This window comes from Arthrobacter oryzae (genome assembly GCF_003634095.1).
Taxonomy (GTDB): domain Bacteria; phylum Actinomycetota; class Actinomycetes; order Actinomycetales; family Micrococcaceae; genus Arthrobacter; species Arthrobacter oryzae.
The window spans coordinates 623,454-680,283 of the sequence record NZ_RBIR01000001.1; the positions used below are offsets into that span (position 1 = coordinate 623,454).

The following is a 56,830-nucleotide window of genomic DNA, read 5'->3' on the forward strand; positions in this document are numbered from 1 at the left end:
CGGTTGGCTGTTGTTTCCTGCACTAACGCTCTCCCTCAACGTGGTGGATCAACGACTCTTCCGGCCCGTAGCCCCGCCTGCCGCCCTCATCCGGCGGCCGGCTGTGCTCCTACTGACCGCCCTTTTGGACGAAGGCGCGGACGAATTCCTCGGCATTGGACTCCAGAACGCCGTCGATCTCGTCAAGGAGATCGTCAACGCCCTGGGTGGCTGCCGACGCCTGGGCGTCCGCCGGGGCCGGCGGCGCGGCGGGGACGTCCTCGTCGATCTCGGTGTCCCGCGACTGCGGCTGATGCTGCTCCTGGCCTGCCATTGTTCTTCTCCTTCATGTCCGTCCCTTTTCTGCTAAGGGACATCCTGTAGCAATAGTGCCACGCCCGGGGCGCCCGCGGGGGGCTTTGTTCCTAGGATCCCGGGCTGAGTCCCAGCAGTTCCGCCAGGAAGGGCCCGGCCTCCCGGTGCCGGGCAAACAGGGGGCCGGTGAGGGCTTCCGTTCCGCGCAGCGGCTCCCGGGTCGGGACCCGTTGGAGCCTGCCGCGGCCGGGGACATCGAATATCACCGAGTCCCAGCTCGCGCCCGCGAGGTCGGCGCCGAAACGGCTGACGCAGCGTCCGCGGAAGTATGCGCGGGTGTCCGACGGCGGCTCGGTCACCGCCCGGCCGATCGCGGCGTCGTCGACGATCCGCTGCATCCGGTCGCGGGCCAGGAGCCGGTAGTAGAGCCCTTTTTCGGGGCGGATATCGGCCCATTGGAGATCCACGAGGCCCAGCCGCGCGTTGTCCCAGGCGAGGCCGTCCCGCTGGCGGTAGCCCTCCAGCAGGGACAGCTTGGCGAGCCATTCCACCGAAGTCGCCGCAGCTGCCCGGTCCCCGCCGAGTTCACTCAACGTCGCCGACCACCGTTCCAGGACCTCGTGGGTGTGTCCGTCACCGTCCACGGCGTCGGCCACCCCGGTGTCCTGCGCGTGCTTGGACGCAGCCTCGAAATAGATCCACTGCAGGTCAAGGGCTGTGACCCGGCGGCCATCGCCCAGCCGCAGCGTCGCGGTGAGCGAAGTGTCGTGGCTGACGGCCTGCAGCGCGGCGACAGGCTCGTGGATTTCAATCCGCGGCGCCAGGCCGGCCTCAATCAGGCTCAGGACCATCGCCGTGGTCCCGAACTTGAGGAAGTTGGACGCCTGGCTGAGGTTGGCGTCGCCGATGATGACGTGGAGCCGGCGGTATTTGTCGGCGGTGGCGTGGGGCTCATCCCGGGTGTTGATGATGGGGCGCCGGATGGTGGTTTCCAGGCCCACTTCCGTCTCGAAGAAGTCCGCCCGCTGGCTGATCTGGTAGCCGGGCCGGGCGCTGTCCTGCCCGAGGCCCACGCGCCCGGCGCCGCAGATGATCTGCCGGGTGACGAAGAACGGTGTGAGGCCGCGGACGATGTCGCCGAACGGCACCGAGCGGGGCATCAGGTAGTTCTCGTGCGAGCCGTAGGAAACGGACTTGTTGTCCGTGTTGTTCTTGTAAAGGTTGATCGGCGGGAGTTCCGGGTCGGCGGCGAGGCGGCGGACGGCGGCCAAGGCCACCAGGTCACCGGCCGCGTCCCAGGTCACGGCGGCGCGCGGGTTGGTCACCTCGGGGCTGGAATACTCCGGGTGGGCGTGGTCGACGTACAGCCGCGCCCCGTTGCCCAGGACCATGTTCATGAGCAGGGTGCCGGCCTCGTCCCCGCCGTCGGCTTCCAGCTCCTGCCGCCCGTAGGCGAGGGCTATCGCCTCAGCGTCCAGGACCGGGGGCTGGTCGGTGAGCTGTTCGGGGTCGGCGCTGGCGCGCTCCAGCGTCCAGCCGCGGGCGTCGTGCAGCGGTTCCTCGTCGGTGTAGTCCCAGCGGGTTTCGGCGCCGCCGGCGGCACGCTGGCGGGTCACCTGGGCGTAGGCCTGGATGACGCGGGCGGACATCATCGTGGCGTTGGCACCAGGGGCCGACGGGGCGTGGATGCCGTACTCGGTTTCCGAGCCCATCACCCGCATTGCCCCGCCCACCGGCAGGCCGCCGGCTGCGTCTGCCTGCCGGCCGGGGACGGCAGCCGTCACAGGTACTGCCCGGTGCTGGGCATCGTCTCGATGGACTTCCCGGGCTCCTGCCCGGCCTTGCCCTGGACGATGGTTCGGATGTAAGTGATGCGCTCGCCCTTCTTGCCGGAGATCCTTGCCCAGTCGTCAGGGTTCGTTGTGTTGGGCATGTCCTCGTGTTCACGGAACTCGTCCACAACCGCCCGGAGCAGGTGGTCGATCCGCAGGCCCTTCTGACCGATGGTCAGCAGGTCCTTGATGGCGTATTTCTTGGCCCGGTCCACGACGTTCTGCACCACGGCACCGGAGTTGAAGTCCTTGAAGTAGAGCATTTCGGTGTCGCCGTTGGCGTACGTCACCTCAAGGTACTCGTTGGACTTCTCGGTGGAATACATCGCCTCCACGGTCCGCTGGACCATGGCGTCCACGGTGGCCTGGACGTCCCCGTTGTGCTCGGAGAGGTCGGACTCGTGGAAGGGCAGGTCCGTCGTGATGTATTTGTTGAAGATGTCCGCCGCAGCCTCGGCGTCGGGGCGCTGGATCTTGACCTTGACGTCCAGCCGACCGGGGCGCAGGATCGCGGGGTCGATCATGTCCTCGCGGTTGGACGCGCCGATCACGATCACGTTGTCCAGCCGTTCGACGCCGTCGATCTCGCTGAGCAGCTGCGGAACGATGGTGGTCTCGACGTCGGAGGAAATGCCGGTCCCGCGGGTGCGGAACAGCGAATCCATTTCGTCGAAAAAGACCACGACGGGGCTGCCCTCGGAGGCCTTCTCACGGGCCCGGGCGAAGATCAGGCGGATGTGCCGCTCCGTCTCGCCGACGTACTTGTCGAGCAGCTCAGGTCCCTTGATGTTCAGGAAGTAGCTCTTCATGTCCGTCTTGCCGGCACGCTCGGCAGCCCGCGCGGCCAGCGAGTTCGCCACGGCTTTGGCGATCAGGGTTTTGCCGCAGCCCGGCGGGCCGTACAGCAGGATGCCTTTGGGGGCCTTCAGCCCGTGCTCGCGGTAGAGGTCCGGGTGCAGGAACGGCAGTTCTACCGCATCCCGGATTTGCTCGATCTGCGGGCCCAGGCCGCCAATGTCCTGGTAGGTGATGTCCGGTACTTCCTCGAGGACGAGGTTCTCCACCTCGGAGCGCGGGATCTTTTCCAGCGCGTAGCCGGTACGTGAGTCGATCGACAGCGCATCGCCCACCCGGAGCCGCTGGGCGAGCAGCGCTCCGGAGAGCCGGATGACCCGCTCCTCGTCGGCGCGGCCCACCACCAGGGCGCGGTCGGCCCCCAGCATTTCCTTCAGCGTAACCAGGTCACCGGCCCGCTCGTAGCCGAGGCCGGCAACCACCATCAGGGCCTCGTTTAGCAGGACTTCCTGCCCGACAGCGAGCTGGTTGATGTTGACCAGCGGGCTGATCCCCACCCGCATTTTGCGGCCGGCGTTGAAGATGTCCACGGATTCCTCCGTGGCCGCCTGGCCGCTGTTGCCGGTGCTTGGCTGCCGCCTGGGATTGAGCTGCAGGATGGTGCCGAAACTGTAAGGCGGCTGTCCCTCCTGGTCGAGGGCGTTCTTGAGCCGCAGGATCTCCGCCTTGGCGGTTTCCAGCATGCTTACGAGCTTGGAGTTGTTCTGGGTCGCGGCGGCGAGCTGGCGGTCAATGTGCCGCAGCTTGTCCCGGAGGATATTGACCTGCCGCTCCGCGACGGACAGTTCATTGGCGGCGTACCGCTCGGCCTCGCCGGTCACGGGCCGGGCCGCGTCCGAGCGTGCGGCGGCGTCCGCCGCGTCCTGTGCCGGTGTGCGGCCCGGGTCAGTGTTCGGAGTCTCCATCGTGCATCAGCCCCTTCCTGCTCTTCTGTTAAGACCATAGCCCCAAGAAGGCGGGTGCCGCTGGAGACATCCGAAATATGCTGACTAGTTCGTTACGTCCGGGGCGTCTACGACGTTAGTTCCGGCGATTGCGTCGCGGGCAGCGCGGCGCAGCTTCTTGTCCGAGACGGCGCGTTCACCGACAGCACCCGGGGTCCAGGCGTTGACGTCATCTTCGTTGAAGTCGGTCTTGGAGGGGCGGCGCTTCACGGAGATTCCCGTGACGCCGTCGGCGAGCCGGCGGGTGACCAGCAGGAAGCCGGTGTGGGCGACCATGCGGTGATCCGGACGCACAGCCAGCCCTTCGAGGTGCCAGCCGCGGACCATGGATTCCCAGGCGTCGGGTTCCGTGAAGCGTCCGTCGGCGCGGATCGCTTCGGCTGTCCGCGAAAGCTGCGTCACAGTCGCGACATAATTGATCCAGACCCCGCCGGGGGCCAGGACCGTGGCGACGGCGTCGAGGCATTCCCAGGGAGCAAGCATGTCCAGGACCACCCGGTCCACGGAGCCGGGCTCCTCGGTCCGCACCACTTCCTCCTGGAAGTCTCCGAGGGAGATTTTCCAGGCCGGGTGCGGGCCGCCGAAGATGGTCTCGACGTTGCCGCGGGCAATGTCCGCGAACTCTTCGCGGCGTTCAAAGGAATGCAGATATCCGTTGTCCCCGACGGCGCGGAGCAGCGAGATGGACAGGGCGCCGGAGCCGACGCCGGCTTCAACAACGCGTGCACCCGGGAAGATGTCCGCCATGGTGACGATCTGGCCGGCGTCTTTGGGATAGACCACGGCGGCGCCGCGCGGCATCGAGAGCACGAAGTCCGAGAGCAGCGGACGCAGCGTCTGGTACTGCTGACCAACGTTGTTGACGACCACCGAGCCGTCAGGCTTGCCGATGATCTCGTCATGGTTCAGGAAGCCGCGGTGGGTGTGGAATGCTCCGCCGACTTCGAGCGTGATGGTGTTCATGCGGCCGCGTTCGTCCGTGAGCTGCACCCGCTCGCCTTCGCGGAACGGCCCCCGGCGGCGCGCCGCGCCGGTGGCGCCGTTCGCGGCCGAAACGGCGGTGTTGGTGCCTGCGGGGGTGGTATTGGCGGCAGTGTCGCTGCTCATGAAGATGTTCCTCGCTCCTGTAAAGCTGTGTGGCCGCGGACATGCCGGCGGGCACCGGTCCTTGCGCGTGGGGGCCGGAAATTCACGACCGCCCAGTAACTCTACCGGTTCTGCCTCTGGTTCTGGCGTTCGGACCGGTCCTTGCCCGTAATGGCGCTGAGGACGGCGGACTGGCGGAGCAGCCCGGTAACGGCGCCCTCACGGTCCACTACCGCGTACTCCTGGCCCTCGAGCTGGGCAAGGTACTGCACCAGTTCCTGGCCTTTGGACCATTCGGGGACGTACGCGCCGGCACCAAGGGGGTAGGACACCGCGGTTACCGGAGTCGAGGCGGCCAGTGCCGCCGGCACGCTGGCCGCCGCCCCCGCATCGACGATGCCTACGGGACGGCCGTCCCGGTCGCAGAGCACGGCGACGGGCATACCCGCCGTGGTGTTCGCCTGGAAGTCCGCAACCGTTCCGGCATCACTGAGGCCGATGGCGGGCTCGGCGAGGGCCGCCGCGTCCACAAGGTACAGCCGGCTGCGCATGCGGGCCTGCTGGATCGACGCCGATGCCCCCACCCACAGGAAGCTGCCCACCAGGGCCGTGACCAGCGTGAAGGAAATATCCGGCCGGGCACCGCTGAGCAGAGGAAGGAGAATAAACCACACCGCGAGGGCGATCACGATAATCCGGCCCGCCCAGCCGGCGGCGACAGTACCCTTGTCCTGGCTGCCGGTGACCTTCCACACTGCCGACTCGACCAGGCGTCCGCCGTCCAGCGGCAGGCCGGGGAGGACGTTGAAGATGCCGATCAGGAGGTTGGCCCAGACGAAGATGTTGGCCAGGATGCCGGCTACCCCGCCCAGATCCGCGGAGGAGAGCACGAGCCAGCCTGCCCCGGCCAGGACGAAGTTCGCCGCCGGGCCGGCCATCGCCACCAGCACGGAGCGGCCGGGTGAGGCCGTGAAGCTTTGGAACTGCGTGTGTCCGCCCCAGAGGTTGAGGACAATTTTCTCCGTGGGCCAGTGGAACAGCTTCGCGGTCAGGGCGTGGGCGAGTTCGTGGGCCAGCACGGAAATCAGGAGCAGCAGCGCATAGGCGAAGGCGACGAAGAACGCGGTAATGCCGAGGCGGGGGTTGTTTGTCTGCAGGACAGGTCCGTACGCGATCACGGTGAAGGCCGCGATGATGAACCAGGAGTAGGCCAGAAAGACCGGAATGCCGGCGATGCGCCCCAGCGGGATCCCGTCCCGGCGGGAGGGCGCCGTCGTGCCCGGTCCCTGACCTCCGGCGTCAGCCACGGACATGACCCGCAGTTGAGGGCACGGCCCGGTGCTCAACCGCTCGGGCTGTGGAGTCCGCAGCCGACTCGGCGGTGGCCTCCGCCGCGCGGCCGAACGTTGCATCCGGAAACTCATGCCTCAGGGCCACAAGTTCTTCCAGGTCCGCAACGGTGCGGCCTTCGAGGGTGTCCCACGTGGCGCGGCGCGGACCATGCGGGAGCGGCAGAATGTGCGGGATGGCGACCGTGACCACACCGGAGGCCACGGCGGCCGCGACGCCAGGCACGGAATCTTCCAGGGCAACGCAGTGATGCAGGTCCAGCTCGGGGTCCTGCTGCTGCAGGAGCCCGACTGCCGTCAGGTAGGCCTCCGGATGCGGTTTCCCCTGCGCTACGGTGTCCCCCGTGACCAGGAATTCGAAATAGGGCCGGGGCAGGCTCGCAACGATCTCCCGGGCCAGCGGGGCCTCGGACATGGTCACGAGGGCGCAGCGGATGCCGGCGTTGTAGAGGTCGTCGAGCAATTCGCGGGCACCGGGCCGCCAGGGAACGGATTTCCGGACCTGGCTGACCACATGCCCGGTAAGGGTGTCGATGATTTCGCGTCGCTCCATCGCCACGCCGGCCGCCTGCAGGATGCCCGCGGAAAACATCAGGGACTGTCCCACGAGCTGCATCGCCTGATCATGGGACCACAGCCCGCCGTGGGCCTCCACGAGTGCACGTTCGGCCTCGATCCAATAGGGCTCGGTGTCGACAATGGTCCCATCCATGTCCCAGAGTGCTGCCTTGAGGAGTGGCCCGGGAGCTGAGGATCGCATGCCTTCCAGTCTACGGTGAAGCCCGGCGCTGGCGCCCGCAGCTACGCCTACGGCGAATTTTGACGGCACGGCCGCGGGTTCCCGGGGCACATTTGCGCATCCGTGGCGCCTAGTTGCCTGCGCGGGAAGGGGTCTTGGAAGTAGGGTGATGGCATGAACAGCTTCGAGGCAGACCCCACCGAACCAGGCGCCGTCTCCGAGCCGGAGCGGCTGCTGCAGCCCGTCCCCGAGGGCCGGCGCGTCACCGTCATGCTGGCGGCCTTTGAGGGTTGGAACGACGCCGGCGAGGCCGCCAGCGATGCCCTTCGGTATCTGAACAAACTCTGGGGCGGCAAGAAGGTCGGGTCGATCGACGCCGACGAGTACTACGACTTCCAGTTCACCCGGCCCACAATCCGCCGGACTGCCTCCGGCGAGCGGAAGATCAAATGGCCGTCCACGCGGATTTTCAAGGCCAGCGTCCCCGATTCGAACGTGGACGTGATCTTCGTCCAGGGCACCGAGCCCTCCTACAAGTGGCGCGCCTACACCGCCGAGCTCCTGGTGCACGCCGAAGCCCTGCATGTCGACTACGTCATCCTGGTCGGCGCCCTGCTGGCAGACGTACCGCACAGCCGGCCGATCCCGGTCAGCACGTCCACCGACGACAACGCCCTGCGTGAACGGATGGACTTCGAAGCCTCACAGTACGAGGGCCCGGTGGGGATTGTCGGCGTCCTCGGCGAGGTGGCCCTCCTGGCCGGGCTCCCGACGGTCTCGCTTTGGGCGGCCGTGCCGCATTACGTGGCCCAGGCGCCGTCGCCGAAGGCGCAGCTGGCAATCCTGCACCGGATCGAGGAGCTGTTGCAGGTGCCGCTGGACACCCACGAACTGGTCGAGGAAGCCGACGCGTGGGAGCGCGGCGTGGACGAGCTCGCCATCGAGGATCCCGAAATTGCGGCCTATGTGCGCCAGCTCGAGGAGGCCAAGGACACCGCTGACCTCCCCGAGGCCAGCGGCGAATCCATTGCCCGCGAATTCGAGCGCTATCTCAAGCGTCGGGGCAAGGACAAGCCTTAAGCGGTAGCAGCCGTTCCGGCGGTTACAGCTCGACGCCGAGCAGGGCGTTCACGGCGTCGCTGACCAGCGCGGCGTCCGTGGCTGAGGCGGTTCCTGGTGTTTCCAAGGCGGCGGCGGCCCAGGCGTCGACGGCGGCCAGGGCGCCCGGTGCGTTGAGGTCGTTGACAAGTTCGGTCCGCAGCTTGCCAATGAGGGACGCGGCGGAGCCCTGGGGGGCCATGGCCAGGGCCTCGCGCCAGGTGCGGAGCCGATCCTTGGCCTCGGCGAAACCCTCAGCGGTCCAGGACCAGTCCGTGCGGTAGTGGTGGGCCAGGATCGCCAGGCGGATCGCGGCGGGCTCTTCACCGTCGGCCCGGAGCCTGGACACGAGGACAAGGTTGCCCTTGGACTTGCTCATCTTTTCGCCGTCGAGGCCCACCATGCCGGCGTGGGCAAAGTGGCGTGCCAGCGGCACACCGGCCAGGGAGTACGCGTGGCCGGCACCCATTTCGTGGTGCGGGAAGATGAGGTCCGAGCCGCCGCCCTGGACGGTGAACGGCTTGGGCAGGTACTGCTGGGCAATCACGGTGCATTCGATGTGCCAGCCGGGCCGGCCCTCCCCCAGCTCTCCCCCGGGCCAGCGCGGCTCGCCGTCGCGGGCAACCCGCCACAGCAGCGGGTCAAGCGCCTGGCGCTTGCCGGCCCGGCCCGGGTCTCCGCCGCGTTCGGCGAAAAGCTCCAGCATCTCAGCATCGGAAAGGCCGGACACGGACCCCAGGGTCCAGGCGTCCGGGTCGCCGGCACGGCCCGCGGCGTCGGCGCCGGCCTCTGTGGAACGCTTCCCGGCGGCCTCGACGTCGTAGTAAACGTCGCCGTCGGGCTCTCCGCCGGTGCCGGGAACGCGGTACGCCAGGCCGTTGTGCAGGAGCCGCTCGATGGCCGGAACGATCAGCGGAACGGCCTCGACGGCGCCGACGTAGTGGTCGGGGGCCAGGACGTTCAGGGCCTCCATGTCCGTCTGGAAGAGCTCGATTTGGCTGGCCGCGAGGTCGCGCCAGTCGACGCCGGTGGCCGTCGCGCGCTCCAGGAGGGGGTCGTCGACGTCGGTCACGTTCTGAACGTACGCCACGTGCTGGCGGCCGTCCCGCCAGGCGCGGTTCAGGAGGTCAAAGGCGACGTAGCTGGCCGCATGGCCCATGTGGGTGGCGTCGTAGGGGGTGATGCCGCAGACGTACATAGACTGCTCACCCGTGGCCTCCAACGTGACCATTCCGCCCTTGGCGGTGTCGAAGAGGCGCAGGGCAGGCATGCTGCCCGGGAGCTGGGGAACAGGGCGGGAGATCCAGGATTTCACAGCCCAAGCCTAGTGCTAGGCGCTGATGACATTGAAACCGAGCAGCAGGAACAGGGACGCGCCCAGCAGGATCCGGTACCAGACGAACAGCCGGTAGCCGCGGGTGGAGACGTATTTGAGGAACCAGCCGATGATGACATATCCCACGAAGAAGGCGATGACGGTGGCCAGTGCCGTCTCCGGAAGGCCGTACGGGCCGGTGATGCCTTCCTTGGAGACCACTTTGTACAGCTGGTACAGGCCGCTGCCAAACACAGCGGGAATGGCCAGCAGGAACGAGTAGCGGGCCGCCGCCTCGCGGGTGTAGCCCATCAGGAGGCCGGCGCTGATGGTGCCTCCGGAGCGGGAGACCCCGGGGAACAGTGCCAGCGCCTGCGCCAGCCCGTAGTAGAGGCCGTGCTTGTAGGTCAATTGCGTGAGTTCGCGGTCCTGCCGGCCCATTGTGTCGGCGACGGCGAGGACCATGCCGAACACGATGAGCATGGTGGCGACGCCCCAAAGGCTGCGGAGCACCGATTCGATCTGGTCCTGGAACAGCAGTCCAAGGATGATGATGGGCAGGCTGCCCAGGATGACCAGCCAGCCCATCCGCGCATCCGGGTCCTGGCGGGAGACGTTGCCGCGCAGCGAACCGGCCCAGGCGCGGATAATCCTCAGGATGTCGCGCCAGAAGTAGGCGATCACGGCCGTCTCGGTGCCCAGTTGCGTGATCGCCGTGAAGGCGGCCCCGGGGTCGGACGAGTCCGGGAGGAAGGCGCCAACAATACGCAGATGGGCGCTCGAGGAGATCGGGAGGAACTCGGTCAGTCCCTGTACCAGGCCCAACAGAGCCGCTTGTATCCAGTTCACGTTTAAAGACCCTACGTTATGAAGCCGCGCGAACCCGTAAGCTTGCTGGCATGCAGCAGCGTTATGTCGGCAACAGTGGGTTGCGCGTGTCCGCCCTATCCCTCGGCACCATGTCCTGGGCGCGGGAAACCGAAGAACAGGATGCGGCCGCCCTATTGCGGGCGTTCGTCGATGGCGGCGGGACCCTCATCGATACCGCGGCCTCCTATGCGGACGGGCAGGCCGAGGCCATGCTCGGCGGCATGCTCGGTGACGTGGTGGCCCGCTCCGAGGTCGTGATCTCCACGAAAGCCGGGCTGACGACGACGGACGGACGCCGCGGCGTGGACACGTCGCGCAACGGGATGCTGTCCGGCCTTGACGCGAGCCTGGCCCGGCTGGGCACTGATTACGTGGACCTTTGGTTCGCCCACGCCTGGGACCCGAACGTGCCCCTGGAAGAAACCCTGTCCGCGCTGGACTACGCCGTCCGCTCCGGCCGTGCGCGTTATGTCGGCGTCTCCAATTTCAATGGCTGGCAGACGGCCAAGGCCGCCGCCATTGCCGGCTTCCCGCTGGTGGCAAACCAGTCCGAATACTCGCTCCTGCAGCGCGGCGCGGAACTTGAACTGATTCCGGCCATCGAGGACGCAGGGCTCGGCCTGATCGCCTGGGGTCCGATGGGACGGGGCGTCCTGACCGGAAAGTACCGGGGTCACATCCCGGCCGATTCCCGTGCAGCACAGCAGCGGCTTGCCACGTACGTGGAGCCTTATCTCGAGGCGCCGGCGTCCAGTGTGGTGGAGGCCGTCGCCATGGCTGCCAAGGGGCTTGGCCGGACGCCGCTGGACGTATCGCTGAGCTGGCTGCTGTCCCAGCACGGCGTGGCTACCGCCGTCGTGGGCGCGCGGACGCCGGTCCAGCTCAAGGAGATCCTGGATTCCACCCTGGCGCCGCTCCCGCCGGAGATTGCGCAGGCGCTCGAGGACGTCTCCGATCCTGCCTGAGCCGCGGTGGCGTCCTGGGTTTCCGGTGGTCGCGGGCTACGCCGCATTTCCTGAGCGTTCGCCGGCTGCTGTCACTGGATGTGCTTTGGTCACTGGATGTGCTTTGGTGCGCCGTGCGGGACCGCGGTGAACCGGTGACCGAGAGGCCCCAGTGCCGCCGCACGGATAATATTCTGCGTGACCCGCGAGGCGAAGGCTCGGGAGCGGGCCGGGACGGCTGCATCGTATTGGGCCTGGAGCCAGTCCAGGCTGCCCATGTTTAGCACTCCGGCGCCTGACGCTGCAGTGTAGAAGGTCGAATCTGCCCAGCCGTGGGAGTCGTGCACCCCGGCTGCCGGCGAATGGGCAAAGACGAGAAGGTTACCGGCATGGGCAAATTCAGGCCGCTGTGCCGTCGGGTACAGCCGGTCGACTTCGCCGGTGGTCAGCCCGGCGTAGGTAGCGCCCCGGACCGCGCCGGTGCCGGAGAAGGCGAAAAATCCTGGATCTTCGACGGTGAACATTCCCTTGACTTCGCGGTCGCCATAGACCGACCCTGTCAGCGTCGATTCCGGGTCGGGGGCAGGGCCTTGGCGCCACTGTGTGGTCGTGGCATCGGGCTGGCTGAGGCGCTCGGGATCCAGCTCAGCCTTCCGGTAGCAGACCATGACCCGGTCTACCCCGGTGAAGGAAGGCTCCAGGCGAGTCCGCCAATAAACGTTGTTGGCGCCGAAGAAGACAATGTTGGTGCCCGTGTCCCTCGCGGCCTCGACGTTTCGGCGCAGTGCCGGCGACCAGTATTCCGAATGGGCTGAGAAGATCACGGCTGCGGCACCGCCCACGAGGTCCGGGTTTCCGCTGATCCTTGCCTCCGTGGTGTAGGCGAGGCTGAGCCCGGGGTCAGTGATGGCCTCCGCGGACCGGATCAGGGGTGCGTTGCGGCGCTCGACCTCGTCGAAATTCCGGTAGGGCCGGTCAAAGGAGACCTTGTAGGACCGGTCCGCCGACCGGTGCCCGGGTCCGGTGTAGAGCGAATATCCTCCCCAGTCGTTGTAGGCCTGCATCGTGCAGTCGTTGAGGACCAGCACTGCCTTGCCCGCCACCGACGCCGGCTCGACGACGAGCGGGATCATGTGGTCCCGCCCGGAACCGCCCGTCAGCACCAGGTGGTAGAACCCTTCGGGCCAGCCGGTCGTGTCGATCGACGTCGTTACGCGCCAGGGGCAGGACACCATCCGGGTTTCCCGCTGAAGGGTCGGGGGCGCCTGCCGCCAGACTGGCACTGGCGCGGACGTCCACACCAGACGCTGACCCTCGCCGTTATAGTGCCCGATCCGGTAGGCCAGGATCCGGATGCTGCGCAGGGTGGAGTTGACGTAGACATCCACGTTGCGCCGCTGCGTCGTGGACGCATGCTGGCCCAGGAACCCCTCCAGAGTCGGGGTGGCTGACCAATGCGAGGGGACATTCCTCCACGGGGTGCCCGGCAGCCGATTTTCCGAGGCAACGCTGAACGCGGTCTCCGATGGATACACCGGCGACTGGCCCGTCGTTGCCGTCGATGCTTGGACTATGGGTGGGTGGGGCCGGCGCCCGCTCGCTCCGGCTTCCGCGGCGAGCCAAACCAGCCCGGCGATCCCGGCGCGGATCACGGTCCTGCGGTCAGGACGGTAGTCATTCGAGCCCACATCGCCTCGATTCACGCCGGTCGATTTGTGGAACCGGCCAGCCCCCAAGCGGCGTTGAAAAGTCCGGTCTACGACCTCTTCTAAGGCTATTGGCAAACGTCCCGGACGGCAGGAGCAGGGACTACCTGTTTATTGCCTGCGAACACGGCTGCTACGCCCGATGTGTACTCGCGTAGGCGCCGGAGTCTGCGGGCAGAGAACACGCACGGCAAGCTGGGAAGTCAGGACCGGACGGTTTGCTAGTGATCTTCAACAACTAGGGATCTTCAACAATCTGTGCGGGAGACGCTGCGACGTCGGGCGCGCATCGTGCTGCAGCGGCCGGGGCCTTAGTCCTGCAGGATCTCGAGGTCCTCGTCGTCGTCGATGCCTTCGTCGTCATCATCGTCTTCGTCGCCGTCAATGACTTGAAGCGGCGTCACTTCCCCATACGCTTCATAGAGGGCATCGTCGTAGACTTCAAAGGCATCAGCAACGGCAAAAAACGCCGCTTCAACCGCGGGATCCCCGTCACTCCTGCGGGCGGCGGCGGCCGCCAGGTGTTCTTCCAGTGCAGAGGCCAGAGACGCAAGCGCGACACGCGGATCGATGCTCATGACTTCACGTTAGCCGGAAAAAGACGAAAATGGAGAGCGATGAAAGAACATTTTCTGAGCAGCTCGGTCCGGCGGGAACGGGACTATGTGAAGCAGTACGAGTACCTCGTCCTGACGGTCGGCCCTGAGGATTCACTGCCTGAGGCGCGCCGCCGGCTCGTGGAACATTCCGAGTACGGCAAGTGGGAGCTGGAACGCAGCCGCCTCTACGTGGGCGGCGGCCGGCGCTTCTGGTTGCGCCGGAAGGTCATCCAAGTCCAGAGGACCGTGTAGCCGGCGCATCGTCACGCACCTGCCGCCCCGGGCTTACAGCCCGGCACCCGCGCTGCATCGGCGGGCGCCTCAGGGTGTTTCCAGCGGACCCAGCCAGGCGTTCGCCACGGTGTTGTGGGCGGATTCGTCGTCGGACGGGTGGAACAGGCCGGCCAGCACGTCCCGGTACAGCCGTTCCAACTCGGAGCCGCGGAAATAGCTCGAACCTCCGGACACTCGAATGGCGAGATCCACCACGGTGCGGGCAGTCTCCGTTGCCCGGACTTTGAGGCCCACCAGCCGCGGGAACCACTGGTTGCCGAGGTCTGCGAGTTCGTCGACGTCGGCCGCCACCCGGGAAAGCTGCGGGTAGAGCGCATCCATGGCCATCGCCGCTTCCGCCACTTTCCAGCGGATGTCCGGATCCTGGGCGTAGCTGCGGCCGCCGTTTTTGAACGACGTCCGGCGCTGCACGGCCTCCACCCCGAGCGTGAGGGCCCGTTCCCCGATTCCGGTGTACACCGCGGCCAGCAGCGTCTCGAAGCAGGCAAAGATGGCGAAGATCAGCGGGTCGGCGTTCGGGCCCACCGGCAGTTTCCTGAAGATCCGCTCGGCCGGCACTACTGCACCGTCCAAGACAGTCGTGTTCGACTGGCTGGCCCGCATGCCGAGCGTGTCCCAGTCGGGCAGGATCGTGTACCCAGGCGTTTCCCGGCTGATGAATCCGTGGACGAGTTCCCCGGCGCCATCCGCCGCGGCGGCATCCTTCCCGAAGATCCCCAGCCGGGTCCACGCCGGTGACAGGCTCGTGAAGATCTTGCGGCCGGTGAAGCTGTAGCCGCCGTCGGGCAGGGGGACGGCCTCGGTGCGGGAATCGAACAGCACGGAGTCGTTTCCGGCCTCCGAATTCCCAAACGCGAACACCTCACCCTGGGCGGCTTCCCTGAGGATGAAATCCAGGGAGGAATCCCCCCGGGCGGCAAGCACGTACGCCACCCCGGTCCACACGAGGTGCATGTTGACGGCCAGTGCCGTGGCCGGGGCCGCCGTCGCGAGACGGCGCTGCAGCTGCGCGGCGTCTGCCAGCCCGAGTCCCAGGCCGCCGTCGGCCACGGGGACGAAGATCTTCAGGTAGCCGGCCGCCTTCAGGTCCGCGAGGTCTTCATGGAAGAAAGCGTTGTCACGGTCGTAGCCGGCGGCGCGGCTGCGGATCCGTTCGAGCAGGGCCCCGGTGAGGATATCCTCAGGCGTCATGGCGTGGGTGTCCGGTCAGTAGTTGGTGAGCAGGGTGTCCAGCACGCGCGCACCGAACTTCAGGGATTCGGCGGGGACGCGCTCGTCCACGCCGTGGAACATTCCGGTGAAGTCGAGCTCGTCCGGGAGCATAAGCGGAGCGAATCCGTACCCGGTGATGCCCAACCGGCTCAGCGACTTGTTGTCCGTTCCGCCGGAGAGTGTGTAGGGCAGAACCTTGGCGCCGGGGTCCTCGGCGTGCAGGGCATCGATCATTGAATCAACGAGGTTGCCGGCGAAGGGCACTTCGAGCGAGACGTCGTTGTGGACGTAGCTGATGTCCACGCCGGTGCCGGCGAGCTCGCGCACTTTCTCCAGCACCTGCTGCTCCTGTCCGGGCAGCGTGCGGCAGTCGATGAGTGCCTCGGCCGATTCCGGAATGACGTTGTGCTTGTAACCGCCCTTGAGCAGGGTGGGGTTGGTGGTGTTCTGCAGCGTGGCACCCACAAAGCGTGCCACCGTGCCAAGTTCCTTGAGGATCTTGTCCGGATCGTCCGGATCGAATTCGACGCCGGTGAGTTCGGTCACGCCGTCGAGGAACTGCCGGGTGGTGGGCGTCAGTTCAATCGGCCAGTTGTACGCACCGATCCGGGAGACCGCGCCGGCAAGCCGGGTCACGGCGTTGTCGGTGTTGATCTGGGAGCCGTGGCCTGCGCGGCCGTGGGCGACGAGGCGGAGCCAGGAGAGGCCTTTCTCGGCGGTCTGGAGCAGGTAGGTGCGCTGGCCGCCGATGGTGGCGGAAAAGCCGCCCACCTCGGAGATCGCCTCCGTGGCCCCCTCAAAGAGTTCCGGCCGCTTGTCGACGGCGTAGCGGGCTCCGTAGGTGCCGCCGGCTTCCTCGTCCGCGAAGAACGCGAAGATGAGGTCGCGCTTGGGCTTGCGGCCCGTGCTGGCAAAATTGCGCAGCACGGACAGGATCATGGCGTCCATGTCCTTCATGTCCACGGCCCCGCGTCCCCAGATCAGGCCGTCTTTGAGTTCGGCGCCGAAGGGGTCCACCGACCATTGCTCGCGGAGGGCAGGGACCACGTCCAGGTGGCCGTGGACCACCAGGGCGCTGGCGGAGGGGTCCTCCCCCGCCAGCCGGGTGACCACGCTCGCACGGCCGGGGGCCGCCTCGAAAATCTCAGCGTCGAGCCCGACCTCGGCCATGAGGCCGGCCGTGTATTCGGCGGCCGCCCGTTCTCCTGGGCCGGAGCCGTCACCGTAGTTGGATGTGTCGATCCGGATCAGCTCCTGGCAGATCCTGACGACCTCGTCCTCGGGCCTGGGTTCGGTCCGGATGTCAGTCATAGCGGCTCCTCGTGGCGGTGGCTCAATTGCTGGCTTCAGCCTACCCACACCACCCCCGCGGACCCCGATTATTTGTTTCCGGAAAAGTCGTGCTAGAGTCTTTCTCGCTGCTTCCGAGAAAAGCAAAACGCTGAAAGGCGAAACGAACTCGGAAATACCACCTGCGCGGGTGGCGGAATGGCAGACGCGCTAGCTTGAGGTGCTAGTCCTCGAAAGGGGGTGGGGGTTCAAGTCCCCCTCCGCGCACAACGGGAAACACCCTGGAATCTACGGATTCCAGGGTGTTTTTTTGTGTCCTGCCCACGCGCACCGTAGTTTCGCTCACACCGGTGCCGCCGCGCTCGCTACGGCTAACCCGCCAGGGCCGCCGGGCAAACTAAAGAGGACCTTGGCCTCATGCGTCGGCTCCGGGCCCTAGGCTGCCTCCGCGTGGCCGGGCCGCTGTGGTCTCTTTCGCAGTTCGCGTCGGAGCTTGTGCGTGATCGAACCGTCAGGTGCACCCTCGACGAACATCAGCTGCTGCTGGGGCGTCCAGCCCAAAGCTATAAAAGCCGCCTCGATGACAGCCCGATCGGCCACTACCAGGGGACGGCTGTCCAGGCCTGCGGCATACAGGAAGTCGTCCCGGTACTCCTGATAGAACTGCTGGCTGAGTGCCGTACGGCCCTCACCGGGCAGGGCTGCATACCGGTGCACTGCTTGCTCCCGTCGCGTCGCGTCATTCGAGATTACGTCCGCCGCAGGCTCCGCGACACGGGTCTTTCGGCACCAAAAAGGAAGCACCGCGGACGGCGGGGCCTGATTCACGTTCCCGTGCGAGGCTTCCCAGTTGCCGAGGGGCCAAGGAGTGCGGGCCCCATTTGCTGATTGGTGGACCGTCCTCTGGGTGCGAAGGCCGCCGAATCACCTACGGCTCGTTCGGTGACCTCCGCCAGCCTTTGCGTAGGTTACTTTGGAGACCGGACACTAGCGGCCTGGCCCCGGGCCCCGAAAGTAGGATTGAGTGGACAGTATTGCTGCTGCCTGGTTCCTGAGCCGCGCTGAGCGGGGGAATCTGGCGACTGACGTGCATGCGGGCGGTGCCGGAGCGCCGTCGTGGTCGGAGGGTAACCTTGTGCGGCCGCTGATTCACGGCGCTACCTACTTCGCCCGGCTGCATGAGGAGCTGACGGCTCTGCAGGCGGGAGACCGTGTATGGTTCACCGACTGGCGCGGCGACGCCGACGAGCGGCTGCTGGCGGACGGACCGTCGATCGGCGACGTGCTCGCGGGGTTGGCCCGCCGGGGAGTAGAAGTGCGGGGCCTGGTCTGGCGGTCCCACGGAGAACGGGTATCGGCCCCAATCAGCGGCCGGTCCAACGAGCTGCTCAGTCGTCAGATTAACGACGCTGGCGGTGAGGTGCTGCTGGATCAGCGTGTGCGCCTGTTCGGCTCCCATCACCAAAAACTCTTCGTCATCCGCCACCGTGACAATCCGTCGCGGGACGTTGCCTTCGTAGGCGGCCTCGACCTTTCCCACAGCCGTCGAGACGACGCCGACCATGCGGGAGATCCGCAAGCGGTGTCCATGGATCCCCGGTACGGGAAACGACCCCCCTGGCACGACGCGACCCTCGAGCTGCACGGGCCCGTGGTGGCGGATGTCCTGGCCGTGTTCGCTGAACGGTGGAACGACCCCCATCCCCTGGACCGACGCACCCCCTACCGGATGCTGCTGCAACGCCTGGCCCGAATGCCCCGGCACCCCGAACCGCTCCCGGCCAGTGCGCCGCCACCGCCACCGGCGGGCCCTCACGCCGTGCAGTTGCTGCGCACCTACGGGGTGAAACGCCCTCCATTCCCGTTTGCGCCCGTTGGGGAACGCAGTATTGCCCGCGGCTACGCGAAAGCATTCGCCCGCGCCCGCTCGCTGATCTACATCGAGGACCAGTACCTGTGGTCAAGAGAGGTCGCAGCCGGGATCGCTGAGGCCCTCGAACGGAACCCCGCCTTGAACGTGATCGTTGTTGTGCCCCGCTATCCCGACTCCGACGGCCCAATCGCCGGGCCGGCTATCCGGATCGGGCAACTGCGTGCCATCAGGATGCTGCGCCGGGTCGCGCCGGACAGGGTCGGCGTGTTTAACCTGGAGAACAGCGCCGGGACTCCGATTTACGTCCACGCCAAGATCTGCATCATCGATGACACCTGGATGACCTGCGGCTCAGACAACTTCAACCGCCGGTCTTGGACCACCGACAGCGAGCTCACCTGCGCCGTGCTCGACACGACTGCTGACACCGGGGAAGAAGCTTCCGGCCCAGGCAGAGGCACAGTCACGGGCACCGGCCACGACGCGTCCCCGCCGCTGGCCCGCGGGCTCCGGCTCCAACTCTGGGCCGAACACCTTGGCCTGGACCAGGACGATTCCCGGCTCCTCGACACCTCGGCCGGGCTCAAGCTGTGGAACACCACCGCCAACGCTCTGGACCAATGGCACGAAACGGGGCACGGCTCGCCCCGCCCGGCCGGGCAAGTGCGGCACCACACCCCGGAGCCCGTGCGGCCCCTCCAACGTCTCTGGGCGGTTCCGCTGAGCCGCCTCGTAGTGGACCCGGACGGCCGCCCCCGCCGGCTGCGTGGCACCACCGAGTTCTAGGCAAGCAGCCGTTGTCCAGTGAAGTTGTCCAGTGAAGGTGTGCAGTGAAGGTGTGCAGTGAAGTTGTGCAATGAGGTTGTGCAATGAGGTTGTGCAACTCTCCGCGCGGGCGCTAGGCGTTCCCGTCGACGCTCCCCTGGTCAGATCCCGGGCCGGCACTCCCCGCGGCCCAGGCGGGCCAGACCGGTGAGGTCCCCGGCCTGGTAGGTGGTCACCCCGGGGACACCCCTGGGGTTCATCAGCTGGGTCGGGTCCTGGACGTGGTCCAGTCCCACGACGTGGCCGAGTTCGTGTTCGATAACCGCTCGGGCCTGCGCCGGGCCTTCGCGGAAGATCAGGGACTGCAGGGCGGGACCGTTCAATTCCAGCTGGCCGCTGACGTAGGTGATCTCGGAACCTTCACGGCTGACTGCGGCGCTCCCGCCCAGACCCATGACGTTGGTCCCCACGGCGTAGTTGGTAAAGCGGGGTTCCTCGGCGGTGGTCTCCCAGGCGATGAGCACCGGCGCCCACCGGTCCCCATACCGGGCGGGCTGGTAGGACTTGTGCTGCGGTGCCGGAGCCTCCGTGGTAGCCCCGTCATTGATGAAAACCAGCCCGGTCGCCTGGGAGACCGCGGCGATGGCCTCCTTGATCAGCTGCGGGCCGGCGGCCGGCGAGTTAGCGGCGCGGGTGACGTAGTGAATGGGCCGGCACGGGTCGTAGGCGGCCGGCCGCTTGTCCTTGCCGGTGAGCGTAAAAGCGTATGAGCCGGACGTGGCGACCACCGGGGCGGGACGGCCCAGCGGGGCAGCGGACTCCTCTCGGCCCGGTGTGGGGTGATCCATGGCGGCCCGTGGGGTGGGCGTCGGAGCAGGAGCCGCAGGAACCGCCGCAGGCGCCCTCACCTTAGTAGGATCCGGGACGGTGTGGTAGATCAGTGGGACGGGCGCATCGGTGGCGGGGGTTGGTGCCGGGCTGCCCAGGAACGCCGACGGTTTCAGGTCCCCGTGAAAGTACAACAGGAAGCCGCACAGGAGCGCGCCGGCGGTCAGGACAGCGACGGCTTTGAACAGCAGACGCAGCATCCCACCGAGTGCCCGGAAGAGGCGGATGGGCCACGGGACGGGGCGGCGCAGCTCGTCCTGGATGGCAGCGAGCGTGCGGACGTGGGTGCCGTCCCCGCCGGGAAGAATAGGGGTGGCGCTGCCGCGCCAGCTCTCGGGCGGGGCCGGGTTGGCGGCCATTTCTTCGAGCTTCCACAGCGGAATCCGCGTTGGCTTCGCCGGCTGTGCCGCCCGGGGAAACATGTCGTAGTCGGGCTCACTCATCTGCGCTCATACCCTCACCATCGTCCGCGTCGGTGTCAGTGTAAGGGAATCCGAGGCCCGCCAGCGGCGCTCCCGCGCCATAACGCAGGTCCGCACCCCGGGCGGCGCCCTGGCCACTGCGCGACTCGTCTCCCCCGGGTCCCGCTCGCCGCGGCCGGCGTGTTTGCTCTACTTCGTTGCCACCTGCTGTTCGTCCTTGCGGGACGGCAGCACGAGGAGGGCGTCCCCGATGGGGCGCTCCCCGCCGCCCGAGGGGCTGTTCAGAATGGTTCGCCCGGCGACGGCCGTTGTGGAGCCACCGCCGTCCAGGTTCATGGCCTGCACCATGCCGAGGGACGACGCGACGTCGGCTTCTTCTTTCAGGCTGAGGCCCAGGGATTCAGTTGAGCGTCCGTCCGCGGTGACCAGCATGGTTCTACCCTGGGCGTCGGTTCCGGCGAAGGTCCGCGGGTTCCTTTTGTGAACCCAGCCGTAGTAGAAGCTGTTCCCGTCGTTGGGGTGGACCATGCCGTCGCGCTTGACGGTGACGTCTTCCTGACCGTCCCGGACCAACACAGGGCCGCCGTTGACCACACTGGTGGCTTTGTCCGTGGCGAGGGCCTTCCCCTCCTGGCCGAGGAGCCCGGTGCTGATTTTCAGTTTGGCGCCGACGGGGGCCAAAGTGCGCAGACGGGCGACGTCGCTTCCGGTGGCCTGGACGGTGTGGCCGCCGGCGGGAACGGCTTCACCGCGGGATTCGGAGACGGCGGTGACGGTGTCATGGCTGTCCACGGCTACCTCTAATCCCGGGCCGGCCGGCGTGGAAGGCCCGAATTGCGGCGTGAAGGTGACGAGCTCGTTGGCGTTGGTGCAGGTGAAGTCTTGGAGCGCGAGCGGTGTCGGCACGTCGTGGGCGCCGCCGCAGTTGCGGATGAGCCCCGGAACGCGGTCAATGCCGTCCAGGGAGACCTCCCCCGAAGCTGAAGACAGGGACCCGGACCAAGCCAGGCGTTCGATGCTCGTGCTGTTTTTCGTCCCATCGATGACGAGGGCCGGACGGTCTGCAACAGGTTCGCTGAGGGTCTTACCGCCGTAGACTCCGACGCCCGCCGGGTCGCCTTCGGCTCCGGCTTTCGGGTCAAAGACGAAGAACCCGGCGTTGACCGCTGCGATTGCATGAGCGTCGGAGGCCAGCTGGCTGGTTGTCTCGCGTTTCTCCAGGTCGGGCCCGAAGGTGGCGGCGAGCCGTCCCTGGTACGTCTTGGGGTCGATAGTGATGACTTCAAGGTTCCACGGCCCCCGGGTCTTCGTGCTGGTATCAGTGTCCCCGTCCCAGCCGGTGTAGATGGCAGAGGAGGCAAAGCCGGCAGCCTTGATCTTCGCGACGGTGGTGTCCCCGTCCATTTTCGCGGCGAACCGGCCGGCGCGGACCCGGTATCCCAGGGCACCGCCTGCATCGGCCAGCTGCGGGGACTGGACGTGTTCGACGCGGGACTCGATGCCGGCAGCCTTGAGCTTGTCGGCGGTGGCCTGCGCACTGGCCTGGCTGGAGAGTGCGGAGGCGGGGGCGTCCGGATCCGGTGAATCGGAGGGGATGGCCACCTCGGCCGTCCAGAAGAGTGAGGCGTCTGCTCCGCCGCGGCTGATCTTCGTCAAGGTGACGCCCGGAGCCAGGGTCCTGACGGTTCGGTGTTCCGGAAGGTCGGTGGCGCCAAGATTGAGATGGGCCCCCTGATCGGTGCTGCCATATCTCGACCGATCGTCGTCGGCGTGGCTGGGACCAGCGGGGCCGAGGAGCGCTGAACACAAGGCAAGGACCAGCCCGCCGGTCAGGGCGCTGCGGCGCGTGAGGGAGGATTCCATGCGTCCACGGTATAGAAATGCGGACGAGGAACCGGGCCGCATTGGGGCCCTGGACTGCCTGTTGAACAGAGCTTCATCTTCCGTTCACGCAATGGAGCCCGGTGAGCGGAGCGCCGCGGTGGAATTCAGGTCCCCCTTCGCGCACAACAGGAAACACCCCGGAATCCAAGTCGCGGATTCCAGGGTGTTTTTGTGTCCTAACCTATGCGGAGCAGTTCAACACCCTGCCCGGGCTTCGGCGGTGTGCTGTTACTTGCCGTGGCGGCCGGACTCGTGATGGGAGCTGGTGCCGTCGTGGTGTTCGGTCGTACGAGCGGGCGCCGCAGCGGGAGCGACAGGCTGAGCATCCTCCCGGTCGCCGTCGTGACTGCCGTTCTGGCGGTGCTCGGCAGCATTGGCCTGTCCGGCGGCGCGGTGCTCGGCAGCGTTCTCGTGAGCCCAGGCGCTATTGCCCGGTGCAGCCGGCTTGGCCGTCTCCGGTGCATCAGGGGTCTCCGGTGCATCAGGCGTCTCGGACGCCTCCGGTGTCTCGGGCGCCTCCGGCGTTTCGGAGGGGTCGGCTGGCTCTGCCGTCGCCGGGTCGGTGGAAGTCGGCGACGGCGCGGGTTCGGTGGGATCCGCAGACTCAGTCGGGTCGGCGGTGGCCGTAGGGGACGGAGCCGATGTGGGGTCGGTTGCGGGCGCCGTCGGGTCGGTTGCGGGCGCCGTCGGGTCGGACGACGGGTCGGACGTCGGGTCGGCCGTTGGGGTGTCGCTGGCAACGGGGGTCTCTGAGACCGTGGTGGATGGATCTGCGGGTGTCAGGGTGGCGGTGGACGCTACGGCGGCCCCTGCGCCTCCCGTGACGACGACTGAGGCTACGACGACGGCCTTGCCCGTGGTGCCGAGGGCACCGAGCCAGCCAAAGATTCCTGCCATGTGTATTGGTCCTTCCAAGAGAGCTGCGTGAATGTGACAGGCCGCCCCCACGGCCATCCGGGCGTCACGTTACCCGAGCGACAGCCCTACTTCGTGACTTTCCAGGGATGCTGAGCCGATCCTTGGCAGTTCCTGCGCTTGGTCAGTGACGGCGCATAGTTGCGGGCCGGCAAAGTGCGTCTGGCGAAACGGCCGGGGCGGCTATCTGCCGGGCCGTTCACCGCCGGGCCGGTCACCGCCGCGCGGGCGCGGGAAGCCCCTGCGCTGGGCTCATTCAGATGCCCATTCCGGGAGACGGGTCCCGGCCAGCGGGAAGCCGTCGTCGTGCCGGCCCTCGGGTTGTTCGGATCACTAGTAGCGGGCCATGCCTCCCGGGCTGAAAGCCGGGAGCGCGGTCAGAGTCCGCTGTGGGTCGACCGGATCCAGGACAACTCGTAGGGGATGGACGTCGATAAATCCAGGTATTTCGCCGTTGGCGAGTCCTCGAAGGCGGAGATGATCCCGACAAGCTTCAGCACGCCGTTTTCGCTCCGCAGCACCGGCCCCCCGCTGTCACCATGGTTGGCGGATTTGGTGTGCGAGAAGGTGCAGAAACTCCAGCGCCCGGTGATGGACGGGCATGAACCAGAGGGGACGACTCTCGTGGACATCGCTTCGAGGGTGTTGGGCAGGCCCCGGGGGCAGCTCTGACGGCTCAGGAACGGGTCGCTGAGACAGCCGTAGCCGGCCTGCACGACGCTGGTGTTCGCGGGTGCGCTCACTGTGGCCAGCGGGATCGGCGCTTCAGAAACGCGATGTGCCAGATGAAGGACGCCAATGTCGTTCCTGAGCAAGGGCTCGTTGAACCCCGGATGGACAATTAGCCCTCCCCGCAGGACCGGGACCGGCACGGTGAATTGCCCTGGATGGGATCCGTAGTGGAACGTGACGTTCACGGTCCGCGGCGTTCCGCCGTTGTAATGAAGGCAGTGAGCGGCCGTGACCACCGCATATGAACTGATCAGCGCGCCGCTGCAAGTGGCCGTGACCCCATTTGGATAAACAAGCTGGATTCTCACGGCCCAGGGGTATTTGTTGGGGCTGAGGACGGTCCCGTTGTAGATGGCCTGGGCCGGCGGCGCGACGCCGATGAGGCCAGCGAAGACCAGGAGCATGGCCACCAGAGCCGCTCTCCATCGGGCATGCGGACGTGCAGTGGATGGCCCGCCGGCCGGGCCTTGGTACTGGATGTCGATCTCTGGCATGGGATTCTCCGTCAAACAGGTACGGACAATAGTCGGTCGGGGCCGCCGGCCCGGTTCGAAACAGCTCTGTGGACTGCCAACCACAGGCCATCACCTTGCGCCCGTTTCCTGCCCTCCGTCAAGCATGAGGACAACCGGCGGTGACCTGGGGCCCACCCTTCCCGCCAGAGGACTGGCTGACAAACCGGGGGCGGGTGCCGTGCGCACGGTGCTGCTAGCCGGGGACCCTGTATTCCTCGGCCGTGAGGTGCCAGATGGTGCCGGTAGTGCTGACTATCAGGGCGTACGTCCCCGGTGCCAAGGTGACGCCGATCGCCCCGGAGGAGGCCTTGAGCTGGGAAATAATGGTGAGGGCCGGACCTTTCGCGGGTTGTAGGTAGGCGACGGCCGGGCCGGTGAACGCGTACTCGATGTGGAGCTTGCCGGTGACCGTCACGACCGGCCCCGGGCGTTTAGTGCCGGAGGCCGCCGCAACCGTGACCCATTCCTTCGTCGGCGGCGGCGGGGCGGGGTTCGCCAGCGCGGTCATGGCCGTGACGGTGGCGGTAATGGTCCCAGTGACGGGAGCGGCCAGGACGATCACCGCTGCCACGAGAACGGCGGCCACCACGACGCTCGACGCCAGGCGCAGACCATGGCGCAGGGAATTAGTCCCGGCCAGCGGCAGCGAGGCACCGTCGGCGGCATATTCGCCGGTGATCCGGAACAGGTCAATGAGCCACCAGATGCCGGCACCGCCGAGTGTCAACAGTTTCAGGGTGCCGGTCACGGGCTGGCGGAGGTAGAACCGGTCCGCGCCGGTGAAACCCAGGAATAAAGCTAGCAGCCACGCGGTGCGCAACGAACGCCGCGGCGGCAGCCCGCGTCCGAAGGAGGGCGCGTACTGCTGGGTCGGGGGCACATCTTGATTTTGGACCGGCCAGCACGTGAAGTCCATGCCCCCGGCGGCCGGACTCGCCTGTCACCGGCCCGGGTCATCCCATGGTGGGCAGCGTTCGCGGTGATCGCCAGCAGTCCGCTCACGATCACCGCGCTCCCCCTCCATGGCACCGACGGGCAGAACGCCAGCTAGCCGGGATCCCGGAGCGGCCGTTTAATCGAGGGGGTCGCCGGGCTGCAGTTCGGGGGCGGGCAGCGGATCGCGGCCTGACCATGTCTTCAGGACCGTCCAGCCCACGGCGGTGATCGGCACGGCCAGCAGCGCCCCAACGATGCCGGCGAGCATGGTGCCGGCGGCGAGGACAAGCAGGATCGCCAGCCCGTGGATGCTGAGCACTTTGCCCATCAGTACCGGCTGCAGGAAGTGGTGCTCGAGCTGGTTCACTCCAATCACCACGGCGAGGACGATGAGCGCCTGGATGGGGCCGTTCGAGATCAGTGCGACGGCGATCGCGAGGGTGCCGGCGACGGTGGCGCCGACGATCGGGATGAATCCGCCCATGAAGATGAACACACCCAGAGGCAGGGCCAACGGGACTCCCAAGATGGCGAGCGTGACCCCTACGACCAGGCCGTCGATTGCTGCGACGATCGCGGTGCCGCGCACGTAACCGCCCAGGACAACGGTGCTCCGGTCCGCCGCAAGGCGTGCCTTGGCGCGATGGTCCGCAGGCAGGAAGCCGATCAGGAAGTTCCTGATCTCAGTGCCGTCCTTGAGGAAGAAGAACAGGGTGACGGCCATCAGGACCGCGCCGGCAAAGATTTCTCCCACGGTGCGCGCCCCCGTGAGTGCCTCCGCACCGAAGGAGCTGGAGGTCAGGAACACCCGCACTGAGTCGACGGCGTCGGTGATCTGCTTGTCGCTAACGGGAACAGGACCGTTGTTTAGGAAAGAGTGCAGCTGGTCAATCCCGGTGGCGGCGCGGGCTGATAGCTCAGCCCACTGGTTGCGGACCAGGAACACGATGCCGGTGACAATGCCGCCCACGACGACGAGGATGGCAACGAACGAAGCAACGACGGCGAGGGCACGCGGCCACGAGCGCCCCGTAAGCCAACGGACCAGCGGAGAAATCGCGGCGGCCAGGATGACGGCAATCAGGACGGGGATGATGACGAGCGGGACGCGGGTCGCGGTCCAGACGATGGACCACGCGAGGGCGGCCACCGCGAGGGTCTGGACCGAGCGGATGCTGGCGCGGCCGAGGCCGTCGGACCATATGGCCGCGATACCAGTGCGGGGTTCTGTCATGGTGGATCTCTCTTTCGCAGCTCTGAGGTGTGCCTGAAAGTCATTCTTCCCGGTTCCTGGCCCGGGACACGACAAGGGCGGCGGGTTTGATCCCGCCGCCCGTGTCCGGCACCGCCACCCTTGTCCGCCAACGCGGCCGACGGGCCGCTCAACGAAACGCGGCCACGTAACTATTTCCAGTCCAGGGGACGCGGCCTGGCGTTCTGCCACACGTCGTAGAACCGGGCACGGGCCTCCTCGCCCCGTTGCTGCTCCTGGGCATGCAGGCGCCCGTAGCTAAAAGCGCTGCCCCCGCCCGCCGCGGAATCTGCCGCCAGTTTGAGCAGGGTTTCCCGGATGACGACGCTGTCGTGGAAGTCTCCGAGTACCTCCTGGATGCCCTCGGCGGCTCGCGCCAGGGCGGTTGCCTGCTTGCCGAATATCGGGGTCGCCGCTTCGGCGGCATACCGCAGTCGCTTGGCCGACTTCCGGACTTCATGCAGTGCGGCGTCCTGCGGCCCGCTCCCGCTGGCGCTGTCCACGGCCCGGACTGCCTTCTTCAGGCGCTTTTGCTGAGCCGACACGAGCTTGCCGACCGTTCGCACCGCCTTCTTCCCGGCAGGGTCCGTGAAGGGAGGATCCGCGAGGAACGAGTCCAGGGCATCCAGCAGCCGGAAGTAGCGCTCACTGTCCAGCGCCGCCAACCCTGCAGCCCTGGCGGGGCGATAGATGCCGTCCAGATGCTCCTCGATTTGTTGCGCGACAGGACCCATCAGCAGTTCCGGCGGTTCGGCGCTGATCATCTCGTTCAGCCGGGTCCGGATGACCTCCGTGTCGCGCGCCTCACCCACCGTGCCGGCCAGCCATTGGAGCTCGGCCCGCAAGAACTGCGTGGATGGGGCGTCCAGGAGCTTCCGGAAGGTGGCAAGGGCCGACCGTAACCGGCGCGCGGCCACCCGGAGCTGGTGCACGGCGTCCGGGGCATCGATGCGGACGCCCGGGTCATGCGTTTTCAGGGCCCGAATTTGTTGGAATGTGTACGCCAGCACAAGATCCGAGGCCGGTCCCCGCCGCCTCGGCTTGGGTGCCTGCACGGCATCGCCCGGATAATCGGAACCAAGCGCTTTTGCCAGCTTGGACGGCAGGGACGCGATCGGAACCCCGGCTGCGGCGAACTGTGCGTCGGCGTCTTTGAGCAGCTTTCTGTCGCCCTCGACCAGCTCAATCTCCCATTCCCGCCACCGCTCCGGTTCCCCCGGGGCCAGGAGGTTTTGCGCCTCCACGCGGTCGTCGCTGAACTGGGCCAGGATTGCACCGTGTCCGTCGTACAAGGGAATCGAGCTGCGGAGGGTTCTGATGCGGGCGACAGGCTGCAGGGTGCGGCCGCGGACGTGGACCAGCACGTGCTGACGTAGCCGCTCAGGCACTGAGTCCTGGTCGCTTCCGAGCGGCTCCACTATTTCCTGCCGTTCCTCGGCAGCGACCGGCAGCTTCAGGTGCCAGCCGGCATCCAGACCTCCGGTCCGGCGCCGCAGCGTGATCCGCTGCGCTGCCAGCGCCAGCGTGTCGGTATCAAAGTAGACCGCGTCCAGGTGTTCATTGGCGGGATCCCCGATGCGGTCCACCCCTTGGATCGATGCCAGCCGGGGAAGCGCCTCGGAGTCCGCCGGGCTGTACTTGCGTTCCACCTCGATCGCATCCAATCCGGCCATATTCCATTTTAGAAACGGCTGCCCCGCCCGGCACGTGCCCAAAGCCCCTAATAGGCGACTGGAAGAGGCCTCCGACGCCGGCACCACCGGGATACGCGTGCCCGTGCGGGGCTGTCCGCCGTGGAAGTGGCGAAGCCCCGGTCAAATAGCGGTTGACCGGAGCTTCGGGACCATTATGGACAGGACTTCCTGTGTGTTGGCCGAAAGGCTGTGGATCGGCCTCGCCCATGGCGTCACTAGGGGCAGCGGTGCTACCGGTTAAGCATTTCACTCATCAGTGGCGCGTCGCGGACGTTGTCGGTCAGGGGCGCCAGCCCCCACATGTCTTCGATCGTGTGCAGCAGCGAGTAATGCGAATAGGCGGCATGGGATGTAAAGCCCTTTCGGGCTGCGGGGCCTGCAAAAACCGTGGCCACCCGGTTGTCATCGTCGCTTCCTTCGTCCCACGTGACCACCAGCAGGGAATTCTGCGTCGTGAAGGCCGGCGACCCGAGGATCCTCGGCACTACCCTGGACAGCCAGTCGTCCCCTGTGCCGATGGAACAGTTGTGCGTGTCGTTGCACATGTTGGGGCTGATGAAGGCGTAATCCGGGAGCGAGGTGGCGGACTGCAGATCCTGGTCCAGCCGGTCGAAGGGCACAACGTGATCCGCGCACGACGTCTTGTCGCCCGTGACCGACGGGTAGTACATAAACGGGTTGTGCTTCACGGCATACGCACCGTGGTCCCGCGCAACACAGGGTTCAGGCATGCTCTCCGCGTACATCTTCCACGTCCGGCCGGACTGCGTGATCTCATCGGCGATAGACCGCACTTCGGCGGTGCAGGATCTCGGTTTGCAGTCGCTGGTAATCCCGGCGTTCGTTCCGCTCGTCAGGGCGAGATAGTTCGGCAGGCTCGGGTGCATGATCGCCTGGTAATTAGCGGCCAGCGAGTATTCCGCCGCGAGTTGGTTGAAATACCCGGCCTCGGTTGCGCCGAGGATCTCCGAGGCCGGCTTGTTTTCCAGGACGATGACCACAACGTGCTGGACGCCGGGGCTCCCAGGCGTCGCGGACGACGGGTGCGGGGCGGGCTGCGCGAAATACGGTGACGACGGCGGCGCGGTGCCGGCCGGAGGGGTGTCCTGGCCACTCGGCGCCGGCACAGACCCGGTAGCTGCAGACCCGGTAGGTGCAGTCTCGGTAGGTGCAGTCTCGGTAGGCGCAGACCCGGTTGGCGCGGGCGGTCCCGGTTGCACCGGGGTGCAACCTACCAGCAACAAGGCCAGCGCCAAGCCGCCGGCCAAACAGCCTCGGCCGATCCGCCTCATCGGATCATGCTAACGGCCCGTGATACTGCCGCCAAGGGCGTCCGGAAGGCCGGCGCCGCCGGGGTCTCAGGCCCCGCTCAGGGTCCGGCCGGACGCTCTTGCAGCGGGTCCCGGTGCAGCGCATTCCGCACGGTGCCCAGCAGGGACCGGAACCGCTCGTTGTCCGGCAGGTCATCGATCAGCACCACGCCCTCGGGACCGGCCAGCGGGATGCGCCAGTTGGGGTACTCGGTGCTGGTGCCGGGCTGGTTCTGGGTCCTGGTCTCCCCTACGGCGTCAACAAGCGCAACGCCCAGCAGCACGGAAGGGGCAAGCGCCGTGTAGGCGTACAGCGCCTCAACCGTGGACCAGACGTCCGTGTCGCCCAAGCCGTCCGCGCCCCCCAAGAGACCACGGGCCCGGACCTGGCCGAGCACGCCCTCCTGCTCGGCTGCAGCCTCGGCGCGTTCTTCAGCCACCGGCCGCCGCAGCAGCCCCAATGACTCGCGCAGGGTGACGTGCTCGCCGGCGAGGTAACCCGCCGTCGGGGGCAGATCGTGGGTGTTGACGCTGGTCAGGCATTGCTCACGGTAGTACTCCGGCGGGATCGGGCCGTCGGCGTCGTGCTCGAACCAGAGGATCGAGGTGCCGAGGATTCCCCGCTCGGCCAGGTAGTCGCGGACCCAGGGCTCGAACACGCCCAGGTCCTCGCCGATCACGATCGCGCCCGCCCGCTGCGCCTCCAGCGCCAGGATGCCGATGAGGGCCTCATGGTCGTAATAGACATAGGTGCCGCTCTCCGGCCCGGCCCCTTCGGGGATCCACCAGAGCCGGAACAGGCCCAGGATGTGGTCCACGCGGATGCCGCCAGCGTGGCGCAGCACGGTCCGGAGCATGTCGCGGTAGGCCGCATAGCCGGATTCCGCCAGACGGCCAGGATGCCATGGCGGCTGGGACCAGTTCTGGCCCTGCTGGTTGAACATGTCCGGCGGCGCACCGACGCTAACGCCACGGGCAAGGACTCCGGCCAGCGTCCAGGCGTCGGCGCCGCCCGGTTTCACGCCCACCGCAAGGTCGTGGACGACGCCGATTGCCATCCCGGCCTGACGAGTCGACCGCTGTGCCGACTCGAGCTGCACGTCGCAGAGCCACTGGAGCCAGCGGTAGAACTCGATCCGGCCCGAGAGCCTGGACCGCTGCTCCACGCAGTAGGGCGTGGACGGGGCCGCCGCCGCCCCGGTCCAGTCGGGGGAAGACGGCGGCAGCTGTTCGGCGAGCGCGCACCACAACGCAAAGTCCTCGAGCCCCTGCCCCTGCTCGGCGCAGAAGTCGGCGAACTGCCGGCTCCGGGCCGGACCCCGGCGGACACTGAACACGAGTTCAAGGGCGGCCAGCTTCGCGGCGTAGCTAGCGTTGCGGTCCAGCAGATCCGGGGACCGGTTGGCCGCCTTTGCGCCCTCAGCCAGGCGTATGACCTCGGCCTGGCTGGCGGCGTCCAGGTAACCGTACTCCGGGATTTCCTCCACCCGCAGGTAGAGCGGGCTGAAGAAGCGCCGCGTGGTGGGCAGGTACGGTGAGTCCTCCACGGGCGGGGCCGGTTCGGCGGCATGTAGCGGATTGACCAGGACGAAGCCGGCTCCCTGCTCGCCCGCGACCGCGGCGAGGTCGGTGAGGTCTGCAAAATCACCGATTCCCCAGGACCGGGACGACCGAACGGAATAGAGCTGGGCCGTCAGTCCCCAGCTGCGGTGTCCCGCCAGCCGGGTCGTCGTGCTGAGCCGGGCCGGTGTGACAACCAGCGCACACTGCGCCAGGGTGCCGTCGGCGTCCGCCATCAGGGTGTGCCAGCCGAGGCCGAGGTGGCCGGGGATGGCAAACGTGGCGCGACCGGTGAGAACGCCGTCGACGTCGACCGGCTGATCCCAGTTCTCGTGTTGCGCGGCCTCATGCCGGCTGCCGTCCTCCGCGTCAATCCACACACGGACGTCACTTCCGTGCGGGACATGGACGTCCACGTGGATATCCTGTCCCTCCCTCAGTACCAGGACCGGGGGGAGGATGCGCCGCCACGGCGCGAGGCGGGACTCCGCCAGGGAGCGTTGCTGCTCCTGGGGCCCGGAGGCCGGGACGCCCAGGGCCGCCAGGACGGCCCGGAGCGTGCCGGCCGCGACCGAGCGCTCTACTCCATCCCAGCCCCAGTAACTGGTGCCCACGCCATGTGCCGCGGCAAGCTCACACAGGAGCGCATCTGCCGGTTCGCTGTCCGTGGCGCTGTCGGGATTCGCGGGGTAACCGGGGTTCTCGTGCTGCGTGGGGTCCGCCATGGGCCCACTCTAGACGCTGGACCCGCGGTCCGCGCCCCCTCCATGAATGTGGGATTCGCCTACTAGTTCTTCGAGCCCCTCCACCGCGGAGGCAAGCGACAGGTCCGGGTGCCCCGCCAGGAATGGCAGCAGGATCTGGTCTTCCGTCTGGAGGTGCATCGCGACAAGGGCCCGCAGGGCGCCGGCCGCGACGGCGGCGTCCACGCCACGGGATCCGCGCAGTTGCTCGATCATGCCGGCGATGCCCTGATGCTCGGCGACCAGGGCCGTCACGAGCAGCCGGGCCTCCGGCGTGCGGCCCGCTCCCTCGTACAACCGGCCTTCTTCGGCGAGCGCATGCGGGACGAGGTCCGTTTCACACCACTCCACCAGGACCTCGTGGGCGTCATGTTCGGCCACGGCGTTACCTGCCATTACCGCGCCGGAGAGCGCAGCGGCCAAGGCGCCCAGCCGTTTGAGCATCCCCGCGTGGTGCTGTCGCAACGCTTCGAGGGCCCGGACGTCATCGTCCGCGCCCCCGGGCGGCGTATTCAATGCCGTGGCGGTGGCGTCTTCGGTGGCGTCCGGGCTGTCCATGATGACTCCTGCATGATGACTGTTGGCTGCGCAGGACTGAGGTTCCCTTCCTACGTTACGGGCACCGGTCACCGGGCGGACGGGACTTTCGGCCCGGTGACCCGAGCAGGTGGGTGGATCCCCCCGAGGCTCCCCCGGCGCCGCCGCCGGGGTCCGGTCTGCGGCGGTTTCGCGGCGGCCCGGTTTAGGCGCGGCCCCGGCCCCCGCGCTAGCCTTGCAGCCTATGGTTGACATCGAACGGTTCCGGATCCTCCTGCAGGAACAGCGAGACCGCAAGCTTGCGCTCCTGCCCGCACTCCGCGGGGACATCCTCTCCGTCAATGCCGCCCGCCGGGACTCCAACGTGGATGACGAGCACGATCCCGAGGGCACCACCATCGCCTTCGAACTGTCTCAGGCCTCCGCGCTCCTGGAGCAGAGCCGCGCTGGCCTGGCGCAGATAGACGCCGCACTAACCCGGATGGAAAACGGCTCCTACGGGACCTGCGAAGTGTGCGGCGCCACGATCCCCGAGGGCCGGCTGGAAGCCAGGCCATCGACGCCATATTGCCTCCAGCACGCCTCCGGCCGGGCTTGATCGTGTTCGGGACGCAAGGGGATCCGAACCTGGCACAGACGTGGTGGGAGCGGATCGTTGCCGGATTCGCCCATGCCCCCAGCCCCCATGTGACTAGCACGGAGCTGGTGGTGGTGATCCTGCTGGCCGTGGCCGTATCCCTGCCACGGCTTACCTGGCGCTACTTTGGCTTGCTGGCCACCGTGACCCACGAACTCGGCCACGCCTTTGCCGCCCTCACCACCGGCCAGCGGCTCGGCGGCATTCGGCTGGGACTGGACCACTCGGGCACCACCACGACGTACAGCAGGAGCCGCGTGGCCGCCGCCTGGTCCACGTTCTGGGGCTATCCGGTGCCCGCCGTCGTCGGCGCTGTGATGGTCTGGTGCGGTTTCAACGGCTGGGGCCCGGCCGCGATGTCCGTGGGCACGCTGATCCTGCTGGGGTCATTCCTGTTCCTCCGCAACGGGGTCGGCCTTCTCATCACCGCCGCCGCGGTGCTCGCCTCCGCGCTCCTGGTGCTGTTTGTGCCGCCGGTGTTCAACGGGCACGTGATGATTGTGTTGGGCTTGGCGCTTTTGGTCGCCGCCGTGAGGGACCTCGGCAAACTGGCCGACGTTCACGTCCGCCACCGTGACAGGCTCCCGACGTCGGACGCCTATCTGCTCTCCCGGGCCACCTCTGTCCCGGCGGCAATATGGATTTTCTTCTTCGCCGCAGTGGTCGCCGGGGCCTGGTGGTTCGCCTGGCAGCCAATGGCGCCGGTGTTCACGGCCCTGTTCGGTCAGTTCAGTCCCCGGCCTTAGGCTGGACCCATGAGCCAGACGACCCACACCGACGACCCGGGATTCAGCACCAAAGGCGCCTACGTGACCGGCGGCGAGGAATTCACCCGGGACACCAACTACATCGAGGACCGGATCACCCGGGACGGCGCCCCCGGCCGCAACGGCGAACCCGGCTGGCCCGTCCAGCCAGGCCGTTACCGTCTCATCGCGGCGCGCGCCTGCCCGTGGGCCAACCGCACGGTCATCGTTCGGCGGCTGCTCGGCCTCGAGGACGTCATCTCGCTCGGCCAGCCCGGCCCCACCCACGACGCCCGGTCCTGGACCTTCGACCTCGATCCGGGCGGCAAGGATCCGGTCCTCGGGATCGAACGCATCCAGGACGCCTATTTCCGCCGCTTCCCCGACTACCCCCGCGGGATCACGGTTCCCGCCATCGTGGACGTTCCCAGCGGCCAGGTGGTGACCAACAACTTCCCACAGATCACGCTCGACTTCGCCACCGAATGGACGCAGTACCACCGGCCCGGCGCGCCCGAGCTGTACCCGGAGCACCTGAGGGCAGAAATCGACGCCGTCAACAAGCGCGTGTTCACGGAGGTGAACAACGGCGTCTACCGGTGCGGATTTGCCGGCTCCCAGGAGGCATATGACGCCGCCTACAGCAGGCTCTGGACGGCATTGGATTGGCTGGAGGAACGCCTCGCCGGGCAGCGGTACCTCGTGGGCGACACCATCACCGAGGCCGATGTCCGGCTGTTCACAACCCTGGTCCGTTTCGACGCCGTCTACCACGGGCACTTTAAGTGCAACCGGCAAAAGCTGAGCGAAATGCCGGTCCTGTGGGCCTACGCACGCGACCTCTTCCAGACTCCGGGGTTCGGTGACACAGTCGACTTTGTGCAGATCAAACAGCACTACTACATCGTCCACGAGGACATCAATCCCACCGGAATCGTTCCGCGCGGCCCGGAGCTCGGCAACTGGCTCGCCAAGCACGGCCGCGACGAACTCGGCGGCCGGCCGTTCGGCGACGGCACGCCCCCGGGACCGGTCAGGGCCGGCGAAGAGGTGACCCCGGGACACGGCGCAGCCTGAGGCCGCCGGCGCCCCGGTCGCCGCTAGTGTGTTGGACATGAACCTGCGGTCCACGGAACACACAGCGCAGTCCCTCTCGGCCGGCTTTGCCGCCGAAGAGTTCACGGAAGTGCGTGAGCTCTTCGACTCATTCCTTTCCGAGGACCGGGACTACAGCGCGCAGTTGTCCGTCTACCGCGACGGCACCAACGTGGTGGACCTTCGCGGCGGCCCGGGGTTCGCACCCGGCGACATCACGGGCACCTACTCGTGTTCCAAAGGCGCCGCCGCGATGGTCATCGCGCTCCTCGTCCAGGAGAACCTCCTCGACTTGGACCAGACCGTCGTGTCCTACTGGCCTGAGTTCGGCGTCCACGGCAAGGACCTGCTCACTGTCCGGCAGGCGCTGTCCCACCAGGCCGGGCTTCCCGGCGTCGCTGGCGGATTCGCCCTGGAGGACTTCACCACCCCCGACGCGGCCGGCCGGCTCGCGGCCTCTGCGCCGCTGTGGCGGCCGGGCACGGCTTTTGGCTATCACGCATTGACCATCGGGATCCTCATGGAGGAACTCTGCCGCCGTACGGCCGGAATGCCGCTCCAGCGACTCTACGACGAGCGTATCCGCCGTCCCTGGGGCATCGACTTCTTCCTGGGCCTGCCCGAGGACCAGGAGTCCCGGTACCGCGAGGCGCTCTATGACGCGGACCCGGCGCCGGCGTGGCTGGATCCGCTTAGCCTCGACGGACTGACCAGCAATGCGCCGGTCAGCACCATCATGGAACTGCCCAACCACCGTGCCGTGCGGGCCTCCGGAATGAGCAGCGCCGGCGGCGTGGGATCCGCCGCAGGCCTGGCCAGGCTGTATGCCGCCGCCACGACCGGGGTGGACGGCAGTCCCGCGTTCCTGAGCCCGGGCACCATCGATCTCATGGCGGCGGAGCAGGTGTGGGGACTGGACCGGTGCTCAGGCTCGGACAACGCATTTGCCGTGGTGTTCATGAAACCCCAACCGGGACGGAACTTCGGTAGCCACCTGGCCTTCGGGCACGAGGGCGCCAATGCATCCCTCGGCTTCGCCGATCCCGGCTACGGCCTCGGATTCGGGTACGTGCCGCGCCGCAGCGAAGAAGGCCGGACCAACGGCCGGGCCCAGCGGCTCTCCGCGGCAGTACGGCGGGCCGCCCACGCCGCGTCCTGAGCGGTATCCTCGGTCTCCAACAGGCTCCTGGAGCGCCGGCGCAGGTTCGTCCAGTTGTCGCAGTAGCCTCACGGCCCTAGGGTGAGCCGGGATGGTCAATCCAGAAAAGACAACAGAGAATCCGCCCTCCTGGCTGCGCATACGGGCCCACGGCGCGGCCAGTGGCGTCGCGGCGGCGCTCGTGTGGCCGCGGCTCCAGCTGGCCCTGAAAGCGGCGTTGGCCGCGGGCATCGCGTTCGCGATCGCCCCCTTCATGCCGGGCTCCGCCGCGGATTATCCCTACTACGCCCCGCTCGGCGCCCTGGTGGCCATGTACGAGAACGTCGCCGGTTCCATGCGCCAGGGCCTGCAGGCGCTGGTCGGCCTGTCGATCGGGGTAGGGCTGGCGTTCATGCTGTTCAGCCTCGGTCATCCGACTCCGCTGACGGTCGCGGTGGTCATGGGGCTGGGCGTGGTCCTGGCCGGGCTGCCGAGGATCGGTTCGGGCCGGGACTGGATCCCGACGGCGGCCCTCCTGGTACTGCTGGTCGGCGGACACAACCCGGACGCGTTTTCCTTCGGGTACCTTTTCCAGATGGCGGTCGGCGTCACGGTAGGCATAGTCGTGAATCTGCTCGTATTCCCGCCACTGCACTTCCGGGCCGCGGCCTTGAGCATCGTGGAACTGCGTCAGGCGCTCGCCCAACAGCTCTGGGACATGGGCAAGGCGCTCAAGGAAAGCTGGCCTCCGGAGCATGTTGACTGGTCCCGTCGCTCGGAAGCGCTCGCGGCGCACGCCCGCTCGGTGCGGTACGCCGTCGAGAAAGCTGACGCCAGTCGCCAGGCCAACCCCCGCCGCCGCCTGCATCCGCGCGACATCAACCTCGACTACCGCAACCTGCGGGACCTCGAGAAGCTCACATTCCACGTCCAGGACGTGACCCAGGTGCTCTCGGACGTCATCTGGGCCGAGGACACCCCGTTCGTTATTCCGGACGAATACGCGGCACCCCTCGGTGACGCCATGGCCGCCGTCGGTGACCTGCTGCGAGCCACGGAGGAAGACAACCCGGATCGCCAGGCCGAACTGACCCGCACCGCCGATGAGGAGATCAACGAACTCACCGCCCGGCTTGGCTCCGAGCCGCACCCCAGCGACGCCCCCAGCGCGGTGGAATCCATCCTTATGAGCCTGCACCGCATGCTGCGCGTTGCACGGCCCCGCCGGCCCGAAGGCCAACAGGCGGACCCGTCCGGCAGCCCGTCCGAAACCTAGGCAACCGGCAGGCACAACGACGGCGGCTCCGGCGGGGTTGACCCCGTCGCGGATGCCGCCGTCGGGCTGTGTGCGGAGCAGGCTAGTCCAGCGCCGCGACGGTCCCGCTGAAGTGCCGGCGCCCGGACAGTGGGTTCCAGGCCACGTATGCCGAGCGCGCCCATGCGCCGCCGTCGCCTTGGACGGTATTGATGTCCAGGGCGACGCGGGCCGGAAGGAAGACCGGCGCATCGAAGGCCACCTCCCAGCTGAAGGAGTCACCCTTGACGGCACCGACGTCGGCCAGTGCCCGCGACGCGAGGTACATTCCGTGCGCGAGGGACCGGCGCATTCCCAGGGCCTTGGCCGTGAGGACGCTCAGGTGAATGGGGTTGAAGTCACCGGACACGGCGGCGTAGGCGCGTCCGGTGTCCACGCCCAGCTGCCAGAGTGCCGTGGGATCGGGTACCGAAAAGGGCGGCTGCGTGACTGGCGCCGAGGGCTTGTCTATCCCGGGCAGGAAGACGCCCTTGGCAAGGTAGGTCGAGATCCCGCGCCACAGGAGGGCTTCCCGCCCGGCCGTCCGGACCTCAGCCACGACGTCGAGCTGGGTCCCGGTGCGGTGGCCGCGCAGATTCTCCACCCGCGCCCGGATGTCCAGGGCCTCCGTGAACAGGATTGGCCCGGACTGCACCACCTTGTTCGTCAGGTGGATCATGCCCAGCAGCGGCAGCGGAAAATCGTCCCGGCTCATTACGCTCATGGCCAGCGGGAAGGCAAGGGCATGGATGAAACCGGCGGGCAGCACATCACCCGCCGTCTCGCCGATCAGGTGCTGGTACGCCGTCAGATTGGCGACGTCGGCCCTCACGCCGCGCACCTCGTGGGTGTAGGCCGGCAATTCGGTGCCGCCGTGGGTGCCCAAGACCCGGCGCCGTGCAGCCGCGGCCGCCGCGTTGACGTAGAGCTTGGACAGGGCCGGCATCTCCCCCAGGATGACGGTCTGGAAATCGCTCATGCGCCCACCAGATTCTGCCCGCAGACGCGCAGCACCTCTCCTGTAATCCCGCCGGCGGCGTCGCTCGCCAGGAATGCGATGGCCTCGGCGACGTCCCCCGGCTGGCCGCCCTGCTGCAAGGAGTTGAGCCGCCTGGCCACTTCGCGGGTGGCGAAGGGAATCCGGGCGGTCATCTCGGTTTCGATGAAGCCCGGAGCCACGGCATTGATGGACCCGCCGCGCTCGCCGATCAGCGGGGCCGTGGCCCGTACCAAGCCGATCACGCCGGCCTTGGACGCGGCATAGTTGGTCTGGCCGCGGTTGCCGGCGACGCCGCTCGTGGAGGCGACGGACACGATTCTTGGCGCGGCGCGGAAGTGTTCCGAGGCCAGGAGGGCCTCGTTGATCCTTAGCTGGGCGGCCACGTTGACCCCGATCACCGAGTTCCAGCGGTCCGTATCCATGTTCGCCAGGAGTTTGTCGCGCGTGATTCCGGCGTTGTGGATCACGGTGTCCAGCCGGCCGTGGCGTGCCACGGCGTGGTCGATGATCCGCTGGCCGGCATCGGTGCGGCTGATGTCCAGCTGCAGGGCTGTTCCGTGGACCTCGTTGGCCACCGCCGCGAGGTGGTCCCCCGCGGCGGGGATGTCGACGAGGACCAGCGTGGCGCCGTCGCGGTAGAGGGTCCGGGCAATGGCGGCCCCGATGCCCCGTGCGGCGCCGGTCACGACGGCGACCCTCCCGGCCAAGGGCTTCTCGACGTCGTCGGGAAGCTGGCCGGCTGAGGACGTGACGGTCAGGAACTGTCCATCCACGAATGCGGAGCGGCCGGAGAGGAAAAACCTCAACGCCCCGAGCGTTGACGGGCTGGTGGTCGCGATGCCGTCCGCGAGCAGGATGCCGTTGCCGGTGGCACCGGCGCGTAGTTCCTTCGCCAGCGACCGTAGGAGCCCGTCCACGCCCTGCCGGGCAGCGGCGGTTGCCGGGTCCGCGGCGGACCCGGCCGTACGGGATACGGTGATGATTCGACCGTTCGGAGCGAGGTCGCGCAGCGAAGCGGCAGCGGTGAGGACCGGCTTTTCCAGATCCTCGGGCCTGCCCAGGTCGTCCAGCACCAGGATGATGGCGCCGAGCTTTTCCTTGGGGATCGCGTGGCGGCGGACGTCCAGGTCCCAGCCCAGGAGGGCTGCGGCGAGGCTATCGGCGCCGTCGGTGGAACCTTGGACCAGGATCGGTCCTTCGACAAGCGGACTGCCGGGCCTGTGGCGGCGGAGGACCACCGGTTGCGGAAGCCCGAGCCGCTTGGCGATGTCTCTGCCGGGTCCGTGGCTGACGAACCGGATGTATTTGTCGGTCATGACGTTCCCCTTAGAGTGCTTCGAGGATTGCGACGACGCCCTGGCCGCCGGCGGCGCAGATGGATACGAGCCCGCGCGCCGGGCGCCCGTTGACCTGGCCCCGGGCGTGCAGCATTTTTGCCAGCGACGCCACGATCCGCCCGCCCGTGGCGGCGAACGGGTGGCCGGCGGCAAGCGAGGAGCCGTTGACGTTCAGTTTGGACCGGTCGACGCTGCCCAACGCGCCGTCCAGGCCCAGCCGGGTACGGCAGAACTCTTCGTCCTCCCACGCGGCCAGCGTGCTCAGCACCGTGCCGGCGAACGCCTCGTGGATCTCGAAGAAGTCGATGTCCCCAAGGGTGAGATTGTGGCGGGCGAGCAGCCGCGGCACGGCGAACACCGGGGCCATGAGCAGCCCGTCCTTGCCGTGGACGAAGTCGACGGCGGCCGCTTCCCCGTCAACCACCGTGGCGAGCTTGGGGAGGTCGTGGGCATCAGCCCACTCTTCGGAAGCGAGCAGCACGGTCGACGCGCCGTCCGTCAGCGGGGTGGAATTGCCCGCCGTCATGGTCGCCTCGGCCCCCAGATTCTTGCCGAAGACGGGTTTGAGCGTGGCCAGCTTCTCCGGGCTCGTATCAGGGCGCAGGTTGGCGTCGCGGCTCAGGCCCCGGTAGGGGGTCAGGAGGTCGTCGAAGAAGCCGGCGTCGTAAGCGGCGGCGAGATTTCGGTGGCTGTTGAAGGCGAGTTCGTCCTGGGCCTCGCGGGTGATCTTCCACTGCGCGGTGGTCAGCGCCTGGTGCTCGCCCATCGAGAGCCCGGTGCGCGGCTCGCCCGTGTTCGGGGCATCGGGGGCCAGGTCCTTGGGCCGGAGCCGGCTCAGGACCTGCAGCTTCCGGGACACCGTCTTGGCGCGGTTCAGGTCCAGGAGCACCTCGCGGAGCCCTTCGCTGACGGCGATGGGTGCGTCCGACGCGGAGTCCACGCCGCCGGCGATCGCCGAATCGATCTGGCCCAGCTTGATCTTGTTCGCCAGGCCGAGGACCGTTTCCAGCCCGGTCGCGCACGCCTGCTGCAGGTCATAAGCGGGGGTCTCCGCGGCCAGGGCCGAGCCCAGGACGGCTTCCCTGGTGAGGTTGAAATCGCGGGAGTGCTTAAGGACGGCTCCGGCCGCGACTTCCCCGATCCGCTCCTCCTGCAGACCGAAGCGTGCGATCAGTCCGTCCAGCGCGGCGGTCAGCATGTCCTGGTTGGAGGACTTGGTGTACGCGCCGCCTGCCCGGGCGAACGGGATGCGGTTGCCGCCCACGACCACGGCCTTGCGCAACTGCGTCGCGGCTGCAGGTTCATGGGTTCCGGGTACTGACTGTCCGTCAACGGACATGGGCTGTCTCCTTCGATCAATGCGGTTACCGATACCCAGCGTACCTGATACGCTGGGTATCGTGAACATTCCACACGTCAACCCGTCGGGCGCGGACTCCCCCGCAGCCCCGGCGCCGGGCCCGGATTCTGACGGGGCGCCCGCCGCCCCCGGGAGTCAGCCAGCCGTCGACGGCCGCGCCTCGCGCTGGCAGTCCCACCGCGAGGAACGGCGGCGGGAGCTCATCAAGTCCGCCAGGAGGGCGGTACATGCCCTGGGCAGCGAGGCGTCGATGGAAGACATTGCCGCCGCCTCGGGTACTTCAAAGTCCGTGTTCTACCGCTACTTCGGCGACAAGGCCGGGCTCCAGCAGGCCGTGGGCGAGGTCGTCCTGAACCAGATGCAGCGCCGCATCCAGGAGGCCGCGCAGAGCGCCCAGACCCCGCGGGAAGGCCTGTTCGCCATGGTCTCGGCGTATCTCCAGATGGCCGAGACCAGCCCTAACGTCTACACGTTCGTCACGCGCCATGCCCCTGGCGACGCAGAAGCCGCCGGCCCTGCGATCTCCACGGCCGGGGCACTCAGCCACTTCTTCGCCGCCATCAGCGACATGATCGCCAGGCCCATGCGCAGCCAGCTGGGCACCGGCGAGGACAAGGAAGCCGTGATCGGCTACTGGCCCAACGCGGCGATCGGCCTGGTGCGCAACGCCGGAGAACAGTGGCTCGCCAGCCCGCCCGGACCGGCCAAGCCGGACCAGGAGGCCATGGCCCGGCAGATCACGGACTGGCTCTGCTTCGGGATCGCCCCCGAGCTTCAGGCACCGGCAGACGCCATCGGCCAGGGCTTGCCTTAGCAACGGCAGGCCGGCCCGCGCCCAAAGACTCAATTGTCAGCACTAAAGAATGTCAGAACCACAGAAGGAAACGACATGACTGAACTAGCCGACCGCACCACCGGTAAGGCTCCGCGCCGCGCCACAACGCCGGCCGCGGCTCCAGCAACGGGCCGCTCCGGCGCGCAGCCCGGCTCCCCCGAGGCGCCCGCCGTCGACGTCGCGGCCCTTGGCCAACAACTCCTCGGCAAGTGGGCCGATATCCGGCTGCAGTCCAGGGCCCTCGCCGGCAGCCCGGAACTGCACAAGATCGAGGGCCTGACCCACACCGAGCACCGCCAGCGCGCGTTCGGACAACTCAGGATTCTGGTGGACAACGGCGCCGTACACCGCGCATTCCCGCAGTCCCTGGGCGGTTCGGACGATCACGGCGGCAACGTGGCCGGCTTCCAGGAGCTGGTCATCGCGGACCCGTCGCTGCAGATCAAGGCCGGCGTCCAGTGGGGCCTGTTCGGTTCCGCGGTGAACCACCTCGGCACCGCCGAGCACCACCGGAAATGGCTGCCCGGCATCATGAGCCTGGACATCCCGGGCTGCTTCGCCATGACCGAAACCGGGCACGGCTCCGACGTGGCCAGCATTGCCACCACCGCCATTTACGATCCCGCGGCCGAGGAATTTGTGGTCCACACGCCGTTCCGGGCCGCGTGGAAGGACTACATCGGCAACGCCGCCTCCGACGGCCTGGCCGCCGTCGTGTTCGCCCAGCTCGTGACCAAGGGCGTCAACCACGGTGTGCATGCGTTCTACATGGACCTCCGGGACCCCGAGACCAAGGAATTCCTGCCCGGCATCGGCGGCGAGGACGACGGCGTCAAGGGCGGCCTGAACGGCATCGACAACGGCCGGCTCCACTTCACGAACGTCCGGATCCCCCGCACCAACCTCCTGAACCGCTACGGCGACGTCGACCCCGAGGGCAACTACACGTCCCCCATCGCGAGCCCGGGCCGCCGCTTCTTCACGATGCTCGGCACGCTGGTCCAAGGCCGGGTGTCCCTCGACGGCGCCGCCGTGACGGCATCGAAACTGGCCCTGAAGACCGCCATCCAGTACGCCACCGAACGGCGGCAGTTCAATGCCTCCTCGCAGACGGATGAGGAAGTCCTGCTGGACTACCAGCGGCACCAGCGCCGGCTCTTCACCCGGCTGGCCACCACCTATGCCGCGAGCTTCGCCAGCGAGCAGCTGCTGCAGAAGTTCGACGACGTCTTCTCCGGCCGTCACGACACCGACCAGGACCGCCAGGACCTTGAGACCCTGGCCGCGGCACTCAAGCCGTTGAGCACCTGGCACGCACTCGATACCCTGCAGGAATGCCGCGAGGCCTGCGGGGGCGCCGGATTCCTGATCGAGAACCGTTTCGCCTCGCTCCGGGCGGACCTCGACGTGTACGCCACTTTCGAGGGCGACAACACGGTCCTGCTGCAGCTGGTCGCCAAGCGCCTGCTGGCCGACTACGCCAAGGAATTCCGCACCGTGAACTTCGGCGTGCTGGCCCGCTACGTCGTGGGCCAGGCCACGGGTGTCGCGATCCACCGCACCGGCCTGCGTGGCGTCGCCCAGTTCGTCGCGGACTCCGGGTCCGTGCAGAAGGCGGCCCTGGCGATCAAGGACGAGGCAAGCCAGCGGACCCTGCTGACCGACCGCGTCCAGACAATGGTGGCCGAGGTGGCCACAGCCCTCAAGGGCGCGAACCGGCTCCCGCAACAGCAGGGCGCTGCCTTGTTCAACGCCCACCAGCACGAGCTCATCGAGGCCGCCCAGGCCCACGCGGAGCTGCTGCAGTGGGAGGCCTTTACCGCTGCCCTCGCCAACGTGTCAGACCCGGGCACGCACAAGGTCCTGACATGGCTGCGCGATCTGTTCGGCCTGTCCCTCATCGAGAAGAACCTGTCCTGGTACCTCATGAACGGCAGGCTGTCAATGCAGCGTGGACGCACCGTAGGCGAGTACATCAACCGCCTGCTGGTGAAGATCCGGCCCCACGCTATTGATCTGGTGGACGCCTTCGGTTACGGCCCGGAGCACCTCCGCGCCGAGATCGCCACCGGCGCCGAGAAAGTCCGCCAGGACGAGGCCCGCGACTACTTCCGGAAGCAACGGGCCAGCGGCCAGGCGCCCCTGGACGAAAAGATCCTGCTCGCCCGCACAGCCGGCGGCTCAAAGTCTCACGGGACGAAATCCCCCGGCGCAACGTCCGCTGCCAAGGCCGGCAGCGCAAAGGCCAACAGCACAAAGACCCGCGGAACCAAGACCCGCGGCGCCTGACCCGGCCGACCGACGACGACGGCGCCGCCCCTCAACCGGGGCGGCGCCGTCGTCGTACTGCCGTTTGGACGCGGGTCAGGAGTCCTTGGAGAGCACCGAGCGGTAGACCTCGAGCGTGGTCTCCGTGATGGATTCCCAGGAGAAGTGCTCCTCGGCCCGTCGCCTGCCAGCTTCGCCCATGGCGCGCGCCCGGGCAGGATCGGACACCACTTCGATGAGGGCCTCGGCGAAGTCGGTGACGAACTTCTCCGGGTCCAGCGGGATGCCGGTGCCGTCGGTGACCTGCTCGATCGGAACAAGCAGCCCGGTCTTGCCGTGCTCGACGACCTCCGGAATGCCGCCGGTGGCGCTGGCCACCACGGCCGCGCCGCACGCCATCGCCTCCAGGTTCACGATGCCGAGAGGCTCGTAAATGGACGGGCACGCGAACGCGGTGGCGTGGCTGAGCACCTGGATGACCTCGTTGCGGGGCAGCATCCGCTCGATCAGGATCACGCCGCTGCGCTGGCTCTGCAGCTCCTCAATCAGGCGTGCCGTCTCGGCTGCCAGTTCCGGCGTGTCCGCCGCACCCAGGCACAGCACCAGCTGCACGTCGGACGGAAGCTTGGCGGCGGCCCGCAACAGGTACGGCACGCCCTTCTGCCGGGTGTTCCGGCCCACGAAGACAACGCTGGGCCGCTCCGGATCGATTCCGAGCGGGCGGATGATGTCATCGCCCTCGTCCCGGTTCCACTGGCTGACATCGATGCCGTTGTGGACCACCTTGACCTTTGCCGGGTCAACGTCCGGATAACTGCGCAGGATGTCCTGCCGCATCCCTTCGGACACGGCGATGATGGCGGCGGCGGCCTCGTAGGCGGTCTTTTCCACCCAAGATGACACCGCGTATCCGCCACCGAGCTGCTCGGCCTTCCATGGCCGCAGCGGCTCCAGGCTGTGGGCGCTGAGCACATGCGGGATGCCGTGGAGCAGCGAGGCGATGTGTCCGGCCATGTTGGCATACCAGGTGTGGGAGTGGACCAAATCCGCGCCGGCGATATCCGGAACGATCCTCAGGTCCACCCCGAGGGTCTGGATTGCCGCGTTTGCTGAGCCCAGATCTTCGGGCACGGAATACGACGTGACGGTCGCTCCGTGATACCCGGGCTCGCGGGGCGCGCCGAAGGCACGCACCTGAAGATCCACGCGTTGGGCCAGCACCCTGCTGAGCTCGGCCACGTGGACCCCGGCGCCGCCGTAGATTTCCGGCGGGAATTCTTTGGTCACAATATCTATTCGCACATGCACCAAGGTAGTCGTTACGGTGGAACTGATCTAGTGTGAAGACGTTCGGGCATGCCGGACTGTATTGGGGAGTAACGAAGGCGTTCAGGAGCGATCACCATGCCGCATCAAAAGAGAGTTTTGGCAATTGTCCTCGCAGGTGGCGAGGGAAACCGGCTCATGCCGTTGACGGCGGACCGGGCCAAGCCTGGTGTCCCGTTTGCCGGAAGCTACCGGCTTATAGACTTTGCCCTTTCAAATCTTGTGAATTCCCGCTATTTGCAAATCGTGGTGTTGACGCAATACAAGTCCCACAGCCTTGACCGGCACATTTCCGAAACGTGGCGCATGTCCACCCAGCTGGGCAACTATGTGGCCTCGGTCCCGGCCCAGCAGCGCGTCGGCAAGAGCTGGTTCCTGGGCAGCGCCAACGCCATCTACCAGTCCCTGAACCTCATCCATGACGCCAATCCCGACATCGTGGTCGTGGTCGGCGCAGACCACGTCTACCGGATGGACTTCTCCCAGATGGTGGCGCAGCACGTCGCCAGCGGCGCCAAGGCCACGGTCGCCGCCGTCCGCCAGCCGCTGCACATGGCGGACCAGTTCGGCGTGATCGAAACCGACCCGGACAACCCGGACAAGATTGCCGCGTTCGTCGAGAAGCCCTCGTCCACACCAGGCCTGGCGGCCGACCCGAGCCAGTTCCTGGCCTCCATGGGCAACTACGTGTTCGACGCCGACGCCCTGATCGAAGCGCTCCACGTTGACGCCGAGCGCCTCGACACCAAGCACGACATGGGCGGGGACATCATTCCCTACTTCGTCAACCAGGGCGAGGCCGGGGTCTACGACTTCACCCTCAACGACATCCCAGGCTCCACCGAACGTGACCGCACCTACTGGCGCGACGTCGGTACCATCGATTCGTTCTACGACGCCCACATGGACCTCATCTCCCCCGTGCCGGTGTTCAACCTCTACAACTCCGAGTGGCCGATCTACACCCGCCAGACCATCTCCCCGCCGGCTAAGTTTGTCCGCGGCAAATCCAACACGGTGGGCACGGCCATGGACTCCATCGTCGCCAGCGGCGTCGTCGTCTCGGGAGGCATCGTGGAGGGCTCCGTGCTCTCCAACGACGTCTACGTCGGCACCTCGAGCCGGGTCCTGGACTCAGTCCTCATGGACAAGGTCAATGTGGGCGAGGGCGCCGTGATCAAACGCGCCATCCTCGACAAGAACGTCAAGGTTCCTGCCGGGGCGGCAATCGGCCTCGACGCGGACATGGACCGCGCCCGCGGCTTCAAGGTCACCGAGTCGGGCATCACCGTCCTGTCCAAGGGCCAGATCGTGCCGGAACCCAGCGACGCCGAACGGGCCCTCTCCTCGGCCCACCTTCGCCTCTTGCCGGATGCCGTCCGCTCCGCCACCGAAAACTGGCCGGAATTGCGGGAGTCCGTGGACAAGGTCGCTGACGTTCAGGCCGCCGCCGTCGGTGCGGACGGCGCCACCAAGCGCTCTCCCACGGCGTAGTCCTGCGGGAGCCCGGCGCCGGCGTCGGACCGGGCTCCCCGCAGCCTGTAAAATTGGGGCAATGAGCTCCCCTGATCTTTCTTCCGGTCTTCCCTCTGCCGAGTTTGGCCTGGCCGGTCCCGGCGGTGCCGAGCTGACGGCGGAAGAGATCCAGGCTTGCCTCAAGGTCCTGAACACCATCCACGCGTACGACGAGGAACACCCGGACTACGTCTCTGTCCGCCGTGCCACCGGGAAGATGTTCAAGGCCGTCAAGCGGCACCGCCGGGTCAGCAAGCGCGACGAAATCGCGGAAGCGGACCGCGCAGTGATTGCACAGACCGCGACGGCGGCCCCGGACCGGATTGATGACGAGACGCGCGGCAACAAGCTTGCCCCGTCCGCGACCGGAGAGATCGCCGGACACCTCCTTAAGTCCCGCCCGTGTTACATCTGCAAGCAGCATTACACGCAGGTGGACGCCTTCTATCACCAGCTGTGCCCCGAGTGCGCCTTGTTCAGCCACAGCAAGCGGGACGCCCGCACCGATCTGACCGGTCGTAGGGCACTGCTGACGGGCGGCCGGGCGAAGATCGGCATGTATATCGCGCTCCGGCTCCTCCGGGACGGCGCCCACACCACGATCACCACCCGGTTCCCCAAGGACGCCGCCCGACGCTTCGCCGCCATGGAGGACAGCGCCGACTGGCTGCACCGGCTTCGGATCGTCGGGATCGACCTTCGCGACCCGTCCCAGGTGATGGCCCTGACCGATTCCCTCGACGCCGCAGGGCCGCTGGACATCATCATCAACAACGCGGCCCAGACGGTGCGTCGCTCCGGCAACGCCTACAAGCCCCTGGTCGACGCCGAGGACGAACCGTTGCCCGCCGCTCTCGAGGCCGCCAACGGAGGCCCCGAGCTTGTCACCTTCGGCCACGCCCATGACAAGCACCCGCTGGCCCTTGCCAGCACCGTGCTCGAACATCCCGTGCTCGCCGGGGACGCCATCACGTCCCTGGCCCTGTCCACGGGGTCGGCCTCCCTGGAGCGCATCGCGTCGGGTACCGCGATCGACGCCGGCGGGCTGGTGCCGGACCTCGCCACGATCAACAGCTGGACCCAGGTGGTGGACGAGGTGGATCCGCTGGAGATGCTTGAAGTGCAGCTGTGCAACGTGACGGCTCCGTTCCTGCTGGTGAGCCGGCTGCGTGGAGCCATGAAGCGCTCAACCGCGCGGCGGAAGTACATCGTCAACGTCAGCGCCATGGAGGGCCAGTTCTCCCGGGCGTACAAGGGCCCCGGGCACCCGCACACGAACATGGCCAAGGCGGCCCTGAACATGATGACGAGGACCAGCGCCCAAGAGATGCTCGACGCCGACGGCATCCTCATGACGGCCGTCGACACCGGCTGGATCACCGATGAGCGCCCGCACTACACCAAGGTCCGGCTCATGGAAGAGGGCTTCCACGCCCCCCTGGACCTGGTGGACGGCGCGGCCCGCGTATATGACCCGATTGTGATGGGTGAGGCCGGCGAGGACCAGTACGGCGTCTTCCTGAAGGATTACAAGCCCAGCCCGTGGTGACAGGTCCGCCGGCCCGGACCGGACCCTGCGGCGCTTAGATTCACGCTGGGGGCCTTATGGCCCTGACCGGGGCGCGGGCCGATATGTATTGTCTCTCTTCATGGATACAACGCCCGCACCGGATTACTCGCTCACCATGGACCAGTGCTGGGTCCTGCTCGATACCGAAACGGTGGGGCGGGTCGCGCTGATCGTGGACGGCCATCCGGAGATTTTCCCGGTGAATTTTGTTCTGGAGCGCCGCGCCATTGTCTTCCGCACCGCCGGAGGCACGAAGCTGTGGGGCGCCATCACGGCCAAGCCGGTGGCATTTGAGATCGACGGCTATGACGCCCACGACGAGACTGCGTGGAGCGTCATGGCCCGCGGCGAAGCCGAGCTCATCGAGACCCAGGCCGAGAAGGATGCGGTAGATGCCCTGTTGCTGGAGCCCTGGCAACCGGGCGAGAAGGCCTACTACGTGCGAGTGGCTCCCAAGGCGCTGACCGGGCGGCGCTTCAAGGTCAACAGGCCCGATCTGTGGACCACGCGGCTCTCGGATCCGCGCCGTTCCAGGTTCGAATAGCATTCAGGTTCGAACAACGCAGGTCGGAACAACGCTCACGTTCGGAAAACTCCAAGTTCGGAAAACGCCAAGTTCGGAAAGCGAAGGGCCTCCGCCCTCACTTCGTTTCGGGCGTGTGGACCACCAGCACCGGGCAATGCGCATGCGCCACACAGGCGGAACTGACTGAACCCAGAAGCAGACCGCCGAACCCGCCGCGCCCGCGGCGGCCCAGCACCAGCATGTCCGCCGATTTGCTCTCCTCGATGAGCACATGACGGGGATGACCCTGAACGAGCCTGGCCTCCACGTTGCCGGGGGTCTCCGGCCCGAAGGCCTTCGCTACGGCTTCGGCCAGGATTTCTCCGGCCCGGACGTCGAAGTCGTCGATGCCGACGGCGACGTAGCCGTCGTACACCGGCGGATAGTCCCAGCAGGCCAGGGCGACGACGTGGGCTGACAACGGCACGGCGAGGCCCTGCGCGTGCCGGAGCGCTTCTACCGAAGCGTCCGAACCGTCCACGCCTACCACGATCGTGCGGACGTCCCTGACTTCGTTCATCGGTGACCCCTAATCTCGTACCGGCCGGGCGGCATGCCCGGAATGGCGCCGCTCCCATGATTTCGCCCGGGCAGCCAGGCGCCTAGGGCCAAAAGGCATGCAATAATTTGGCTGACGGGGAGCTGATCTCCCGCCGGCCGGTCAACCGCGGGCTGTCCGCTGGGCACAATGACCCTTGTCCGCGGCTCCGCAGTGCACAAGAATGGCAGAGGCTGGGGAACTAGACGAACCATCGAATCAACGGTCTGAGCGACCGGACAGGAGAACCATGATTGCCTGGGCAGACGCAGGTCTCACTGCACCTGACGGCACACCGGCGGTGATCCGAGTCTTCATTCTCGATGACCATGAACTTGTCAGGCGAGGGCTGCAGGAACTCCTCGAGGGAGAGGGATTCGTTGTGGTCGGCAGCTCCGGATCCGCGATCGAGGCGACGCGCCGGATTCCGGCCCTGCACCCCGATGTTTGCGTGCTGGACGCCCGCCTGCCGGACGGGACCGGCATCGAGGTCTGCCGCGACGTGCGCTCGGTGGACCCGTCCCTGAACTGCATCATCCTGACGAGTTTCGACGACGAACAGGCCCTGCGCGGCGCCGTCCTGGCGGGCGCACGGGGATACGTGTTGAAGGAGATCGGCGGCACGGACCTGATCGGGGCCCTGCGCCGGGCCGCCACCGGGGAGTCGCTCTTCGAAGAAGGCGTCGCCGCCGGCGTGGTCGACAGCATGGTCGAAGCCGAGGAGGTCGACCCGCGGACCTCCACCCTTACGCCACAGGAGCGGAAGGTATTGGAGCTGGTGGGAGGCGGACTGACCAACCGGCAGATTGCCGCGGAAATGTTCCTGGCGGAAAAGACCGTCAAGAACTACGTGTCGTCGCTGCTGGCCAAGCTCGGATTCGAGCGCCGCACCCAGGCCGCAGTCTTCATCGCGAGCCCGGCCTCGCCGGTGGCCACCGGCGACGGAGCGCGGCCGCACAGCGTCAGGTAGCGCACGCTTCCCGGGGCCTCCTGGGCACGTTGTCGTGCCGGGGCCTCCCGGGCACGTTGTCATGCCGGGGATTGTCGGCACTGAATTGTCGGCACAGGGATTTCGGCACGGGGATTTGGCACAGACGGCCGGTTAGAGCGGAACCGACCACTCCAGGCTGGTGCCGGCGTCCGGGGCGCTCGTGATGACGCACTCGCCGTCGAGCATCCTTGCCCGGTCCTCGAGATTTGTCAGTCCATTGCGTTTTCCGGGATGGGCGAATCCGGAGCCGTTATCGCTGATCACGACGTTTACCCGGCCCTTGACCACTGCAACGGAGACTGAAATGGTGTCCGCGCCGGAGTGCCGGATCGCGTTGCTGAGGCCTTCAGAGACCACCGCGACGACGTTGTCTGCCTTATCCGGTGTCACGGCGTCCACCGGTCCGGTGATGGTCAGCCGCGGAGGAACGGGCATGGACTTCGACGAACTTCGCGTGACCCTGCGGATCCGGCCGCTCAACAGTTCCGTCACGCCGGTGTTGGTCTTCAGCGAGTAGATGGTGTCCCGGAGGCTTCGGATCGCCTCATCAAGCTCGCCCGTGATGGTGCGGATCCGCTCCAGCGCCAGCTCATCCTTAGTAAACCTGGTGAGGCTCTGCACGCTCAGTCCGGCGGCGAAGAGCCGCTGGATGACGAGGTCGTGCAGGTCCCGGGCGATCCGGTCGCGATCGGTGAAGACCACGAGCTCTTCGCGCAGCCGGTGCACCCGGGACAGCTCCAGGGCCAGGGCCACGTGGGATCCGAACACGGCCCCCATCTCAATGTCGGTCCTCGCGTAGCGTACCGAGTCCTTGTTCCGTGCCAGCAGCAGGAGCCCGTGGTGGGCGCCCTGGGTACTGAGTGCCACCGCCAGCAGCGGCCCCGTGACGCCGGCGTCAAGCTCGCCGACCACCTCCGACGCGTCATCAATCACCACCGGTTCGCCGCCGTCGAGGACTCCCTCCAGAAGCTCGGATTCCAGCCGCAGGGACCTTCCGGAAAAGGAAGGGCCCCGTTCACCCGCAACACCGATCACCACGTGGCCAGGGCTGTCAGCGGCAGGTGCCACCAGCAAGGCGAGATCGGACGCGGACTCCTGCAGCGCACGGCCGGCAATGGGATCCAGGCCGCCGGAGGTGTAATCGCGGTCCAGGCTCAGCATCAGTCCGGAGACGTCCATGCTGGCCTCCAGCCAGCGGGCCCTGCGGCGCGCGTCATCGTAGAGCCGGGCGTTTTCAATCGCGACGCCCGCGGCTGCCGCCAACGCCACGGCAAGGGCCTCGTCCTCGGCGGTGAAGTCCTCCCCGCCTTCCTTCTCCGTGAGGTAGAGGTTTCCGAACACCACGTCCCGGACGCGCACCGGGACGCCGAGGAAGGACTGCATGGGCGGGTGGTTCGCCGGGAAGCCGTAAGACTCCGGGTGCTGGCGAAGATCGTGCAGCCGCAGCGGCCGGGGCGACGAAATCAAGAGGCCAAGCACGCCGTGGCCGGTCGGCAGCGGGCCGATCCTGCTGGCGAGGTCGGAGTCGATGCCGACGGTGATGAAGTGGCTCAGCGCGTGGTCGGCCCCGATGACCCCCAGCGCACCGAAACGGGCGTGCAACAGCCGGCAGGCCGACTCGACTACCCGTTCCAGGACGGCGTCCAGGCTAAGGTCCTCCGCCAAAGCCACGACCGCTTCCAGCAGTCCGGCCATTCGTTCCTTGGACTGCAGCAGCTCTTCTGCGCGGACTACGAACCCCTTGAGGAGTTCATCCACGCCGGCTTTTGGCTCGGATACAGTATGGCCTGAACTCTCACCCGTTGAATGCATGTCATTGCCCCCACTCGCTCCGGCGCACGTCGACGCTGACGGCCTAGTGCAAGAATACCGTGAACCGCCCGAAAGGACCCGAGAAATCGCAGAATGTCGGGCGGCTGGGACCTTTTGCCCTAGCATCCGGAAAGGCCCCCGGCGTAGGCTCGCCCGCATGAGTACTGACGCGAACCCGGGCGGCAACCAGCCGAAGGACCAGACCCACGCTGTGGAAAATCTCGAACCTCACGAATGCTGGCGGCTGCTGCGCAGCGTCACGGTGGGCAGGCTGGCGGTCTGGGTGGACGACCATCCGGACATCTTCCCCATCAACTACAAGGTGGATCACGGGACCCTCGTGTTCCGGACCGCGGAGGGCACCAAACTGCAGGCGGCCACCGGAGATACCCCCGTTGCTGTGGAAGCCGACGGCGTGGACCCGGACACCGGAATCGCCTGGAGCGTCGTGATCAAGGGCCAGGCCGCACCGGTGAAGAACCCGGAGGAAATCATGGACACCGTCGGCCTGCTGCTGTTCCCCTGGCAGGCCGGGAAGAAGGAACACTTTGTCCGGATCACGCCGGACACCGTCACCGGCCGCCGCTTCAAGGTGGTGCCCCCGATGACGTGGTGGACGCCGCTGGACGACGCCACCCGGTCCGGTCTCGAATAACCCCAAATAAACCAAATGCGCTATCAGATAGGGCTGCCCTGAGGCGTCAGGGCAGCCCTATCTGATAGCGCAACGTAGAAGATGAGGGCAGCTAGGCGAGGCGGGTGATCTCCACGCTCACGCTCAGCGCCGATCCCCCGCCGCCGGACAGGATGCCCTTCAGCGGCGGCACGTCCCGGTAGTCCCGGCCCCGCGCCACGGTGACGTGGAAGTCCCCCGCCGGCTTGTGGTTGGTCGGGTCCCAGCTACGCCATTCGCCGTCCCACCATTCGAGCCACGCATGGGACTGGCCGGCAACCGCCTCACCCAGATCCGCCGTCGAGCGGGGGTGAAGGTAGCCGGACACGTACCGGGCGGGGATCCCGCAACTGCGCAGGGCGCCGATGGCCAGGTGGGCCAGGTCCTGGCAGACGCCCTGGCGCTGGTTCCAGGCCTGCTCGGCGTTCGTGGTGACGCCGGTGGAACCCTTCATGTACGTCATTTCCCCGCGCATCCAGGCAAACACCGCCATGGCGGCCTCGTGCGGGGACTTTCCCTCGACGACGCCCGGAATGATGCTGAGCACCTCGGAGCCGGGACCGGTCAGCTGGGACTGCGGAATCCAGTCGCTGAACTGGTTGAGCCTCTCCGGGGCGGCCAGGGCGTCCCAGCCGACGATGTCGGCCTCGGCTGCCATCTTCTCCACCCGGTGCACCTCAACGGTGGTGGTGGACAGCACCTCAAGGTGATCGTGCGGCATCTGCATGTCGAAGGCCGTCACGCGCGTTCCCCAGTAGTCGCGGTAGCTGCTCAGGGCCGCCTGGGAGGGCGAAACCTTCATGGAGGACTCCAGCACCACCTGCTGCGGGTCCGTCAATGGGGTCATCCTGGCCTCGTTGTAGGACAGGGTGACACGCTTGTTGTACTTGTAGGCCGTCGTGTGGACGATCTTCAGCCGGGTCATGAAACTTCTCCCACCCAGGCCAGTTCGTCTGCCTGATTGAAGTACTTACGGGAAATGGCGTCCGAGGCCTGCGAAACGGCTTTTTGCACACGTTCCATGTGTTCCGGGAGCTCCGACATGAGGTCATCGGTGCGGTGGAACTCCAGGAACGTGCGGGCCTGGCCGACAATCCGGCGGGCGTCGTTGATGAATCCGACGCGCTGGGCGGACGGATCAAGCTTCGCCAGGCATTCGTCGGCGTCGCGCAGGGCGTACACGATGGAGCGCGGGAACAGCCGGTCCAGGAGCAGGAATTCTGCCGCGTGCTGGTCGCCGAAGGCCGCCCGGCGGGTCCGCAGGAAGGATTCGTACGCTCCCGCGCAGCGGAGCATGTTGACCCAGGACATGCCGGCCGAGAGGACGTCGCGCGTGGAGAGCATGCGGGCGGTCATGTCGGCGCGCTCCAGCGAGCGGCCCAGGACCAGGAACAGCCAGCTCTCGTCGTGGCTGACGGTGGTGTCGGCAAGGCCGCTGACCATCGCCGTGCGCTCCAGGACCCAGTTGCAGAACCGGTAGGTGCCCACAACGTCCTTGCGGTGCTGATTCAGCCCGTAGTAGGTCGTGTTGAGGCTTTCCCAGAGCCCGGAGGAGACGGTCTCGCGGGCTCGCCGGGCGTTTTCCCGGGCCGCACCGAGCGAGCCGGCAATCGACGTCGCACTCTGCTTGTCGTAGGCGAGGGCGTTGAGCAGTTCCGGCAGGCCGAAGTCGTCGTTCTGCGCCCGGGCACCCATGACGGCGAGCAGTTCCTGCGCAACGCTGCGCTGCTCCGCCATGGGCAGGTGATTGAGCCGCTCGAGGTGGACGTCGAGGATCCGCGCCGTGCCGTCGGCCCGTTCCACGTAGCGGCCGATCCAAAACAGTGACTCGGCAATACGGCTAAGCATTCGCGGGTACCTCCTGCGCGTCAGAAATCTGCTGCTGCTGCTGCTCTTTCTGGCTGTCACGCCAGTTGCTCTCCACGGGCCAGACCGAGACCCGCTCGCGTACCGCGATGGCGGGACGCGGGATAACCTCGACCGGCATCTGCGGCGAATCGGCCAGCACCCACGTGTCCTTGGAGCCGCCGCCCTGGCTGGAATTGACGATCAGTGAACCCTCCTTGAGGGCCACCCGGGTGAGGCCGCCGGGGAGTACCCAGACGTCCTCACCATCGTTGACTGCGAAAGGGCGCAGGTCCACGTGCCGGGGGCCGAACTTGTCACCGCTGAGCGTGGGGACGGTGGACAGCTGCAGCACCGGCTGCGCGATCCACCCGCGGGGGTCGGCGATGATCCGCTTGCGCAGGGCATCGAGTTCGTCCTTGGACGCGTCCGGGCCGATCACGAGGCCCTTGCCGCCGGAGCCGTCGACGGGTTTGACCACGAGCTCGTCAAGCCGGTCCAGGACGTGTTCCCGGGCTTCCTTCTCCTCCAGCCGGAACGTGTCCACGTTGGCGATCAGCGGCTCCTCGCTGAGGTAGTAGCGGATCAGGTCCGGGACGTAGCTGTAGACGAGCTTGTCGTCGGCGACGCCGTTGCCGACCGCGTTGGCGATGGTGACACCCCCCGCGCGGGCCGCGTTGACCAGGCCCGGGCACCCGAGCATGGAATCGGCGCGGAACTGCAACGGGTCCAGGAACTCGTCGTCGATGCGCTTGTAGATGACATCTACGCGCTGCTCGCCCGCCGTCGTTCGCATGTAGACGCGGTTGCCGCGGCAGATGAGGTCACGGCCCTCGACCAGTTCGACGCCCATGAGGCCGGCGAGCAGGGTGTGCTCGAAGTAGGCGCTGTTGAAGACGCCGGGGGTCAGGACCACCACCGTGGGATCGTCGACGCCGGACGGCGCGGTCTTGCGCAGCGCGGACAGGAGCCGGCGCGGGTACTCCTCGACCGGGCGGATGAGCTGCTGGCCGAAGGCCTCGGGCAGGCCTTTGGCCATGGCCCGGCGGTTCTCCAGGACGTAGCTGACGCCGGAGGGCACGCGCACGTTGTCCTCGAGGACCCGGAAGGTGCCCTCGGCGTCGCGGACGACGTCGATCCCGGAAATGTGCACCCGGACGCCGCCGGCGGGCTCAAAGCCGTGCACCTGACGGTGGAAGTGGGCACTCGTGGTGACCAGCTGGCGCGGGATGACGCCGTCGGACACCACGGTCATCTTGTCGTAGACGTCGTTGAGGAAGGCCTCAAGAGCCCGGACGCGCTGTGCCACGCCGCGTTCCAGGACGCTCCACTCCTCGGCGGGGATCACGCGCGGGACGATATCCAGGGGGAAGGGACGTTCCTCGCCCGCGAAGTCGAACGTGACACCGCGGTCCAGGAAGGTACGCGCCATCGAATCGGCGCGGGCGCTGACATCGGCCAGCGACAGTTCCCGCAGGGCCACGGCCACCTGCCCGTACGATTCCCGGGCCTGCTGGCCGGGGGCAAACATCTCGTCATAGGCGCCGGAGCGGCCGGCAGCCTCGGAGTAATCCTGGAATAGGTCAGACATGGTGACAAGCCAATCACATTTTTTGCTGCGAAATCATTTCGGCGGTCTCCGGCCCGGCGCACCGTGCGGTCGGCACGGTGCACTCCCGCCGGCCGGGCGTTCGTCCAAACCCCGTCCAGGCACGCCTGCCGGCACGCCCGCCGGGCGGCCACAGTTACTGTTTACCCGCCGCGTACGGCAATGTAGGGGCGTGCTTCCCACCAGATCCGCGGCCGCCGCCGCGCCAGGCCTGCTCGCCGCC

The 56,830-nt window shown here is 67.4% G+C and carries 50 protein-coding genes and 1 tRNA gene (2 of these 51 only partly in view); 18 read left to right on the forward strand and 33 right to left on the reverse strand.

The annotated features are described in order from the left end of the window. The 7 genes from prcB to C8D78_RS02995 all read right to left on the reverse strand — a co-directional run. Window positions 1–23 carry the 5' portion of a proteasome subunit beta gene (gene prcB, locus C8D78_RS02965; RefSeq protein WP_120950360.1) on the reverse strand. 814 nt of this gene lie to the left of the window's left edge, so the window shows 23 of its 837 coding nt (coding positions 1–23); the start codon lies at window positions 21–23; its stop codon lies off the left edge, out of view. Between the two features lie 86 nt (window positions 24–109). Next, window positions 110–313 carry a ubiquitin-like protein Pup gene (locus tag C8D78_RS02970; protein ID WP_120950361.1) on the reverse strand — a complete coding sequence of 68 codons (204 nt, stop codon included), beginning with the start codon at window positions 311–313 and terminating at the stop codon, window positions 110–112. 91 nt (window positions 314–404) lie between these two features. After that, on the reverse strand, window positions 405–2,015 hold the full coding sequence (gene dop, locus C8D78_RS02975) for a depupylase/deamidase Dop (RefSeq protein ID WP_120950678.1): 1,611 nt from the start codon (window positions 2,013–2,015) through the stop codon (window positions 405–407). 59 nt (window positions 2,016–2,074) lie between these two features. After that, complete coding sequence (gene arc, locus C8D78_RS02980) at window positions 2,075–3,886, reverse strand: proteasome ATPase (RefSeq protein WP_120950362.1); 1,812 nt, start codon at window positions 3,884–3,886, stop codon at window positions 2,075–2,077. An 84-nt stretch (window positions 3,887–3,970) separates the two neighbouring features. Then, a complete protein-coding gene (locus tag C8D78_RS02985; protein WP_120950363.1) occupies window positions 3,971–5,032 on the reverse strand; it encodes a tRNA (adenine-N1)-methyltransferase in 1,062 nt (353 codons plus the stop codon). A gap of 101 nt (window positions 5,033–5,133) precedes the next feature. Then, a complete protein-coding gene (locus C8D78_RS02990) occupies window positions 5,134–6,324 on the reverse strand; it encodes a site-2 protease family protein (RefSeq protein ID WP_120950364.1) in 1,191 nt (396 codons plus the stop codon). Continuing rightward, a complete protein-coding gene (locus tag C8D78_RS02995; protein WP_120950365.1) occupies window positions 6,311–7,120 on the reverse strand; it encodes an HAD family hydrolase in 810 nt (269 codons plus the stop codon). Before C8D78_RS02995 ends, C8D78_RS02990 begins: the two co-directional genes overlap by 14 nt. A 153-nt stretch (window positions 7,121–7,273) precedes the next feature. Between C8D78_RS02995 and C8D78_RS03000 the strand changes: the two genes are divergently transcribed. Next, complete coding sequence (locus tag C8D78_RS03000) at window positions 7,274–8,179, forward strand: PAC2 family protein (protein ID WP_120950366.1); 906 nt, start codon at window positions 7,274–7,276, stop codon at window positions 8,177–8,179. A gap of 22 nt (window positions 8,180–8,201) precedes the next feature. On the opposite strand, the gene mshC is transcribed toward C8D78_RS03000, so the two are convergent. Together mshC and C8D78_RS03010 are read right to left on the reverse strand one after the other, a co-directional pair. After that, window positions 8,202–9,512, reverse strand: coding sequence for a cysteine--1-D-myo-inosityl 2-amino-2-deoxy-alpha-D-glucopyranoside ligase (mshC, locus tag C8D78_RS03005; RefSeq protein ID WP_120950367.1), 1,311 nt, complete (start codon window positions 9,510–9,512; stop codon window positions 8,202–8,204). 15 nt (window positions 9,513–9,527) lie between these two features. Beyond that, complete coding sequence (locus tag C8D78_RS03010) at window positions 9,528–10,361, reverse strand: undecaprenyl-diphosphate phosphatase (protein ID WP_120950368.1); 834 nt, start codon at window positions 10,359–10,361, stop codon at window positions 9,528–9,530. A gap of 50 nt (window positions 10,362–10,411) precedes the next feature. Here C8D78_RS03010 and C8D78_RS03015 point away from each other — a divergent pair, with 50 nt between their 5' ends. Next, entirely contained in the window at window positions 10,412–11,347 is a 936-nt protein-coding gene (locus C8D78_RS03015; RefSeq protein WP_120950369.1) for an aldo/keto reductase, read from the forward strand. 89 nt (window positions 11,348–11,436) lie between these two features. Here C8D78_RS03015 and C8D78_RS03020 read toward each other — a convergent pair whose 3' ends face one another. Continuing rightward, entirely contained in the window at window positions 11,437–13,029 is a 1,593-nt protein-coding gene (locus C8D78_RS03020) for a N,N-dimethylformamidase beta subunit family domain-containing protein (protein ID WP_147429535.1), read from the reverse strand. Between the two features lie 314 nt (window positions 13,030–13,343). Beyond that, window positions 13,344–13,610, reverse strand: coding sequence for a hypothetical protein (locus C8D78_RS03025; protein WP_120950371.1), 267 nt, complete (start codon window positions 13,608–13,610; stop codon window positions 13,344–13,346). A 39-nt stretch (window positions 13,611–13,649) separates the two neighbouring features. Between C8D78_RS03025 and C8D78_RS03030 the strand changes: the two genes are divergently transcribed. Beyond that, window positions 13,650–13,883, forward strand: coding sequence for a DUF5703 family protein (locus C8D78_RS03030; RefSeq protein WP_018772920.1), 234 nt, complete (start codon window positions 13,650–13,652; stop codon window positions 13,881–13,883). A 69-nt stretch (window positions 13,884–13,952) separates the two neighbouring features. Here the strand turns inward: C8D78_RS03030 and C8D78_RS03035 are convergent, their stop codons facing one another. Both C8D78_RS03035 and C8D78_RS03040 read right to left on the reverse strand, forming a co-directional pair. After that, window positions 13,953–15,116, reverse strand: a complete 1,164-nt coding sequence (locus C8D78_RS03035) for an acyl-CoA dehydrogenase family protein (RefSeq protein WP_120950372.1) — start codon at window positions 15,114–15,116, stop codon at window positions 13,953–13,955. 15 nt (window positions 15,117–15,131) lie between these two features. Beyond that, entirely contained in the window at window positions 15,132–16,448 is a 1,317-nt protein-coding gene (locus C8D78_RS03040) for a M20/M25/M40 family metallo-hydrolase (RefSeq protein WP_120950373.1), read from the reverse strand. A 163-nt stretch (window positions 16,449–16,611) separates the two neighbouring features. Here C8D78_RS03040 and C8D78_RS03045 point away from each other — a divergent pair. Then, window positions 16,612–16,694 (forward strand) — tRNA-Leu (locus C8D78_RS03045). Between the two features lie 168 nt (window positions 16,695–16,862). On the opposite strand, the gene C8D78_RS03050 is transcribed toward C8D78_RS03045, so the two are convergent. Next, window positions 16,863–17,144 (reverse strand): hypothetical protein, encoded by a 282-nt coding sequence (locus tag C8D78_RS03050; protein ID WP_120950374.1) that lies wholly within the window; start codon window positions 17,142–17,144, stop codon window positions 16,863–16,865. Window positions 17,145–17,451: 307 nt separating this feature from the next. Here C8D78_RS03050 and C8D78_RS03055 point away from each other — a divergent pair, with 307 nt between their 5' ends. Beyond that, window positions 17,452–19,086, forward strand: coding sequence for a phospholipase D family protein (locus C8D78_RS03055; RefSeq protein ID WP_120950375.1), 1,635 nt, complete (start codon window positions 17,452–17,454; stop codon window positions 19,084–19,086). A 140-nt stretch (window positions 19,087–19,226) separates the two neighbouring features. On the opposite strand, the gene C8D78_RS03060 is transcribed toward C8D78_RS03055, so the two are convergent. The 10 genes from C8D78_RS03060 to C8D78_RS03105 all read right to left on the reverse strand — a co-directional run bounded on the left by C8D78_RS03060 (window position 19,227) and on the right by C8D78_RS03105 (window position 32,474). Then, a complete protein-coding gene (locus C8D78_RS03060) occupies window positions 19,227–20,396 on the reverse strand; it encodes a zinc metalloprotease (RefSeq protein WP_120950376.1) in 1,170 nt (389 codons plus the stop codon). A gap of 168 nt (window positions 20,397–20,564) precedes the next feature. Next, window positions 20,565–22,238, reverse strand: a complete 1,674-nt coding sequence (locus tag C8D78_RS03065; protein ID WP_120950377.1) for a phosphodiester glycosidase family protein — start codon at window positions 22,236–22,238, stop codon at window positions 20,565–20,567. Between the two features lie 249 nt (window positions 22,239–22,487). Continuing rightward, a complete protein-coding gene (locus tag C8D78_RS03070) occupies window positions 22,488–23,156 on the reverse strand; it encodes a hypothetical protein (RefSeq protein ID WP_120950378.1) in 669 nt (222 codons plus the stop codon). Window positions 23,157–23,551: 395 nt separating this feature from the next. Then, window positions 23,552–24,400, reverse strand: coding sequence for a S1 family peptidase (locus tag C8D78_RS03075; RefSeq protein ID WP_120950379.1), 849 nt, complete (start codon window positions 24,398–24,400; stop codon window positions 23,552–23,554). 214 nt (window positions 24,401–24,614) lie between these two features. Continuing rightward, the gene (locus C8D78_RS03080; RefSeq protein ID WP_244208213.1) at window positions 24,615–25,301 is read right to left on the reverse strand and encodes a TM2 domain-containing protein; all 687 of its coding nucleotides are present in this window, start codon (window positions 25,299–25,301) and stop codon (window positions 24,615–24,617) included. Window positions 25,302–25,493: 192 nt separating this feature from the next. After that, window positions 25,494–26,591, reverse strand: a complete 1,098-nt coding sequence (locus C8D78_RS03085; protein ID WP_120950381.1) for an AI-2E family transporter — start codon at window positions 26,589–26,591, stop codon at window positions 25,494–25,496. A gap of 170 nt (window positions 26,592–26,761) precedes the next feature. Next, on the reverse strand, window positions 26,762–28,282 hold the full coding sequence (locus C8D78_RS03090) for a CYTH and CHAD domain-containing protein (protein WP_120950382.1): 1,521 nt from the start codon (window positions 28,280–28,282) through the stop codon (window positions 26,762–26,764). Window positions 28,283–28,533: 251 nt separating this feature from the next. Continuing rightward, a complete protein-coding gene (locus tag C8D78_RS03095) occupies window positions 28,534–29,430 on the reverse strand; it encodes an alkaline phosphatase family protein (protein ID WP_167467838.1) in 897 nt (298 codons plus the stop codon). Between the two features lie 242 nt (window positions 29,431–29,672). Continuing rightward, window positions 29,673–31,898 carry a 4-alpha-glucanotransferase gene (malQ, locus tag C8D78_RS03100; protein ID WP_120950384.1) on the reverse strand — a complete coding sequence of 742 codons (2,226 nt, stop codon included), beginning with the start codon at window positions 31,896–31,898 and terminating at the stop codon, window positions 29,673–29,675. A 9-nt stretch (window positions 31,899–31,907) separates the two neighbouring features. Continuing rightward, window positions 31,908–32,474: a hemerythrin domain-containing protein gene (locus C8D78_RS03105; RefSeq protein ID WP_120950385.1), complete on the reverse strand. Its 567-nt coding sequence runs from the start codon at window positions 32,472–32,474 to the stop codon at window positions 31,908–31,910. A gap of 223 nt (window positions 32,475–32,697) precedes the next feature. On the opposite strand from C8D78_RS03105, the gene C8D78_RS03110 reads away from it, so the two are divergent. From C8D78_RS03110 to C8D78_RS03130, 5 genes are all read left to right on the forward strand, one after another. After that, window positions 32,698–33,051 (forward strand): TraR/DksA family transcriptional regulator, encoded by a 354-nt coding sequence (locus C8D78_RS03110; protein ID WP_120950386.1) that lies wholly within the window; start codon window positions 32,698–32,700, stop codon window positions 33,049–33,051. A gap of 89 nt (window positions 33,052–33,140) precedes the next feature. After that, window positions 33,141–33,836 (forward strand): M50 family metallopeptidase, encoded by a 696-nt coding sequence (locus C8D78_RS03115; protein WP_425266668.1) that lies wholly within the window; start codon window positions 33,141–33,143, stop codon window positions 33,834–33,836. Between the two features lie 9 nt (window positions 33,837–33,845). Beyond that, window positions 33,846–34,913 (forward strand): glutathione S-transferase family protein, encoded by a 1,068-nt coding sequence (locus C8D78_RS03120; RefSeq protein ID WP_120950387.1) that lies wholly within the window; start codon window positions 33,846–33,848, stop codon window positions 34,911–34,913. A gap of 37 nt (window positions 34,914–34,950) precedes the next feature. Continuing rightward, complete coding sequence (locus C8D78_RS03125) at window positions 34,951–36,090, forward strand: serine hydrolase domain-containing protein (RefSeq protein WP_120950680.1); 1,140 nt, start codon at window positions 34,951–34,953, stop codon at window positions 36,088–36,090. A gap of 91 nt (window positions 36,091–36,181) precedes the next feature. Then, a complete protein-coding gene (locus C8D78_RS03130) occupies window positions 36,182–37,345 on the forward strand; it encodes an FUSC family protein (protein ID WP_244208214.1) in 1,164 nt (387 codons plus the stop codon). Window positions 37,346–37,427: 82 nt separating this feature from the next. Here the strand turns inward: C8D78_RS03130 and C8D78_RS03135 are convergent, their stop codons facing one another. From C8D78_RS03135 to C8D78_RS03145, 3 genes are read right to left on the reverse strand one after another with little or no spacing between them, the layout of a single operon-like run. Continuing rightward, on the reverse strand, window positions 37,428–38,342 hold the full coding sequence (locus tag C8D78_RS03135) for a MaoC family dehydratase (RefSeq protein WP_120950388.1): 915 nt from the start codon (window positions 38,340–38,342) through the stop codon (window positions 37,428–37,430). Then, entirely contained in the window at window positions 38,339–39,679 is a 1,341-nt protein-coding gene (locus tag C8D78_RS03140) for a 3-oxoacyl-ACP reductase (RefSeq protein ID WP_120950389.1), read from the reverse strand. Before C8D78_RS03140 ends, C8D78_RS03135 begins: the two co-directional genes overlap by 4 nt. A 10-nt stretch (window positions 39,680–39,689) precedes the next feature. After that, window positions 39,690–41,039: an acetyl-CoA C-acetyltransferase gene (locus C8D78_RS03145; RefSeq protein WP_120950390.1), complete on the reverse strand. Its 1,350-nt coding sequence runs from the start codon at window positions 41,037–41,039 to the stop codon at window positions 39,690–39,692. Window positions 41,040–41,262: 223 nt separating this feature from the next. Here C8D78_RS03145 and C8D78_RS03150 point away from each other — a divergent pair, with 223 nt between their 5' ends. Next, window positions 41,263–41,874: a TetR family transcriptional regulator gene (locus C8D78_RS03150; protein ID WP_425266671.1), complete on the forward strand. Its 612-nt coding sequence runs from the start codon at window positions 41,263–41,265 to the stop codon at window positions 41,872–41,874. Window positions 41,875–41,949: 75 nt separating this feature from the next. Then, entirely contained in the window at window positions 41,950–44,184 is a 2,235-nt protein-coding gene (locus C8D78_RS03155) for an acyl-CoA dehydrogenase family protein (protein WP_244208216.1), read from the forward strand. A gap of 75 nt (window positions 44,185–44,259) precedes the next feature. Here the strand turns inward: C8D78_RS03155 and glgA are convergent, their stop codons facing one another. Further along, window positions 44,260–45,465, reverse strand: a complete 1,206-nt coding sequence (gene glgA / locus C8D78_RS03160) for a glycogen synthase (protein ID WP_120950392.1) — start codon at window positions 45,463–45,465, stop codon at window positions 44,260–44,262. A gap of 102 nt (window positions 45,466–45,567) precedes the next feature. Between glgA and glgC the strand changes: the two genes are divergently transcribed. From glgC to C8D78_RS03175, 3 genes are all read left to right on the forward strand, one after another. Next, the gene (gene glgC / locus C8D78_RS03165; RefSeq protein WP_120950393.1) at window positions 45,568–46,983 is read left to right on the forward strand and encodes a glucose-1-phosphate adenylyltransferase; all 1,416 of its coding nucleotides are present in this window, start codon (window positions 45,568–45,570) and stop codon (window positions 46,981–46,983) included. A 61-nt stretch (window positions 46,984–47,044) separates the two neighbouring features. Beyond that, window positions 47,045–48,553, forward strand: a complete 1,509-nt coding sequence (locus C8D78_RS03170) for an SDR family NAD(P)-dependent oxidoreductase (RefSeq protein WP_244208217.1) — start codon at window positions 47,045–47,047, stop codon at window positions 48,551–48,553. Window positions 48,554–48,653: 100 nt separating this feature from the next. Beyond that, window positions 48,654–49,118, forward strand: a complete 465-nt coding sequence (locus tag C8D78_RS03175) for a pyridoxamine 5'-phosphate oxidase family protein (RefSeq protein WP_120950394.1) — start codon at window positions 48,654–48,656, stop codon at window positions 49,116–49,118. A 97-nt stretch (window positions 49,119–49,215) separates the two neighbouring features. Here the strand turns inward: C8D78_RS03175 and C8D78_RS03180 are convergent, their stop codons facing one another. Continuing rightward, window positions 49,216–49,659, reverse strand: coding sequence for a universal stress protein (locus C8D78_RS03180; RefSeq protein WP_120950395.1), 444 nt, complete (start codon window positions 49,657–49,659; stop codon window positions 49,216–49,218). A 268-nt stretch (window positions 49,660–49,927) separates the two neighbouring features. Between C8D78_RS03180 and C8D78_RS03185 the strand changes: the two genes are divergently transcribed. Then, window positions 49,928–50,647: a response regulator gene (locus C8D78_RS03185; protein WP_120950396.1), complete on the forward strand. Its 720-nt coding sequence runs from the start codon at window positions 49,928–49,930 to the stop codon at window positions 50,645–50,647. A 132-nt stretch (window positions 50,648–50,779) separates the two neighbouring features. On the opposite strand, the gene C8D78_RS03190 is transcribed toward C8D78_RS03185, so the two are convergent. After that, on the reverse strand, window positions 50,780–52,480 hold the full coding sequence (locus tag C8D78_RS03190) for a GAF domain-containing sensor histidine kinase (RefSeq protein WP_120950397.1): 1,701 nt from the start codon (window positions 52,478–52,480) through the stop codon (window positions 50,780–50,782). Window positions 52,481–52,637: 157 nt separating this feature from the next. On the opposite strand from C8D78_RS03190, the gene C8D78_RS03195 reads away from it, so the two are divergent. After that, entirely contained in the window at window positions 52,638–53,135 is a 498-nt protein-coding gene (locus C8D78_RS03195) for a pyridoxamine 5'-phosphate oxidase family protein (protein ID WP_120950398.1), read from the forward strand. 91 nt (window positions 53,136–53,226) lie between these two features. Here C8D78_RS03195 and C8D78_RS03200 read toward each other — a convergent pair whose 3' ends face one another. The 3 genes from C8D78_RS03200 to C8D78_RS03210 are packed head-to-tail and all read right to left on the reverse strand — an operon-like array spanning window position 53,227 to window position 56,589. Next, a complete protein-coding gene (locus tag C8D78_RS03200) occupies window positions 53,227–54,078 on the reverse strand; it encodes a transglutaminase family protein (protein ID WP_120950399.1) in 852 nt (283 codons plus the stop codon). After that, window positions 54,075–55,001 carry an alpha-E domain-containing protein gene (locus C8D78_RS03205; protein WP_120950400.1) on the reverse strand — a complete coding sequence of 309 codons (927 nt, stop codon included), beginning with the start codon at window positions 54,999–55,001 and terminating at the stop codon, window positions 54,075–54,077. The genes C8D78_RS03200 and C8D78_RS03205 overlap by 4 nt, the downstream gene beginning before the upstream one ends. Continuing rightward, a complete protein-coding gene (locus C8D78_RS03210; RefSeq protein ID WP_120950401.1) occupies window positions 54,994–56,589 on the reverse strand; it encodes a circularly permuted type 2 ATP-grasp protein in 1,596 nt (531 codons plus the stop codon). Before C8D78_RS03210 ends, C8D78_RS03205 begins: the two co-directional genes overlap by 8 nt. Window positions 56,590–56,779: 190 nt before the next feature. Between C8D78_RS03210 and C8D78_RS03215 the strand changes: the two genes are divergently transcribed. Then, on the forward strand, window positions 56,780–56,830 hold the 5' portion of the coding sequence (locus tag C8D78_RS03215) for a YeiH family protein (RefSeq protein WP_120950402.1). Its footprint extends 960 nt past the window's final position; the window shows 51 of its 1,011 coding nt (coding positions 1–51); it begins with the start codon at window positions 56,780–56,782; its stop codon lies off the right edge, out of view.

Coding starts and splice junctions, on each gene's coding strand:
- C8D78_RS02970 (WP_120950361.1), bottom strand. CDS start 313: ATGGCAGGCCAGGAGCAGCATCAGCCGCAGTCGCGGGACACCGAGATC.
- dop (WP_120950678.1), bottom strand. CDS start 2,015: ATGCGGGTGATGGGCTCGGAAACCGAGTACGGCATCCACGCCCCGTCG.
- arc (WP_120950362.1), bottom strand. CDS start 3,886: ATGGAGACTCCGAACACTGACCCGGGCCGCACACCGGCACAGGACGCG.
- C8D78_RS02985 (WP_120950363.1), bottom strand. CDS start 5,032: ATGAGCAGCGACACTGCCGCCAATACCACCCCCGCAGGCACCAACACC.
- C8D78_RS02990 (WP_120950364.1), bottom strand. CDS start 6,324: ATGTCCGTGGCTGACGCCGGAGGTCAGGGACCGGGCACGACGGCGCCC.
- C8D78_RS02995 (WP_120950365.1), bottom strand. CDS start 7,120: ATGCGATCCTCAGCTCCCGGGCCACTCCTCAAGGCAGCACTCTGGGAC.
- C8D78_RS03000 (WP_120950366.1), top strand. CDS start 7,274: ATGAACAGCTTCGAGGCAGACCCCACCGAACCAGGCGCCGTCTCCGAG.
- C8D78_RS03015 (WP_120950369.1), top strand. CDS start 10,412: ATGCAGCAGCGTTATGTCGGCAACAGTGGGTTGCGCGTGTCCGCCCTA.
- C8D78_RS03025 (WP_120950371.1), bottom strand. CDS start 13,610: ATGAGCATCGATCCGCGTGTCGCGCTTGCGTCTCTGGCCTCTGCACTG.
- C8D78_RS03030 (WP_018772920.1), top strand. CDS start 13,650: ATGAAAGAACATTTTCTGAGCAGCTCGGTCCGGCGGGAACGGGACTAT.
- C8D78_RS03035 (WP_120950372.1), bottom strand. CDS start 15,116: ATGACGCCTGAGGATATCCTCACCGGGGCCCTGCTCGAACGGATCCGC.
- C8D78_RS03040 (WP_120950373.1), bottom strand. CDS start 16,448: ATGACTGACATCCGGACCGAACCCAGGCCCGAGGACGAGGTCGTCAGG.
- C8D78_RS03060 (WP_120950376.1), bottom strand. CDS start 20,396: ATGAGTGAGCCCGACTACGACATGTTTCCCCGGGCGGCACAGCCGGCG.
- C8D78_RS03065 (WP_120950377.1), bottom strand. CDS start 22,238: ATGGAATCCTCCCTCACGCGCCGCAGCGCCCTGACCGGCGGGCTGGTC.
- C8D78_RS03070 (WP_120950378.1), bottom strand. CDS start 23,156: ATGGCAGGAATCTTTGGCTGGCTCGGTGCCCTCGGCACCACGGGCAAG.
- C8D78_RS03075 (WP_120950379.1), bottom strand. CDS start 24,400: ATGCCAGAGATCGACATCCAGTACCAAGGCCCGGCCGGCGGGCCATCC.
- C8D78_RS03085 (WP_120950381.1), bottom strand. CDS start 26,591: ATGACAGAACCCCGCACTGGTATCGCGGCCATATGGTCCGACGGCCTC.
- C8D78_RS03090 (WP_120950382.1), bottom strand. CDS start 28,282: ATGGCCGGATTGGATGCGATCGAGGTGGAACGCAAGTACAGCCCGGCG.
- malQ (WP_120950384.1), bottom strand. CDS start 31,898: ATGGCGGACCCCACGCAGCACGAGAACCCCGGTTACCCCGCGAATCCC.
- C8D78_RS03105 (WP_120950385.1), bottom strand. CDS start 32,474: ATGGACAGCCCGGACGCCACCGAAGACGCCACCGCCACGGCATTGAAT.
- C8D78_RS03110 (WP_120950386.1), top strand. CDS start 32,698: ATGGTTGACATCGAACGGTTCCGGATCCTCCTGCAGGAACAGCGAGAC.
- C8D78_RS03120 (WP_120950387.1), top strand. CDS start 33,846: ATGAGCCAGACGACCCACACCGACGACCCGGGATTCAGCACCAAAGGC.
- C8D78_RS03125 (WP_120950680.1), top strand. CDS start 34,951: ATGAACCTGCGGTCCACGGAACACACAGCGCAGTCCCTCTCGGCCGGC.
- C8D78_RS03130 (WP_244208214.1), top strand. CDS start 36,182: ATGGTCAATCCAGAAAAGACAACAGAGAATCCGCCCTCCTGGCTGCGC.
- C8D78_RS03135 (WP_120950388.1), bottom strand. CDS start 38,342: ATGAGCGATTTCCAGACCGTCATCCTGGGGGAGATGCCGGCCCTGTCC.
- C8D78_RS03140 (WP_120950389.1), bottom strand. CDS start 39,679: ATGACCGACAAATACATCCGGTTCGTCAGCCACGGACCCGGCAGAGAC.
- C8D78_RS03145 (WP_120950390.1), bottom strand. CDS start 41,039: ATGTCCGTTGACGGACAGTCAGTACCCGGAACCCATGAACCTGCAGCC.
- C8D78_RS03155 (WP_244208216.1), top strand. CDS start 41,950: ATGACTGAACTAGCCGACCGCACCACCGGTAAGGCTCCGCGCCGCGCC.
- glgC (WP_120950393.1), top strand. CDS start 45,568: ATGCCGCATCAAAAGAGAGTTTTGGCAATTGTCCTCGCAGGTGGCGAG.
- C8D78_RS03170 (WP_244208217.1), top strand. CDS start 47,045: ATGAGCTCCCCTGATCTTTCTTCCGGTCTTCCCTCTGCCGAGTTTGGC.
- C8D78_RS03175 (WP_120950394.1), top strand. CDS start 48,654: ATGGATACAACGCCCGCACCGGATTACTCGCTCACCATGGACCAGTGC.
- C8D78_RS03180 (WP_120950395.1), bottom strand. CDS start 49,659: ATGAACGAAGTCAGGGACGTCCGCACGATCGTGGTAGGCGTGGACGGT.
- C8D78_RS03185 (WP_120950396.1), top strand. CDS start 49,928: ATGATTGCCTGGGCAGACGCAGGTCTCACTGCACCTGACGGCACACCG.
- C8D78_RS03190 (WP_120950397.1), bottom strand. CDS start 52,480: ATGCATTCAACGGGTGAGAGTTCAGGCCATACTGTATCCGAGCCAAAA.
- C8D78_RS03195 (WP_120950398.1), top strand. CDS start 52,638: ATGAGTACTGACGCGAACCCGGGCGGCAACCAGCCGAAGGACCAGACC.
- C8D78_RS03200 (WP_120950399.1), bottom strand. CDS start 54,078: ATGACCCGGCTGAAGATCGTCCACACGACGGCCTACAAGTACAACAAG.
- C8D78_RS03205 (WP_120950400.1), bottom strand. CDS start 55,001: ATGCTTAGCCGTATTGCCGAGTCACTGTTTTGGATCGGCCGCTACGTG.
- C8D78_RS03210 (WP_120950401.1), bottom strand. CDS start 56,589: ATGTCTGACCTATTCCAGGATTACTCCGAGGCTGCCGGCCGCTCCGGC.